49 protein-coding genes (1 of these 49 cut by a window edge) are annotated in these 56,913 nt (G+C 73.1%); 26 read left to right on the top strand and 23 right to left on the bottom strand.

The genetic code is table 11. The annotated features are described in order from the left end of the window. Nucleotides 1-157: 157 nt before the first annotated feature. Nucleotides 158-274 carry a SapB/AmfS family lanthipeptide gene (locus OHS82_RS05705; protein ID WP_054233519.1) on the bottom strand — a complete coding sequence of 39 codons (117 nt, stop codon included), beginning with the start codon at nucleotides 272-274 and terminating at the stop codon, nucleotides 158-160. Between the two features lie 82 nt (nucleotides 275-356). Next, the gene (gene lanKC, locus OHS82_RS05700) at nucleotides 357-3,017 is read right to left on the bottom strand and encodes a class III lanthionine synthetase LanKC (protein ID WP_328433407.1); all 2,661 of its coding nucleotides are present in this window, start codon (nucleotides 3,015-3,017) and stop codon (nucleotides 357-359) included. 218 nt (nucleotides 3,018-3,235) lie between these two features. On the opposite strand from lanKC, the gene OHS82_RS05695 reads away from it, so the two are divergent. From OHS82_RS05695 to OHS82_RS05685, 3 genes are read left to right on the top strand one after another with little or no spacing between them, the layout of a single operon-like run. Beyond that, entirely contained in the window at nucleotides 3,236-5,680 is a 2,445-nt protein-coding gene (locus OHS82_RS05695) for a SpoIIE family protein phosphatase (protein ID WP_328433406.1), read from the top strand. A gap of 54 nt (nucleotides 5,681-5,734) precedes the next feature. Further along, nucleotides 5,735-6,103: a DUF6479 family protein gene (locus OHS82_RS05690; RefSeq protein WP_199863743.1), complete on the top strand. Its 369-nt coding sequence runs from the start codon at nucleotides 5,735-5,737 to the stop codon at nucleotides 6,101-6,103. Between the two features lie 37 nt (nucleotides 6,104-6,140). Beyond that, nucleotides 6,141-6,320: a hypothetical protein gene (locus OHS82_RS05685; RefSeq protein WP_057577447.1), complete on the top strand. Its 180-nt coding sequence runs from the start codon at nucleotides 6,141-6,143 to the stop codon at nucleotides 6,318-6,320. A 267-nt stretch (nucleotides 6,321-6,587) separates the two neighbouring features. Here OHS82_RS05685 and OHS82_RS05680 read toward each other — a convergent pair whose 3' ends face one another. After that, nucleotides 6,588-8,558, bottom strand: coding sequence for a glycosyltransferase (locus OHS82_RS05680; protein WP_328433405.1), 1,971 nt, complete (start codon nucleotides 8,556-8,558; stop codon nucleotides 6,588-6,590). Nucleotides 8,559-8,686: 128 nt separating this feature from the next. On the opposite strand from OHS82_RS05680, the gene OHS82_RS05675 reads away from it, so the two are divergent. After that, entirely contained in the window at nucleotides 8,687-9,187 is a 501-nt protein-coding gene (locus OHS82_RS05675) for a metallophosphoesterase family protein (RefSeq protein WP_057577445.1), read from the top strand. 270 nt (nucleotides 9,188-9,457) lie between these two features. Here OHS82_RS05675 and OHS82_RS05670 read toward each other — a convergent pair whose 3' ends face one another. Beyond that, the gene (locus tag OHS82_RS05670; protein ID WP_079041147.1) at nucleotides 9,458-10,582 is read right to left on the bottom strand and encodes an XdhC family protein; all 1,125 of its coding nucleotides are present in this window, start codon (nucleotides 10,580-10,582) and stop codon (nucleotides 9,458-9,460) included. Between the two features lie 246 nt (nucleotides 10,583-10,828). Here OHS82_RS05670 and OHS82_RS05665 point away from each other — a divergent pair, with 246 nt between their 5' ends. Continuing rightward, the gene (locus OHS82_RS05665; RefSeq protein WP_057577664.1) at nucleotides 10,829-12,700 is read left to right on the top strand and encodes a cellulase family glycosylhydrolase; all 1,872 of its coding nucleotides are present in this window, start codon (nucleotides 10,829-10,831) and stop codon (nucleotides 12,698-12,700) included. Nucleotides 12,701-12,771: 71 nt separating this feature from the next. On the opposite strand, the gene OHS82_RS05660 is transcribed toward OHS82_RS05665, so the two are convergent. After that, nucleotides 12,772-14,043, bottom strand: coding sequence for a YncE family protein (locus tag OHS82_RS05660; RefSeq protein WP_057577443.1), 1,272 nt, complete (start codon nucleotides 14,041-14,043; stop codon nucleotides 12,772-12,774). A gap of 191 nt (nucleotides 14,044-14,234) precedes the next feature. Here OHS82_RS05660 and OHS82_RS05655 point away from each other — a divergent pair, with 191 nt between their 5' ends. Further along, nucleotides 14,235-14,909, top strand: coding sequence for a TetR/AcrR family transcriptional regulator (locus tag OHS82_RS05655; protein WP_057577441.1), 675 nt, complete (start codon nucleotides 14,235-14,237; stop codon nucleotides 14,907-14,909). Between the two features lie 29 nt (nucleotides 14,910-14,938). Here the strand turns inward: OHS82_RS05655 and OHS82_RS05650 are convergent, their stop codons facing one another. Next, the gene (locus tag OHS82_RS05650) at nucleotides 14,939-16,165 is read right to left on the bottom strand and encodes a glycosyltransferase (RefSeq protein ID WP_328436031.1); all 1,227 of its coding nucleotides are present in this window, start codon (nucleotides 16,163-16,165) and stop codon (nucleotides 14,939-14,941) included. A gap of 213 nt (nucleotides 16,166-16,378) precedes the next feature. Between OHS82_RS05650 and OHS82_RS05645 the strand changes: the two genes are divergently transcribed. Further along, entirely contained in the window at nucleotides 16,379-18,337 is a 1,959-nt protein-coding gene (locus tag OHS82_RS05645; RefSeq protein WP_079041146.1) for an RICIN domain-containing protein, read from the top strand. Between the two features lie 140 nt (nucleotides 18,338-18,477). Here the strand turns inward: OHS82_RS05645 and OHS82_RS05640 are convergent, their stop codons facing one another. Beyond that, entirely contained in the window at nucleotides 18,478-18,723 is a 246-nt protein-coding gene (locus OHS82_RS05640) for a hypothetical protein (RefSeq protein WP_157876322.1), read from the bottom strand. Continuing rightward, entirely contained in the window at nucleotides 18,711-19,076 is a 366-nt protein-coding gene (locus tag OHS82_RS05635) for a nuclear transport factor 2 family protein (protein WP_057577438.1), read from the bottom strand. Before OHS82_RS05635 ends, OHS82_RS05640 begins: the two co-directional genes overlap by 13 nt. Nucleotides 19,077-19,245: 169 nt before the next feature. Here OHS82_RS05635 and OHS82_RS05630 point away from each other — a divergent pair, with 169 nt between their 5' ends. Beyond that, on the top strand, nucleotides 19,246-19,545 hold the full coding sequence (locus OHS82_RS05630) for a hypothetical protein (protein WP_057577436.1): 300 nt from the start codon (nucleotides 19,246-19,248) through the stop codon (nucleotides 19,543-19,545). Nucleotides 19,546-19,664: 119 nt separating this feature from the next. Here the strand turns inward: OHS82_RS05630 and OHS82_RS05625 are convergent, their stop codons facing one another. Then, on the bottom strand, nucleotides 19,665-21,419 hold the full coding sequence (locus tag OHS82_RS05625; protein ID WP_370444092.1) for an ABC transporter ATP-binding protein: 1,755 nt from the start codon (nucleotides 21,417-21,419) through the stop codon (nucleotides 19,665-19,667). Nucleotides 21,420-21,606: 187 nt separating this feature from the next. On the opposite strand from OHS82_RS05625, the gene OHS82_RS05620 reads away from it, so the two are divergent. The 4 genes from OHS82_RS05620 (at nucleotide 21,607) to OHS82_RS05605 (ending at nucleotide 24,791) form a co-directional block, all read left to right on the top strand. Further along, entirely contained in the window at nucleotides 21,607-22,692 is a 1,086-nt protein-coding gene (locus OHS82_RS05620) for an S-(hydroxymethyl)mycothiol dehydrogenase (protein WP_057577432.1), read from the top strand. Beyond that, nucleotides 22,692-23,321 (top strand): MBL fold metallo-hydrolase, encoded by a 630-nt coding sequence (locus OHS82_RS05615; RefSeq protein WP_266716483.1) that lies wholly within the window; start codon nucleotides 22,692-22,694, stop codon nucleotides 23,319-23,321. Before OHS82_RS05620 ends, OHS82_RS05615 begins: the two co-directional genes overlap by 1 nt. A 49-nt stretch (nucleotides 23,322-23,370) precedes the next feature. Next, nucleotides 23,371-23,745 carry a DUF4180 domain-containing protein gene (locus OHS82_RS05610; RefSeq protein WP_328433404.1) on the top strand — a complete coding sequence of 125 codons (375 nt, stop codon included), beginning with the start codon at nucleotides 23,371-23,373 and terminating at the stop codon, nucleotides 23,743-23,745. Between the two features lie 131 nt (nucleotides 23,746-23,876). After that, a complete protein-coding gene (locus OHS82_RS05605; protein ID WP_328433403.1) occupies nucleotides 23,877-24,791 on the top strand; it encodes an SDR family oxidoreductase in 915 nt (304 codons plus the stop codon). Between the two features lie 4 nt (nucleotides 24,792-24,795). Here the strand turns inward: OHS82_RS05605 and OHS82_RS05600 are convergent, their stop codons facing one another. Beyond that, nucleotides 24,796-25,335 (bottom strand): hypothetical protein, encoded by a 540-nt coding sequence (locus tag OHS82_RS05600; RefSeq protein WP_057577425.1) that lies wholly within the window; start codon nucleotides 25,333-25,335, stop codon nucleotides 24,796-24,798. Between the two features lie 183 nt (nucleotides 25,336-25,518). On the opposite strand from OHS82_RS05600, the gene OHS82_RS05595 reads away from it, so the two are divergent. Then, on the top strand, nucleotides 25,519-26,214 hold the full coding sequence (locus OHS82_RS05595; RefSeq protein WP_057577423.1) for a L,D-transpeptidase family protein: 696 nt from the start codon (nucleotides 25,519-25,521) through the stop codon (nucleotides 26,212-26,214). Nucleotides 26,215-26,412: 198 nt separating this feature from the next. Continuing rightward, nucleotides 26,413-26,583 carry a hypothetical protein gene (locus OHS82_RS05590; RefSeq protein WP_107105174.1) on the top strand — a complete coding sequence of 57 codons (171 nt, stop codon included), beginning with the start codon at nucleotides 26,413-26,415 and terminating at the stop codon, nucleotides 26,581-26,583. 183 nt (nucleotides 26,584-26,766) lie between these two features. On the opposite strand, the gene OHS82_RS05585 is transcribed toward OHS82_RS05590, so the two are convergent. Both OHS82_RS05585 and OHS82_RS05580 read right to left on the bottom strand, forming a co-directional pair. Next, nucleotides 26,767-28,164, bottom strand: coding sequence for a S1 family peptidase (locus tag OHS82_RS05585; RefSeq protein ID WP_057577421.1), 1,398 nt, complete (start codon nucleotides 28,162-28,164; stop codon nucleotides 26,767-26,769). Between the two features lie 204 nt (nucleotides 28,165-28,368). Beyond that, nucleotides 28,369-29,400, bottom strand: a complete 1,032-nt coding sequence (locus tag OHS82_RS05580; protein ID WP_242433081.1) for a hypothetical protein — start codon at nucleotides 29,398-29,400, stop codon at nucleotides 28,369-28,371. A 39-nt stretch (nucleotides 29,401-29,439) separates the two neighbouring features. Between OHS82_RS05580 and OHS82_RS05575 the strand changes: the two genes are divergently transcribed. Then, complete coding sequence (locus OHS82_RS05575) at nucleotides 29,440-30,618, top strand: MalY/PatB family protein (RefSeq protein WP_057577419.1); 1,179 nt, start codon at nucleotides 29,440-29,442, stop codon at nucleotides 30,616-30,618. Between the two features lie 82 nt (nucleotides 30,619-30,700). Further along, the gene (locus OHS82_RS05570) at nucleotides 30,701-31,081 is read left to right on the top strand and encodes a PPOX class F420-dependent oxidoreductase (RefSeq protein ID WP_057577417.1); all 381 of its coding nucleotides are present in this window, start codon (nucleotides 30,701-30,703) and stop codon (nucleotides 31,079-31,081) included. Between the two features lie 59 nt (nucleotides 31,082-31,140). Here OHS82_RS05570 and OHS82_RS05565 read toward each other — a convergent pair whose 3' ends face one another. From OHS82_RS05565 to OHS82_RS05550, 4 genes are all read right to left on the bottom strand, one after another. Beyond that, nucleotides 31,141-33,924, bottom strand: coding sequence for a hypothetical protein (locus tag OHS82_RS05565; RefSeq protein ID WP_057577415.1), 2,784 nt, complete (start codon nucleotides 33,922-33,924; stop codon nucleotides 31,141-31,143). A 160-nt stretch (nucleotides 33,925-34,084) separates the two neighbouring features. Beyond that, on the bottom strand, nucleotides 34,085-34,498 hold the full coding sequence (locus OHS82_RS05560) for a Zn-ribbon domain-containing OB-fold protein (RefSeq protein WP_057577413.1): 414 nt from the start codon (nucleotides 34,496-34,498) through the stop codon (nucleotides 34,085-34,087). A 135-nt stretch (nucleotides 34,499-34,633) separates the two neighbouring features. Further along, entirely contained in the window at nucleotides 34,634-35,362 is a 729-nt protein-coding gene (locus tag OHS82_RS05555; protein ID WP_199863745.1) for a TetR family transcriptional regulator, read from the bottom strand. 116 nt (nucleotides 35,363-35,478) lie between these two features. Next, nucleotides 35,479-36,372, bottom strand: a complete 894-nt coding sequence (locus tag OHS82_RS05550; protein ID WP_057577410.1) for a bifunctional methylenetetrahydrofolate dehydrogenase/methenyltetrahydrofolate cyclohydrolase — start codon at nucleotides 36,370-36,372, stop codon at nucleotides 35,479-35,481. A 124-nt stretch (nucleotides 36,373-36,496) separates the two neighbouring features. On the opposite strand from OHS82_RS05550, the gene OHS82_RS05545 reads away from it, so the two are divergent. Together OHS82_RS05545 and OHS82_RS05540 are read left to right on the top strand one after the other, a co-directional pair. Further along, complete coding sequence (locus OHS82_RS05545; protein WP_057577407.1) at nucleotides 36,497-37,324, top strand: hypothetical protein; 828 nt, start codon at nucleotides 36,497-36,499, stop codon at nucleotides 37,322-37,324. A 115-nt stretch (nucleotides 37,325-37,439) separates the two neighbouring features. Beyond that, a complete protein-coding gene (locus OHS82_RS05540) occupies nucleotides 37,440-38,183 on the top strand; it encodes a peptidoglycan-binding domain-containing protein (protein WP_328433402.1) in 744 nt (247 codons plus the stop codon). A gap of 58 nt (nucleotides 38,184-38,241) precedes the next feature. Here OHS82_RS05540 and OHS82_RS05535 read toward each other — a convergent pair whose 3' ends face one another. The 5 genes from OHS82_RS05535 to OHS82_RS05515 form a co-directional block, all read right to left on the bottom strand. Continuing rightward, nucleotides 38,242-40,575, bottom strand: a complete 2,334-nt coding sequence (locus OHS82_RS05535) for a SpoIIE family protein phosphatase (RefSeq protein WP_328436030.1) — start codon at nucleotides 40,573-40,575, stop codon at nucleotides 38,242-38,244. 148 nt (nucleotides 40,576-40,723) lie between these two features. Further along, a complete protein-coding gene (locus OHS82_RS05530; protein WP_199863903.1) occupies nucleotides 40,724-41,104 on the bottom strand; it encodes a hypothetical protein in 381 nt (126 codons plus the stop codon). 304 nt (nucleotides 41,105-41,408) lie between these two features. Further along, a complete protein-coding gene (locus tag OHS82_RS05525) occupies nucleotides 41,409-42,365 on the bottom strand; it encodes a MurR/RpiR family transcriptional regulator (protein ID WP_057581824.1) in 957 nt (318 codons plus the stop codon). 237 nt (nucleotides 42,366-42,602) lie between these two features. Beyond that, the gene (locus OHS82_RS05520) at nucleotides 42,603-44,522 is read right to left on the bottom strand and encodes a phosphatase PAP2 family protein (protein ID WP_328433401.1); all 1,920 of its coding nucleotides are present in this window, start codon (nucleotides 44,520-44,522) and stop codon (nucleotides 42,603-42,605) included. A gap of 192 nt (nucleotides 44,523-44,714) precedes the next feature. Next, complete coding sequence (locus OHS82_RS05515) at nucleotides 44,715-45,623, bottom strand: BadF/BadG/BcrA/BcrD ATPase family protein (protein ID WP_328433400.1); 909 nt, start codon at nucleotides 45,621-45,623, stop codon at nucleotides 44,715-44,717. A gap of 324 nt (nucleotides 45,624-45,947) precedes the next feature. Between OHS82_RS05515 and OHS82_RS05510 the strand changes: the two genes are divergently transcribed. From OHS82_RS05510 to OHS82_RS05490, 5 genes are all read left to right on the top strand, one after another. After that, complete coding sequence (locus tag OHS82_RS05510) at nucleotides 45,948-47,081, top strand: ROK family protein (RefSeq protein WP_328433399.1); 1,134 nt, start codon at nucleotides 45,948-45,950, stop codon at nucleotides 47,079-47,081. Nucleotides 47,082-47,355: 274 nt separating this feature from the next. Next, nucleotides 47,356-48,684 carry an extracellular solute-binding protein gene (locus tag OHS82_RS05505; protein ID WP_057581827.1) on the top strand — a complete coding sequence of 443 codons (1,329 nt, stop codon included), beginning with the start codon at nucleotides 47,356-47,358 and terminating at the stop codon, nucleotides 48,682-48,684. Between the two features lie 118 nt (nucleotides 48,685-48,802). Then, on the top strand, nucleotides 48,803-49,717 hold the full coding sequence (locus OHS82_RS05500; RefSeq protein ID WP_057581828.1) for a carbohydrate ABC transporter permease: 915 nt from the start codon (nucleotides 48,803-48,805) through the stop codon (nucleotides 49,715-49,717). Next, nucleotides 49,714-50,616: a carbohydrate ABC transporter permease gene (locus tag OHS82_RS05495; RefSeq protein WP_057581829.1), complete on the top strand. Its 903-nt coding sequence runs from the start codon at nucleotides 49,714-49,716 to the stop codon at nucleotides 50,614-50,616. Before OHS82_RS05500 ends, OHS82_RS05495 begins: the two co-directional genes overlap by 4 nt. Nucleotides 50,617-50,618: 2 nt before the next feature. Next, complete coding sequence (locus OHS82_RS05490; RefSeq protein WP_328433398.1) at nucleotides 50,619-52,337, top strand: hypothetical protein; 1,719 nt, start codon at nucleotides 50,619-50,621, stop codon at nucleotides 52,335-52,337. Between the two features lie 120 nt (nucleotides 52,338-52,457). On the opposite strand, the gene OHS82_RS05485 is transcribed toward OHS82_RS05490, so the two are convergent. Both OHS82_RS05485 and OHS82_RS05480 read right to left on the bottom strand, forming a co-directional pair. Next, nucleotides 52,458-53,051 carry a hypothetical protein gene (locus tag OHS82_RS05485; RefSeq protein WP_057581831.1) on the bottom strand — a complete coding sequence of 198 codons (594 nt, stop codon included), beginning with the start codon at nucleotides 53,049-53,051 and terminating at the stop codon, nucleotides 52,458-52,460. Continuing rightward, complete coding sequence (locus OHS82_RS05480; RefSeq protein WP_057581832.1) at nucleotides 53,041-53,694, bottom strand: nucleoside/nucleotide kinase family protein; 654 nt, start codon at nucleotides 53,692-53,694, stop codon at nucleotides 53,041-53,043. Before OHS82_RS05480 ends, OHS82_RS05485 begins: the two co-directional genes overlap by 11 nt. Before the next feature lie 55 nt (nucleotides 53,695-53,749). Here OHS82_RS05480 and OHS82_RS05475 point away from each other — a divergent pair, with 55 nt between their 5' ends. The 3 genes from OHS82_RS05475 to OHS82_RS05465 all read left to right on the top strand — a co-directional run. Continuing rightward, a complete protein-coding gene (locus OHS82_RS05475; RefSeq protein WP_057581833.1) occupies nucleotides 53,750-54,145 on the top strand; it encodes a YybH family protein in 396 nt (131 codons plus the stop codon). 131 nt (nucleotides 54,146-54,276) lie between these two features. Continuing rightward, a complete protein-coding gene (locus OHS82_RS05470; RefSeq protein WP_328433397.1) occupies nucleotides 54,277-55,029 on the top strand; it encodes an HAD family hydrolase in 753 nt (250 codons plus the stop codon). Continuing rightward, nucleotides 55,026-56,913, top strand: the 5' portion of a protein-coding gene (locus OHS82_RS05465) for a glycoside hydrolase family 65 protein (protein ID WP_057581835.1). The gene runs 455 nt beyond the window's last position; 1,888 of the gene's 2,343 nt are visible here — the first part of the coding sequence; the start codon lies at nucleotides 55,026-55,028; its stop codon lies off the right edge, out of view. The genes OHS82_RS05470 and OHS82_RS05465 overlap by 4 nt, the downstream gene beginning before the upstream one ends.

The following is a 56,913-nucleotide window of genomic DNA, read 5'->3' as shown; positions in this document are numbered from 1 at the left end:
CCCGTGCGTTCTCGGGGACTCGCGGACTCGGGGTCTCGGGGTCTCGGGGAAGACCGGACCCCGGACGGCCCGTCCCTCGTGGGGGAGCGGGCCGCCCGGGGCGGTCAGCACGACGACGTCTGCGAACGCGTCGTGCGTGCCGTGCGGGTCACGCCCGTCAGAGACAGAGCAGGACGCTCGCCGCGCTGATGCACGACAGCAGACTGACGGTGCTGTTGCCGCCGCCGCCGGTGTGCTCGTCGGATTCCATCGTCTGCAGGTCGAGAAGGGCCATGGGGTGTCCTTTCGTCGGTTGGATGGCTGCGTCCCGTGGGGACGGGTTGCGTCACGACTCCGTCATGCGTCGAGGAGCCGCGTCATGAGGGCCGCCGGTGCGGCGGCGGAAGGAACGGCAGGTGGGCGCCGGGGCCCGAGCCGTCCGCGTCGAGGGCGGCGGACAGGGCGAGCAGACAGCCCGCGGTGCCCGTGCCGAGGTCCATGGAGAGCCGCATCATCTGGTGCCCGGGGAAGGCGAGCTGGCCCTGGTAGGGCATCGCGAACCAGCCCAGCGCGGCGATCTGTTCGTCGAGCCGTGCCCGGGTCGCGCCGGGTCCGATGGTGCGGGCGAGGTGCAGGATCATGCCGGCGCGGCCCTGGAAGAGACCGGGCTGCGCGTAGAAGCGGGAGGTGGCCGCGGTGCGGATGCCGGCCCGGGCCCGCGCGAACTCCGCTCCGGCGTCCGGGTCATGGGTCACGAGGTCGTCGAGCACCATGCCCACGCCCACGCTGCCGTCTCCCAGATAGGGCAGGGTCCGCCAGCCCTCGTCGACCTCCACCGCGCCTCCCTCCCGCTCCGCGCAGCACGCCAGGTCCCGGCGCAGCGCGACGCCCGCCGCCGCCAGCTGCTCCCGGTCGCCGGTCTCCTCGTACCGGCGGAGCAGGAACAGGGCGGGCCCGCTCGCGCCCCGCAGCAGCCCGGCCCGCCGTCGCCCCGTCGTGTCGGGCACCGGTTCGGCGAGCCGCCGTACGACGATGTCGGCGGCCTCGGCCGCCCGCTCGCGCAGCTCCGCCTCACCGGTGCGGCGGGCCAGGCCGTCGAGGACGAGCCCCAGCCCCGCCAGGCCCCCGTGCAGGTCCGAGGACAGGTTCTGCCACCGCTCGCGCAGGATGCCGTCGATCAGGTCCAGCGCCCGCCCGCGGTGTCCCAGCAGGTCCAGCACATGGGCGACGCCCGCGAGCCCGTCGTACAGCCCGAGCGGGGTTCCGGTCGGCGGCGGGGCCGTGCGGTCGAGGAGCCAGCGTTCGCCCTCCTCGTGACGCTCCGCGCCGGTCGCCGCCAGCGCGTACAGGACGCCGGCCGCGCCGTGCGCCAGGCCGAGCCCGCCGCCGTCGGAGAACTGGGCGACGTCCCCGGGATAGAGCCGGTCGGCGCGGTCCGGGGTGGCGGAGGCGAGGATCGCCTTGACCATCGAGTCACGGCTGTGCGGCCAGTCGCCGGGCTCCACCCGGAAGGCCGGCGCGGACGGCACGCGCGTGACCCGCCCGGCGGTCCGGGTCCCGTTCTCCGTGTCGTCCGGGGCGGCGTGCGTGTCGTCCCGGACGGACCGGGTGATCTCCGCCACCGCCTCGTCCAGGAACTCCGGCGGGACGTCCGGGAACTGCTCCGCGATCACCTCCGCCAGATGGGCCGCCTTGCCCCGGTCCACCACGAACAGCGTGGTGACGGGCAGGAACAGGGCGAGCCGCAGACAGGCCAGCGCATAGCGGTCCACGTCGGCGCCCCGGCGGTCGGGCGGTGCGAAGAACCCGGGGTGCGCCACGACCTGGCGGCCGTTGTGGCCGACCGGGGCCGCCGCCTCGAAGTCGATCAGGCACACCGACTCCTCGTCGGGCGCGACCATGATGTTGAAGACGTGCAGGTCGTTGAAGACGATCCCGCGCTCGTGGACCGTCTCCACGGCACGCTCCACCGCCCGGTGCACACGCACCGCCCACGCCGTGTACGCGGCGACGGCCGCCGGATCCGGGTCGGGGGCGAGCAGCGGATGCCGTTCGGCGAAGAAGGAGTTGAGGGGCCGGCCCGGCACCAGGTCCATGACCAGGAAGCGGTGGTCGCCCAGGGTGAACCAGTCCCGCACCTCGGGCGCCGCACCCGTGCCGGCCAGCGCCTCCAGGGCCTCCTTCTCCCGCTCCAGCCGCGATATCGCGTCCGCGCCGTCCGAGGCCAGCCCGGCGTGCGGCCGGCCCTCCTTCAGCACCACGGCGCGCCCGTCGCGGGTGTCGACGCCCCGGTACACCCCGCCGCCGTTGGAGAAGTGCAGCGCCTTGTCGATGCGGTACGGCAGATCGCCCACCGTCGTCGTGTTGCGGGCCGCGAGATGCGGTTCCAGGAACGCGGGCAGCGTCACCCACCCGGGGGTCTGGAAGGAGGGCGCCCGCCGGTCCGGGACCAGGGTCCCCGACCCGTCGCGCACCGCCGGCACGAGCGAGCCGCGGTCGTCGACGACGTACATGCGCGCGAACGCGCCGTAGCGGACGTACAGCGGGCCGTCGTGCCAGCGCAGATCGGTGAGGATGTACGGCCCCTCGAAGCCCTCCAGCAGCGTGCCCAGCTCCCGCAGGATCTCGTGCAGCTGCTCCTCGTCGCGTGGGTACACCGTGACGAACTTGCCGCTGGTGTCGCGGCCGGCGTACTTGGTGTTGCGCAGGTGCAGCAGGTGCGGCCCCGGCACGAACTTGAAGGGGACGCGGTGCGCGACGCAGTAGTCCCACACGATCGCCGCGATCCGCTCCGCGTTCCGCCGGGTGGCCGAGGCGTGGATCTTCCAGCCCTGGGCCGGGCCCGCCGCCGGGCTCCCGTCGGCGTCGAGCGGCGTCATCGTCAGCCAGTCGCCGACGCGCGCCGAGGACCAGCCGCCCGGGACCGGTCGGCGCGCCGTGTCGAACAGCGGAGCCGCGACCCCGTCGGCGGCCAGCCGGTCGGGCGTCTCGTAGAAGTGAGCGTCCGCCAGCGCGTACACCTCGTACCGCTTGTCCATGCGTCCCCCTTCGTGGCCCGGCCATGAGACTCGCAAGCCGGGCGGGGGCGCGGACAGTCACCGCTGTCACGAGAACACCGTGCGGAACGCATGCGTAAAGACATGTTCGGTCCGTTTCGAGCACAGCCGGGCGCGCGGCCCTCGCGATGCCCCTCACGGGATTCGCGAAACGGTTCCAGGGGCTGCGCGCCGGCTGCATTAGCGCTGTAATTGCGGACGTGGTCAGTGAGGGTGCCGCGGAGCGCAGAAAGGGACCTCTGCGTGTCGAGACGGCCCTCAAGACGGTCACCGCCGATCCCGTCTCGCCCCAACGGGTGCGCCGCACCCTCGAACAGGCGCTCGTCTACGCCGGCGCGGCCCTCGCCGCCGTCTACACGCCCGCGCCGGAGGCCGGTCTGCTCTGTCTGGCCGAGTCGGCGGGCGTGCCGAGGACCCTGTACGGACTGCGCGAGAGCTACCCCCTCGACGGAGGCTCGCCGGCCGCCGACGCCCATCGCACCGGGCGGGCGGTGTGGCTCGGCCCGCAGGAGGTCGCCGAGTGCTCGGACGCCCGGCGGATGCCCGCCGGCGACGTCCATCTGGCCGCCCTGCCCGTCCGTGACGGCGCGGGCGGCTGTCTGCTCGCCGTCAGCGAGCGCCCCGGCGGTTTCGACGCCGAGGACCGCGCCTGCCTGGAACTCGTCGCCGACGCCGTCGCCCTGCCCGCGCCGACCGCCCGCGCCGAGGGCGAGGCACTCCTCGCGGGCGGCTTCAGCCTGGCCATGGACACCGGGCGGGTCGAGGTGGGCGACGCGATCCTGGAGCTGTTCGCGATGGACCGGGCCGAGTTCGACGGCCGGGTGGAGACGCTCCTCGGGCGCACCGTCCCCGAGGACCTGCCCGCGCTGATGTCCGTGGTCGAGGCCGACCACATGTCGATCGGCGACCGCGAGCTGGAGTTCCGGGTGCTCCAGCCCGCCGGGCCGCCGAAGTGGCTCAGACTGCACGGCCGGCTGCTGCCCGGCGGCGACGGCCGCCCCGCACGGCTGGAGGGCACCGTCGCCGACGCCTCCACGCTGCGCGCGGAGATCACCGACGTCGCCCGCGTCCAGCGTCTGGCCGCCGCGCTCGCCACCGCCGGCACGGTCCGCGACGTCAGCCAGGCCGTCGTCGCCGCCCTGCGCAAGCCGCTGCGGGCCGACCGGATCGCCCTCGCCGAGCTGGAGAACGAGCGGCTCGTGGTCACCGTCCTCGACCCGCCCGAACCCGACTCGTGGCCCGAGCTGTGGCAGCTGGAGTGGCGCAGCGAATGGCCCGACGCGCCCGTGCGCGCCATGCCCACGCTCGCCGCCGCGCTGCGCGAGGGCCGGGCCCGGATCTGGCCCGCCGGCACCGCCCTGGAACCGGCGCTCGCCGAGGTCGGCCCCGGCGGCCTCGCCGTGCTGCCGCTGTCCGCCGGCGGCCGGATGGCCGGCGCCTGCCTCATCGGCTGGGACGCGCCGCACGACTTCGGCCCCGACGAGCGCGCCCTGCTCACCGCCTCCGCAGGCCTCGCGGGGCAGGCCCTGATGCGCGCCCACGCCTTCGACGCCGAGCACGAGCTCGTCGGCATGCTCCAGCGCCAGCTGCTCCCGCGCCGGCTGCCCGACCTCCCCGGCGGGTTCGCGGTCGCCCGTTATCTGCCCGCCACCGCGGGCCTGGAGGTCGGCGGCGACTGGTACGACGTGATCCGGATGCCCGACCACCACGTCGCCCTCGTCATCGGCGACGTCCAGGGCCACAGCGCCGCCGCGGCGACCCTCATGGGCCAGATGCGCACGGCCCTGCGCGCCTACGCGGCCGAGGGCCACCCGCCGGACGTGGTGGTCTCGCACGCCAACCGGCTGCTCATGGAGCTGGAGACCGACCTCTTCGTCACCTGCTGCTATGTCGACGTCGACATGGAGGACGGCACCGCCTGGTGCGTACGGGCCGGGCACCCGCCGCCCGTCCTGCGTCACCCGGACGGGTCGGCCGAGGTCGCCGACGCGGACGGCGGCCCGCCCCTCGGGATCCTGACGCAGGCCGAGTTCCCGATGACCCCGCTGCGGCTCACGCCGGGCGCCGTCCTCGCCCTCACCACGGACGGGCTCGTGGAGTCCGCCGACCTCGACATCGGGACCGGCCTGGACCGTCTCGCCCACGGGCTGTCCGTCGCCGACCCCGCCCAGCTCGGTCCCGTCGCCGACGCACTGCTCGGCGGCGCCCACCGCGGTGACGACGTCGCGCTGCTCCTGCTGCGCTACGACGGCATGGCGGTCAAACCCCGGCGCGAGGGCTGGACGGTGTGGCGGGTGCCCGAGGCGGCCCGGCACGCCCGCCGCTTCACCCGGCGCAGCCTGCGGGGCTGGGGCGTCGCCGACACCGCCATGGACGCGGCGCTGCTCGTCGTCTCCGAGCTCGTCACCAACGCGCTGGTGCACACCGACGGACCGGTCCGCCTGGACTTCACCCTCATCGACCGCCGGCTCCGGGTGGCCGTCACCGACGCCTCGCCCCGCACGCCGTTCCAGCCGACCGACCCGGGCTGGGAGGCCACCGGAGGGCGCGGCATCCTCCTGGTGGAGGCCGTGTCCGACAGCTGGGGGACGGTGCCCGTCAGCGGCGGGAAACAGGTCTGGAGCGAGCTGCTGCTGCAGCGCTGAACAGTCGGCCGGACGGCCACGTGTCCCGGACGGCGGACAGGGTACCCGCCGCCCATGGACACCTTCGCCTCCGCATACCTCGCGGCATCCGGAAGGTCCGCACTGGCCTCCGTAGCGTTCATCGTCGTCGGGATCGTCCTGGTCGGCGGGCTGATCTTCGCCTTCCGTCTCGGGTTCAAGATCCGGCGCCGGGAGTCCGCGCCGCCGCAGCCGCACGAGCAGCCCCGGATGCCCGCGTCGGGCCCGACCCACGAGAGCCGTTCGCGTGAACCCAACGAGATGCCGCGTGCGGCCGACGGCGAGCGCCTCACCCCGCACGAGCTGCGGCCCACCGGCAGCCGGGACAGCGCCGACGGCGGCAGGCCCCGCTGGGACCAGGGCACGGGCGGCTCGTTCGGCAGCGGAGGCCCGGGCGCTCGCTGAAGCCGCCCCGACGGGGCGTCGTGACACAAGAAGGGTGATGAACGTCGTGACCTCGCACCTCAAGGGGGAACCCGCCGTCCGCCGGCCCGAGACGGGCTGGGCCAGGGCGCGCCGCACACGCCGCGGCTCCGCCGCACCGCGCACCTGCCTGCCGGCGGTGGCCGCACCCGGGACGCAGCCCGACCCGGCGGGCAACATCGTCAGGGGAGAAGACTGACCGGCCCTTGCGCGCGCCCGACCCGGTCTCGCGCATGACCGAGCGGCCCTTGCGCGCGTCTGACCGGCTCGCGCGCACGTCTGACCGGCTCGCGCGCACGCCCACCGGCTCCCGCGGCACGTCTGGCCGGCTCGCGCCCATGACTGAGCCGCCTCCGCGGAGGGGACCCGGCTCGCCGCCCATGGCGTCCCCCTGACCAGCGCCGACACCGACCGGTGCCCCGCGCGGCCGCCGACCGTCGGCCCGCGTCTGCGTCACCGGCGGTCTTTACCGGCGTCGTCGACGCGACGGCCTCGTCGTCACGCCCCCGCCGGCGGTGAGGCGGCCGAGCGCCCGGTACATCACCCGTCGCACCCGGCGGGCGGTGCGGCGTACGCCGCCGGGCTGCGGCGCCGGCACCACGAGGATGCCGTCCGGGGCGACGTGCAGGGCGAAGGGCAGCGGATGGAAACGCGCCCCTGCCGTGTCCGGCGTCAGGCACACCGTCGCGAGCCAGGTCCGGCCCGCCAGATCGCCCAACGGCAATGCCGCGTCCAGCCGGCCGCCCTGAGCGAGCGTCCCGAGGATCTCGTGGGAGCTTCCTTTCGCCCCCGTCAGCCGCAGCAGGGCCGCGGTGTCCTCGGGCACGTGCAGCGGCAGGACCACTTGGAACCGCTCCCCGTGGTCCCCGCCGAGGGTGACATCGCCCGCCGCGACCCGGCCCAGACCCAGCCGCTCGCTCGCGTGACCGACGTCCAGCGCGAGCCCGGCGTGCCGGTCGGTCCAGTAGGGCAGCACCACTCGGTCCGCGACCACCGCGGCGGGCGGGGCCGGACGGCCGTGCCGGGGCGCCGGGCCCAGCCGCAGCTCCTTCGTCCAGCCGCCGAGGCCCACCCTCACCCACACGTCCCACAGGCCCTCGCGGAGCGGGCTGCCGCTGACCGCGGTGGCGGGATCGACGACGGCCGTGCCGCGCAGCAGCAGGCGCACCCGTTTCCCGTCGCCGGCCGGCCCGCGCTCCCGGTCCGTCCGTACCGACTGGAAGTACTGCGCCGCGCCGCCCCGCTCCCGCAGCAGCAGGTCGGGCGAGGCGCGGTCGAAGCGTTCCGCGGTGTCCAGGCCGAGCCAGCGCACCGCATCGGCGACGTCCCGCGGCGGCCACTGCGGACGCTCCCCGGCGGCGGGGAAGGTCATCGGCTCGCCGTCGTGCGTCAGCTCCGCAGCGAAGACGATCCGCAGCAGCCCGCCCCGCCACTCGACGGCCTGCGGCTCGACGGCGAGCCCGACGCCCGCCTCCCACTGCGCGAACGCGACGACGTCGTCGTAGCGCCCGTCGGCGGCCAGCGCCGCGACGACCCGCTGGGCGGGCTGCAGCGCAGCCGCCACGCCCGGCCCGAACCGCTCCACGACGACCCCGTGGATCTCCTCGAACAGCTCCCTGCGGTAGTCCTCGGGCAGGTTCAGGAAGCGCCGGCCGCGCAGCCGTTCGACCATCTCCACCCGCAGCCAGCGCCGGAACAGCCGGTCGCGCAGGGCGCCCGGCTCGGTGTACCGCTCGACGACGTCGAGGGCCTCGCGCAGGTTCTTGTAGTAGCTCACCGGGTCGAACCGCTGGAGGCTCACGTTCTCCGCGTCGTCGCGCCGGACGTGGTAGTAGCAGACGTAGTCGCCGAGCACGGCGACGTTGTCCGCGCGCAGGTACGCCTCGGTGACGAAGACGTGGTCCTCGAGGCGGCGGCGCCCCTCCGGGAAGCGCAGACCGGTCCGGTCGAGGAACGCCCGGCGGAACATCTTGTGCGGGGTGAGACTGTCGATGAGCGGCGCGTTCTCGACGCCGGCGCGCGGGCGGTTCGTGCGGAACAGCTCCACCGGCACCGCGCGCCCTCGGCCGGCCATCTTGCCGACGACGACGTCCGCGTCGTTCGCGACGCCGTAGTCGTACATCCGCTCCAGGGCCGCCGCGCCCAGGTGGTCGTCGGCGTCCACGAACATCACGTACTCGCCCCGGGCGGCGTCGATGCCGACGTTGCGGGGCTTGCCGGGCCAGCCGGAGTTCTCCTGGTGTATGACGCGGACGCGGGGGTCCTCGGCGGCGAGTGCGTCGAGGAGCGCCGGGGTGGCGTCGGTGCAGCCGTCGTCGACGAAGACGATCTCGTAGGCGTCGGGCGGGAGCGACTGCCCGAGCAGCGAGGCGATGCAGTCCTCGATGTAGCGGCCGGGGTTGTAGACCGGGACGATGACGCTGACCTTGACCGGCATCGGGCTCCTGGCCCCTCGTCGGATCGCCTGCCGTGCGGACGGCGGGTGCGTGCAGCCCGATGCTAACCCCGCGGCCGACGCCCCACCTGTCCTGGTTCGTCCTGATCCGCATTTTGTAGTCTGACGCGGTGCGTCTCCTGCTGATGTCTGACACCCACCTGCCCAAGCGTGCCAGGGCGCTCCCCACCCCGCTGCTCGAGGAGATCCCGGACGCGGACCTCGTCGTCCACGCGGGGGACTGGGTCGACGCGGCCACGCTCGACCTGCTGGAGAGCCGCAGCCGTCGGCTGCTCGCCGTGTACGGCAACAACGACGGGCCCGAGCTGCGCGCCCGGCTGCCCGAGGTCGCCCGCGCCGAACTGGGCGGACTGCGGTTCGGGGTGATCCACGAGACGGGACCGGCCCAGGGCCGGGAGACCCGCTGCGCGGCCCGCTTCCCCGACCTGGACGTCCTGGTCTTCGGGCACAGCCACATCCCCTGGGACACCGTGGCCCCCGGCGGCCTGCGCCTGCTCAATCCGGGCTCCCCGACCGACCGCCGCCGGCAGCCGCACTGCACCTACCTGACGGCCACCGCGGCCGGCGGCCGGCTCACGGACGTCGTCCTGCACCGGTTGCCGCCGCGCTGAGCGCGCTGGCGCGCCCGGGGGAGGCGCGGGGGCCTCACGGACGAACCGGGCCGCTTCCGGCCGATGCGGTCGGAGGCGGCCCGGAACTTGCGAGTGTGCGTTGCGTCAACGGGCCTCCTTCCACAGGGGGACGACCAAAGGACATGCATGCGTGTCCGTTGTGGGCGGGTACCCACTCGCGGGCCTCCCTACACACCGCCGGCCCGGTGAATCCCGGGACGCTGGGTCGCTCACGGGCGGACCGGGCGGCTTTCGGCCGGTGCGGCCGGACTACCGGGCGGGCGGCGACTGGCCGCCCGCCGGAGGGTGGACGGGCCCGGCCGTCGCCGTCAGCGGGGCGCCGCTGCCGCCCCATCGCAGCGCGACGATCTCGGCCGCCACCGACACGGCGACCTCCTCGGGCGTTCGGGCTCCCAGGTCCAGCCCGACCGGCGAGCGCAGCCGCGACAGCTCGGCGTCGGTGACCCCGGCCTCCAACAGCAGCGCACGGCGTTCGTCGTGGGTGCGGCGGCTGCCCATCGCCCCGACGTAGGCGGCCGGCCGGCGCAGGGCCGCCGCCAGCAGCGGCACGTCGAACTTCGGGTCGTGGGTCAGCACGCAGATCACCGTGCGCCCGTCGGTCCGCGTGCCGCCGAGGTACCGGTGCGGCCAGTCCACGACCACCTCGACGCCCGCCGGGAAGCGTGCCGGCGTGGCGAAGGCGGGGCGGGCGTCGCAGACGGTGACCCGGTAGCCGAGGAAGTCGCCGATGCGGGCCACGGCGGCCGCGTAGTCGATCGCGCCGAACACCAGCATGCGCGGCGGCGGGGCGAAGGACTGCAGGAACACCGAGACGGCGTCCTCCCGCCGCCGGCCGTGCGGTCCGTAGTGCCGCAGTCCGGTGGCGCCGAGCGCCAGCCCTCCGCGCGCGTCGGCGGTGACGGCCGCGTCCAGTCCGGCGGAGCCCAGCGTGCCGGCGGTTCGGTCCGGCCAGACGGCGAGCACGGCTCCGGGGGGCGCGGGGCCGTCGGTGACCGTGGCCACGATCACCGGTTCGCCCGCGGCGACCGACCGGGCGACCGCCCCGAAGGACGGGTCGAGGTCCGGGGTCACCGGACGCACCAGCAGGGTGAGCTCGCCGCCACAGGTCAGCCCGACGGCGAAGGCGTCGTCGTCGCTGTATCCGAAGGTCGCCGGCCGGGCGGTCCCGTCCGCCAGGACCTCCTGGGCCAGCTCGAACACCGCGCCCTCCACGCAGCCCCCGGACACACTGCCGACGACCTCGCCGCCGGGGCCCACCGCCATGGCGGCGCCCGGCGCGCGCGGCGCGCTGCCGCGGACGGCGACCACGGTGGCCAGCCCGAAGGGCGCACCGGCCGCGTACCACCCGTTCAGCACCGGGAGAATCTCACGCACGATTGCACGGTATGCCGTCGCCGCGCTGTCCGCCGTTCCGCCGGCCGACCGCAGGGGCGTGGCGGACCGCGGCGGTCCTCCCCGGCGCGCCCCCGAGTGCCTCCGCGCGGACGGCAAACCGCCGAACCCCCAGGAATACCTGGTGCACATGACCTGCATGGTGGCCAACTGGGCTTGCTGTGCAGGAACTTACTCAGGGGTCAGAATGTATTGACGGTGTACGGAAATCGCCGGACTGTAGTGGACATGCCGAATATCCGGGCACGTCTGCTCGCTGTTCTGGTGGTCCTCTGCGGACTCTGCGGCTTCCTGACGGCGGCGGGCGCCTCGCCCGCCGCCGCGGACGCCACGCTCCCCGGCTCGCTCCCCTTCGACGGCACGGCGCTCACCGTGTCCAACGGCCGTTTCGTCGACGGCAACGGCCGCGAGGTCGTGCTGCGCGGATACAACGTCTCCGGCGAGACCAAGCTCGACGAGAACAAGGGCCTGCCCTTCGCCTCGGTCGCCGACGCCAGGAAGTCGGCGGCCGCGCTGCGCGCCCTCGGCGGTGGCAACTCCGTGCGCTTCCTGCTCTCCTGGGCCTACGCCGAGCCCGTGCGCGGCAAGGTCGACACCGTCTACCTCGCCGCCGCCACCGAGCAGATGCGCGCCTTCCTCGACGCCGGCATCCGCGTCTACCCCGACTTCCACCAGGACCTCTACTCCCGCCACCTGTTCAACCAGGGCAGCTGGTACACCGGCGACGGCGCCCCCAAGTGGGCCGTGGACCTCGGCGGTTACCCCGCGGAATCCTGCGGCATCTGCTTCTTCTGGGGCCAGAACATCACCCAGAACGGGGCGGTGAAGGCCGCCCAGTACGACTTCTGGCACAACGCCCGCGGCGTCCAGGACAACTTCCTCGCCACCGCCGAGCAGACCATGGCGTACGTCAGACAGCACCTGAGCGCCGAGGAGTTCGCCGGCGTCGTCGGATTCGACCCCTACAACGAGCCCTACGCCGGGACCTACGACTCCGGTCAGACCAGCCGCGCCTGGGAACGCGACCTTCTGTGGCCCTTCTACGTGAAGTTCCGGGCCCGGATGGACGCGGCCGGCTGGCAGGACAAACCCGCCTTCGTCGAGCCGAACATGTTCTGGAACGGCAACATCGACTCCCAGCGGCAGGAGGGCGGACTCCTCGACGTGGGCACGCTCGGCTCCCGCTATGTCTTCAACACCCACTTCTACGACCAGAAGGCCATCTCCGGGATCCTGATGTGGGGCAAGGCGGCGGACGGCCAGTACGTCACCGACTTCGGCGCCGTCCGCGACCGGGCCGCGGCGACCGGGACCACGGCCGTCGTCAGCGAGTTCGGCCATCCGCTGGCCGGCAACGTCTCCGACAAGGCGCCGACCGTCCTCAAGGCCATGTACCAGGCGCTCGACTCCCGGGTGAAGGGCTCCGGTTGGTGGACGACCCCGGCCGTCTCCGGCCCGGTCCTCTCCGGCAGCCAGTGGCAGTGGGACATCTACTGGGGCCGCCATCACGAGCTGATGAACGGCAACCCCGACAAGGTGCTCACCGGCGGCGACGCCTGGAACGACGAGGACCTGTCGGCCGTGCGCCTCGACGACTCCGGCAACGCCACGCTCCGCCAGGACGCGCGACTCCTCGACCGGGTCTACCCGAGCGCCACCTCCGGCACGACCGTCGCCTTCACCTATGAGGACCGCTCCCGCGACGGCTCCACCACCCTCACCTGGAACCCGGTCCCCAGCTCCCTGCCCACCACGAAACAGCTCGTCGGCTCCGGCCAGTACGCGCTGCTCGTGTGGCGCTCGGCCGGCGGCGCGGCGCCCACCGAACTGCATCTGCCCGCCTCCTTCCCGACCGCCACGACCACCGTCGTCTCCGACCTCGGCGCCGTGTACGCGCCCCCCGCCTACACGGCCACCACGAAGATCGCGGCGGCCGTCGAACCAGGCGGCACGGGCAGCAGGCGCCTGCTGCTCAGCGCGTCCGACTCGGGCGCGGTGCACTACGCACTGGTCACCAACGGCGCGAGCGCGCCGACCGCGACCCAGCTGGCCGCGGCCCGCACCGAACTGTCGGCGTGGGTGGCCCAGAAGGTCGGGTAGCCGCACCGGCGCGACGAAGGGGTGGGCGGCGGTCACCGCCACCCACCCCTTCGTCGCCGAGATCGCCGCCGTCAGCTGCCGGATCCGGTGCCGGTCCAGTCCGCCGCCACATGGCCGAGCCGGACCCGCTGCGGATGGTCGCCCACGGGAACCGACACGACCTTCTGCCCGGTGGCGAAGGAGATCGCGGTCACCTGGTCGGCGCCGCTCTCGGAGATGACGCAGTCCTTGCCGTCGCCGCTGACCGTGGCCCAGTAGGGCTTGGAGGCGGTGACCAGCGGGCCCTCCTCGAGGGTGGCGCGGTTGACGACCGTCGCGTAGTCGTCCATCGTGCCCGCCACGCACAGCTTGCTGCCGTCCGGGCTCATCGACAGGCCGTGGTGGCGCGAGTCGTTGACGTACGTGGTGCGGTCGTCGCTGGTCGCGGGGTTCTTCGGCAGGGTCTTCGTACGGGTGATCTTGTCCGTGGCGAGGTCGTACTCGAAGAAGCCGTTGAAGAACGACACCTGGAAGTACAGCTTGGACTCGTCCGGCGAGAAGACCGCGGGGCGCACGGCGTCCGAGTAGTCCTTGAGACCGATCGCGTCCAGCCGCTGCCGCATGTCGATGATCTTGACCTGCTGGTACGTGTTCGCGTCGACGACGGTGATGCGCCGGTCGCCCTTCGTGAAGTCCTGCCACGGGGCGTCCTGGGACGTGTTCACGTCACCGATCGCCATGTTGTAGATGTACTTGCCGTCCTTGGTGAAGATGTTCTCGTGCGGCTTGTCGCCGGTCTTGAACGAACCCACCTGCTTGCCGGTGACGATGTCCAGGACGTGCACGGTGTTCGAGATCGACGCGGAGACCGCGACCCGCTTGCCGTCGGGGGAGACGGCCATGTGGTCCGAGCGGTAACCCGACACCGGGAACCGCCAGTTGATCTTCCCGGTGGCCAGGTCGATGGAGACGACGTCGGCGAAGCTCGGCCGGGAGACGACCACCGACGCGCCGTCCGGCGTGGTGTACATGTCGTCGACGAACTGGTCGTGCCCTTCACCGACGCCGTTGCGGATGGCCATGAAGTAGATCCACTTGATCAGGTCGCCGTTGATCTCCGCCATCCGGGCGTCCTTGTCGGGGATCACGTTGATCCGGCCGACCTTCGCGAAGTCGCCGCTGGACTTGATGACGTCCGCGGTGCCCTCCCAGTTGTTGCCGACGAAGAGCACCTCGCGCAGTGCGGCGGCGGTGGAGGAGTCCGTGGCGGCCGGCGCGGCGGACGCCACGGCGGCGGGAGCGGTGACGGTCAGGGCGACGGCGGCGGCGATGAGGCAAAGGTGCCTGGATCTGAAGGCAGCCATGACTGCTCTCTCCTCTGGGGGGCGGAAGGTCAGGGGCAGGGGTGTGAAGGCGGGGGGAAACCCCGCCGGAATCTGAACACGGGCCCGTTCAGAATGTTCTTACTGGAAAGTAAGGAAGGGGTGCCCTTCGCCACAAGACTCGTACACGACAAAATTGGCGGTGGAGGAACACCGAGCGACGAGGGAGGGTCATGCCGGGCAGACTCAGGGCGCCGACCGGCCGCTACGGCGGCAAGTCCGCCGAGCAGCGGCAGGCCGAGCGACGCGGCAGGTTCCTGGACGCGGCGCTGCGGTCGTTCGGCGGCGCGCCCGGCTACCGGGGCACCACCGTCGCCTCGCTCAGCGAGGCGGCCGGCCTGTCGACCCGCCAGTTCTACGAGGAGTTCCGCACCCTCGAGGACGTCCTGGCGGAGCTGCACCTCCAGGTGAACGCCTGGGCCGAGGAGGCGGTCGTGGCCGCAGCCCTCGCCGCCGAGGGCGAGCCGCTCGCCGAACGCGCCACCGCGATCTTCCGCGCCTACGCCGCCAACGTCACCTCCGACCCCTGCCGCATCCGGATCACCTTCGTCGAGATCGTCGGCGTCAGCCCCCGGCTGGACGAGCAGCGCCTGGCCCGCCGGGCCCGCTGGATCGACCTGATCTGCGCCGAGGCGACGGCGGCCGCCGTCCGCGGCGAGGGCGCCCCGCGCGACTACCGCCTCGCGGCCACCGCCTTCATCGGCAGCGTCAACGGCCTCCTGCACGACTGGAGCGCCGGCTGGGTGGACGCGACCCTGGACGAGGTCGTCGACGAACTGGTGCGCCAACTGCTGGCCATACTGCGACCGGCGGAATGGGAACCCGGCGGGCCGCAGGGCGAGCGGTAGGCGGGTGTCCGCGATCCGGCCGGACGGGTTCAGCCCAGCCGGGTCACCGCCTCCACGACCCGCCCCACGCCGTCCTCGCCGCGCACCCGTGCCCCCAGCTGCGCCGCCCGGCGGGCGAATCCGGGTTCGCGGGTGACCCGGACGAGAGCCGCCGTCAGCGTGTCGGCGGTCAGCCGGCGAAGGGGGACCGTGCCCGGGGCCACCCCGAGCGCCACGAGCCGTTCGCCCCAGAAGCCCTCGTCGAACTGGATCGGCACGGGCACGGCCGGGACGCCCGCCCGTACGCCGGCCGCCGTCGTGCCCGCGCCGCAGTGATGGACGACCGCGGCCATCCGGGGGAAGAGCAGTGAGTGCGGCGTCTCGTCGACCGTCACCATGTCGTCGCCGTCGGCCGTGAGACCCGCCCAGCCGCGCTGGATCACCCCGCGCAGCCCCGCCCGCCGCAACGCCGTGACGATCTCGGCGCCGAGCCGCCGGGGGTCGGGCACCGTCGCGCTGCCCAGCCCGACGAAGACCGGTGGCGGCCCCGCGTCCAGGAACTCCCGCAGACCGGGCGGCAGTCGACTGTCGCGGTCGTGGGGCCACCAGTAACCGGCGACGTCCAGCTCCGCGCGCCAGTCCCGGGGACGCGGCACCACCAGCGGACTGAATCCGTGCAGGACCGGCCAGCCGTGCCGCCGCCTTCGCCGAGGGGTGAGGCCGCGGCGGACGGCGGGCAGCCCCAGCCGGGTCCGCAGCGCCGGCAGCACCGGGGTGAAGATCTGCTCGACGGCCGCCTCGACGCCGTGCCCGGCGAGTCGGTTGCCGGCCGCTCCCCAGGAGCCGCCGCCCAGCATCGGCGGGGCGAACTCGCGGGTGGGGGCGACGGGTTGGAGGTAGAGCCCGAGGCTCGGCAGGGACAGCCCCTCGGCGATCGTGTGGCCGAGGGGCGAGACCGAGGCCGAGAGCAGCAGCGCGTCGGCCTCCCGGGCGGCGGCCAGCAGATCGTCCGCGATCTGCCCGACCAGCGTCCGTGCCATCCGGGTCACCCGCAGCAGCTTGCCGGGGCCGGTGGCGCTGCGATGCAGTCCGCGGCCCCGCTCGGACTCCAGCTCGGCCCGCGGGTCGAGGGGCAGCGCGTGGAAGCCGACACCCGAGCCCGCCACCAGCGGCGCGAACCGCGCGTGGGTGACCAGGGTGACCTGGTGTCCGGCCCGCACGAGCGCGTGCCCCACCCCGGTGAAGGGGGCCACGTCACCCCGGGAACCCGCCGTCATGATCGCCACTCGCACGACCGACAGTATGGCGGCGGGCAGGACTGTGGGTGAAGGATCGCGCACACATGGCCGGTTGCAGATTGAGAGCGGTCACAACAGTTCTGTCGCAGCCGTTGACTTCACCCGTCGGCGGTTCTACTTTCGGCGCGCAGTGCGTTCGGTTTGCCGACCCCTGTTCGATATATCGAAGTATCCCGAAGCTGGAGCCGCCGTATGTTTCCCCCACCCCCCGCGCATCTCGCCCGGCACTGGAGATCCGCCGCCGCACGGGTGCTCGCCCTGCTGCTGACGGTCGCCGCCGCCCTGGTGTTCGCCCAGCCCGGCACGGCCCGGGCCGCGACCTCGCGCCAGATCGCCGTGCCGGCCGCCCCGATGGGCTGGGCCTCCTGGAACAGCTTCGCGGCCAAGATCGACTACAACGTCATCAAGCAGCAGGTCGACGCGTTCGTCGCCGCGGGCCTGCCGGCGGCCGGATACCAGTACATCAACATCGACGAGGGCTGGTGGCAGGGCACCCGTGACAGCGCGGGCAACATCACCGTGGACGAGTCGGAGTGGCCCGGCGGCATGAAGGCCATCGCCGACTACATCCACGGCAAGGGCCTCAAGGCCGGCATCTACACCGACGCCGGCAAGGACGGCTGCGGCTACTACTTCCCGACCGGCCGCCCCGCCGCCCCGGGCAGCGGCAGCGAGGGCCACTACGACCAGGACATGCTCCAGTTCTCCCGGTGGGGCTTCGACTTCGTGAAGGTCGACTGGTGCGGCGGTGACAAGGAGGGCCTCGACGCGAAGACGACGTTCCAGGCCATCAGCGACGCGATCACGACGGCCACGGCGACGACCGGCCGCCCGATGACCCTGTCGCTGTGCAACTGGGGACGGCAGAACCCGTGGAACTGGGCGCCCGGACAGGGGGCGATGTGGCGGACCAACGACGACATCATCCTGTTCGGCAACAAGCCGTCCATGACGAACCTGCTGACCAACTACGACCGTAACGTGCACCCCACGGCCCAGCACACCGGCTACTACAACGACGCCGACATGCTGATGGTCGGCATGGACGGCTTCACCGCCGCCCAGAACCGCACCCACATGAACCTGTGGGCCGTCTCCGGCGCGCCGCTCCTCGCCGGCAACAACCTGGCCACCATGACGACGGAGACGGCGAACATCCTCAAGAACCCCGAGGTCGTCGCCGTCGACCAGGACGCGCGGGGCCTTCAGGGCGTCAAGGTCGCCGAGGACGGCAGCGGGCTGCAGGTGTACGGCAAGGTCCTCGCCGGCAGCGGCAAGCGCGCCGTCGTCCTGCTCAACCGGACCTCCGCCGCCGCGAACATCACCGCCCGCTGGGCCGACCTGGGCCTGACCGGCGCGTCCGCGACCGTGCGCGACCCGTGGGCCCGCGCCGACCTCGGCGCCTTCGCCACCGGCTACACGGCGAACGTCCCCGCGGGCGGCTCGGTCATGCTCACCGTCAGCGGGGGCACCGAGGCGGCGGGCAGCACGTACACCGGCACGGCGAGCTTCTCCGGCGTGAGCGCCGGCAGCACCGGCCTGAAGGTCGTCGACGTCGCCTACACCAACACCGCCTCGACCGCCCGCACCGCGACCCTCAAGGTCAACGGCCAGACCCCGACGACCGTTTCCTTCCCGCCGACGGGCGCCACACAGGGCACGATCACCCTTCAGGTCGCCCTGTCGAAGGGCTCCGCCAACACGCTCGCCTTCACGGGCGCCCCGGCCCTCGCGGACATCACGGTCAGGCCCCTGCCCGGCACGGACGGCAGCCTCGTCGTCGGCAAGCAGTCCGGCCGCTGCCTGGACATGTTCGACTCCACCATCGCCAACGGCACGCAGGCGGAGCTCTGGGACTGCAACGGTGGCTCCAACCAGGCCTGGACGTACACCTCCCGCAAGGAGCTCGTGGTGTACGGCAACAAGTGCCTGGACGCCTACAACCACGGCACCGCCAACGGCACCAAGGTCGTGATCTGGGACTGCACCGGCCAGAGCAACCAGAAGTGGAACGTCAACAGCGACGGCACGATCACCAACGTCAACGCGGGCCTGTGCCTCGACGCGTACGGGGCGGCCACGGCCAACCGCACCCCGATCGTGCTGTGGTCGTGCGGGAGCGCCGACAACCAGAAGTGGACCCTGAACTGAACTGAACTGAACTGAACCGAACTGAACTGACCGACCGGCAAAGGGAAGGGGTCTGACGTCCCGTCAGGCCCTCTCGCCCGTCGGACCGGCCCATGACCTGGGGCTGCCCGGCGGGACCACCACACCTGCTCCACCGTCGTTCACCGGCGTCGGCCGTGGCGTCGGCGGGTCGTGGTGGCGGTCGGCGGCGGGAGCGGACGCCGCCGGGCCGCTCCCAGGGCCGTCCGCAGCAGGGCGAGGGTCGCACGCCGGCCGACCGCGAAGACCGGATCCGACAGCGCGGGCCGGGACGCCCGCGACCGGCCCAGCCCCGCCCTGACCGAAAAGGTCCAGGTCAACCGGGAGGTGACCTGGACCCCGGCGGTCTTCCTCCCTACTCGTCCCATGCCTGGATCATCGTCTGCTCGACGATCTTGCCGTCGCGCAGGGTGATCATCGACTCGGCGAGCACACGCACGCCGTCCGGGTACCGGCACGACTCGCTGTAGGCGGCACGGTCGCCCTGGACGATGCACTCCTCCAGCTTGTGGGTCATGTCCCGGCTGTAGACGTCGTCGAGCAGCTGGGCGATCTCGTCCCGGCCGTGCAGCACCCGGGGCTTGCTCGGCTGGGTGTTGTGGTCGACGAGCCGTAGTTCGGCGTCGTCGGCGTAGAGCGACAGAAGTGTCGCCGCGGTCTGTCCTTCAATGCCCTGGCGCAGCGCCTCGGTGTCGAAGGCGGAGCCTGCCGCGGTGCCCATGGTGACCTCCTCGGAGGGCAGCGGCCGAGGGGAGAGGCGCCGCCGGGCCCTCACCTTCGAGGCTCCTCCGCCGAGCCCGGCTCGGCAAGCGCAGCGGCCCGCTCCACCTGTCGGGTGAGCGCAGCCGCCCGCCCGTGTCCGCCGGACCGGTCGCGGCGTTGCTGAAAGCATGATCTCCACTCGACGCATCGCCGCTCTCGCCGTCCTCGCCGCCGGGGTCACGGGCCTCGCGGCGCCCATGGCGAACGCGGCCGACGCCCCGGACGCCGGCCGGATCAACCCGATGACCGCGCTGGACTCGCTCGCGACCTCCCAGATCCCCGCGGAGCACCGCTCCGAACTCCCGCCCGTCTCCCAGCAGCTGCGCGAAGTCAGCAAGGTCACCCAGCTCCAGCAGTTGAGCGAGCTGCACCAGATCACCGACCTCGCCGCCCCCGTCACCGGGCTGCTGCCCGCGATCGAGGCCTGAGCGTCCGCCTCTCCTCGCGGGGGCCGTCCGGACGACCGGACGGTCCCCGCGCACGTCCGGCGGCCTCCGGCCCCTGTCGCGGTCCGGCGCCTGCAGGACGGACGGGCCCCGCGGCCGGCTCACTCGACCGTCGCGAGGAACTGGGTCGCCGCGAGCTCGGCGTACAGCGGATCGCCCGCCACCAGTTCGCGGTGCGTGCCCACCGCCCGGACCCGGCCCGCGTCCATGACGACGATCCGGTCGGCCATCGTGACCGTCGACAGCCGGTGCGCCACGACGAGCACGGTCGTCGTCCGGGCGACCTCGGCCACGGTGTCGCGCAGCGCGGCCTCGTTCACCGCGTCCAGCTGGGAGGTGGCCTCGTCGAGCAGGAGCAGCCGAGGCCGGCGCAGCAGGGCGCGGGCGATGGCCACCCGCTGGCGCTCGCCGCCGGACAGTTTGGTCCCGCGGTGTCCGACCAGCGTCTCGAGCCCCTGCGGCAGCCGGGCGACCAGCTCCTCGAGCCGGGTCGTCTTCAGCACCCCGCGCACGGCGTCCTCGTCCGCCTCCGCGTTGCCCAGCAGCAGGTTGTCGCGGAGCGAACCCGACAGCACGGGCGCGTCCTGCTCCACATAGCCGATGGCGGAACGCAGCCGCGACAGCTCCCAGTCGGCCACGTCGAGGCCGTCGAGGGCGATCACGCCGGACTCGGGGTCGTAGAACCGCTCGATGAGCGAGAACACGGTGGTCTTGCCGGCGCCCGACGGCCCGACGAAGGCGGTCATGCCCTGGGCCGGCACCGCGAACGACACCCCGTGATGGACGTACGGCAGGTCGTCGGCGTAGCGGAACCGGACGTCGGTGAAGGCGACGGCGGCCGGTTCGGCGGAGGGCGCCGGCAGCGGCACGGCCCCGGCCGACGCCGGCTCGGCGGGCAGCCGCAGGGCCTCCTGGATCCGGCTCAGCGCCGCGGAACCCGTCTGGTACTGCGTGATCGCGCCGACCACCTGCTGGATCGGCGACATCAGGTAGAAGACGTACAGCAGGAACGCCACCAGCGTGCCGATCTGGATCGCGCCGGTCGCGACCCGCGCGCCGCCCACCGCCAGGACCGTGATGAAGGCGGTCTGCATGGCGAGGCCGGCCGTGTTGCCGGCCGCCGCCGACCACTTCGCGGCGCGCACGCTCTGCCGCCAGGACTCCTCGGCGGCCGCGTGCAGCGTCGCCTCCTCGCGGGCCTCGGCGCCCGAGGCCTTCACCGTGCGCAGCGCGCCGAGGACCCGCTCCAGCGAGGCCCCCATCACGCCCACCGCGTCCTGGGCCCGGCGGCTGGCCCGGTTGATGCGCGGCACGATCACCCCGAGAACCGTGCCCGCGCACAGGATCACGGCCAGTGTGACGCCCAGCAGCACCGGGTCCACCAGGCCCATCATCACGACCGTGGCGACCAGCGTGAGCCCGCCGGTGCCGAGGCCCACCAGCGAGTCCGTGGTGACCTCCCGCAGCAGGGTCGTGTCGGAGGTGATGCGGGCCATCAGGTCGCCGGGCTCGGTGCGGTCCACGGCCGTGACGCGCAGCCGCAGCAGATACGAGGACAGCGCCCGCCGCGCCCCGAGCACCACCGACTCGGCCGTGCGCTGCAGGACGTACGAACCCAGCGCGCCCACCACGGAGTTGGCGACGACCAGTGCCGTCAGGGCGAGCAACGCGCCCGATATCGCGCGGTCGTGGCCGAGGTCGTCGATCAGTTTCCGCGCCACCAGCGGCAGCAGCAGCCCGGTGGCTCCGGTGACGAGCGAGAGCGCCGCCCCCGCGAGCAGGGTCCGGCGGTGCGGGCGCACGTAGTCGAGCAGCAGGCGCCACGTGGGTCGGTCGTCGTCGGCCGCCTGGGCGATGGTCACGGGGCTCCTCGGGGCTCGGTCGGAGCCCTCAGGCTATGTCGGCCACCGGGCGGACGGCCGGGAAAGGGCGTGTTCAGGACGTCGGACGCGGCCCGCCGGCGCCGGCGTCCGTGTCTCGCGGCGATCAGTCGAGCGTAGGGTCGGCACAGGGACGGATGACCGCCGACGAAAGGGCAGCGCCATGCCGCAGGAAGTACGCGCAGTGATCGCACCGGGCCGGGACGAGCCGGTGCGGGTGGAGACGATCGTGATCCCGGATCCGGGTCCGGGCGAGGCGGTGGTGCAGATCCAGGCCTGCGGGGTGTGCCACACCGATCTGCACTACAAGCAGGGCGGAATCAACGACGAGTTCCCCTTCCTGCTCGGGCACGAGGCGGCGGGCGTGGTGGAGTCCGTCGGCGAGGGCGTCACGGACGTCGCGCCGGGCGACTTCGTGATCCTGAACTGGCGGGCGGTGTGCGGCCAGTGCCGGGCCTGCCTGCGGGGCAGGCCGTGGTACTGCTTCGACACCCACAACGCGACGCAGCGGATGACCCTGCTGGACGGCACGGAGCTGTCGCCGGCCCTCGGGATCGGCGCCTTCGCGGAGAAGACGCTGGTGGCGGCCGGCCAGTGCACCAAGGTGGACGCCTCGGTGTCGGCGTCCGTGGCGGGTCTGCTCGGGTGCGGGGTGATGGCGGGCATCGGCGCCGCGATCAACACCGGCAACGTCGGGCGCGGCGACAGCGTGGCCGTCATCGGCTGCGGCGGGGTCGGCGACGCGGCGGTCGCCGGGTCGCGGCTGGCCGGCGCGGCGAAGATCATCGCTGTGGACATCGACGACCGCAAGCTGGCCAAGGCCCGCGAGATGGGCGCCACGCACACCGTGAACTCCAAGGAGACCGACCCGGTCGAGGCGATCCGGGAGCTGACCGGCGGCTTCGGCGCCGACGTCGTCATCGAGGCGGTCGGCCGCCCGGAGACGTACCGTCAGGCCTTCTACGCCCGCGATCTCGCCGGCACGGTCGTCCTCGTCGGCGTCCCCACACCCGAGATGAAACTCGAACTCCCGCTGCTGGACGTGTTCGGCCGCGGCGGGGCGCTGAAGTCGTCCTGGTACGGCGACTGTCTGCCCTCGCGTGACTTCCCGATGCTGATCGACCTGCATCTGCAGGGCCGCCTCGACCTGGGCGCGTTCGTCACCGAGACCATCCGGCTGGACGAGGTCGAGAAGGCGTTCGAGCGGATGCACCACGGGGACGTCCTGCGCTCGGTGGTGGTGCTGTGATGGCCGCGCGCATCGAGCGCCTCGTCACCTCCGGCCAGTTCAGCCTCGACGGCGGCACCTGGGACGTCGACAACAACGTGTGGATCGTCGGCGACGACCACGAGGCGATCGTCATCGACGCCGCGCACGACGCCGACGCGATCCTCGCCGCCCTCGGCGGGCGACGGCTGACGGGCATCGTGTGCACCCACGCCCACAACGACCACGTCTCCGCCGCGCCCGCCCTCGCCGACGCGACCGGCGCCACGATCTGGCTGCACCCCGACGACCTGCCGCTGTGGAAGCTCACCCACCCGGACCGTGATCCGGACGCCCACCTGGTCGACGGCCAGGTCATCGAGGCCGCCGGCGCCGACCTCACCGTGCTGCACACCCCCGGGCACGCACCCGGCGCGGTCTGCCTCCACGAGCCCGGTCTGGGCGTGCTGTTCACCGGCGACACCCTGTTCCAGGGCGGTCCCGGCGCCACCGGCCGTTCCTACAGCCACTTCCCGACGATCATCGCCTCCATCAGGGACCGGCTGCTCGCCCTCCCGCCCGAGACGAAGGTGCTGACCGGGCACGGCGACGAGACCACCATCGGCGCCGAGGCGCCCCACCTCCAGGAGTGGATCGCCCGGGGACACTGACGCGAAAAGGACCGATGCCGCCACGCCGGACGGCCGTAGTCTCACGGGCATGACCGGCACCCTCCTGACCCTGCACGGCACCCGCGTCCTGCGGTGCGCCCCCGACGGCCCTCCGCTCGACGGGGAGCGCGCCGCACTCGACCTGATCGGCGACGCGTTCGGCCAGGACGCCCAGCTCGTGGCCGTGCCCGCGGAACGGATCGGGGACGACTTCTTCCGGCTGCGGTCCGGGGTCGCCGGAGCGGTCGTGCAGAAGTTCGTGAACTACCGGATACGGCTGGCCGTCGTCGGAGACGTCTCCCGGCAGCTCGCCGAGAGCTCCGCGCTGCGGGACTTCGTGCGGGAGGCGAACCGCGGCAGCCAGCTGTGGTTCCTGGCGGACGACGGCGCGCTGGACGACCGGCTGAACCCGGCCGGCGGCTGAGCCCAGCCGCGGCTGAAGGCGGCCGGGGCCGAGCCCAGCCGGGTGAGGTCTGCCGAAAGGCGACAGAAGACGTCCGGATTTCCCGGAATCCTCGTAGTGACACCCCACACCGAGGAGCCGGGAGGCAGGACATGTCAGGACCGCTGGAGGGCCGGGTCGCCCTGGTCGCGGGAGCGACCCGGGGCGCCGGACGCGGCATCGCCGTGGAGCTGGGCGCGGCCGGGGCCACCGTCTACGTGAGCGGGCGCACCACCCGCGACCGGCGCTCCGAGTACGACCGCCCCGAGACCGTCGAGGACACCGCCGACCTGGTCACCGAGGCCGGCGGCCGGGGCGTCGCCGTGCCCACCGATCACCTCGACCCGGCGCAGGTGCGGGCCCTCGTCGAGCGGATCGCGGACGAGCAGGGCCGCCTCGACGTGCTGGTCAACGACATCTGGGGCGGCGAGAAGCTCTTCGCATGGGACACCCCCGTCTGGGAGCACGACCTCGACAACGGGCTGCGGCTGCTGCGGCTGGCCGTCGAGACCCACGCCGTCACCAGCCACCACGCCCTGCCGCTCCTGCTGCGCACGCCGGGCGGACTGGTCGTCGAGATGACCGACGGGACCGCCGAGTACAACCGCGACACCTACCGCGTGAACTTCTTCTACGACCTCGCCAAGGCCTCCGTCCTGCGCATGGCCTTCGCCCTGGCCCACGAGATCGGGCCCCGGGGGGCCACCGCCGTGGCGCTCACCCCCGGCTGGCTGCGCTCGGAGCTGATGCTCGACCAGTTCGGCGTCCGCGAGGACAACTGGCGCGACGCCCTCGACCGGGTTCCGCACTTCGCCATCTCGGAGACGCCCCGCTACGTCGGCCGGGCCGTCGCCGCGCTCGCCGCCGACCCGCACGTCGCCCGCCGCAACGGACAGTCGCTGTCCAGCGGCGGCCTCGCCCCGGAGTACGGCTTCACCGACCTCGACGGCAGCCGTCCGGACGCCTGGCGCTATCTCGTCGAGGTGCAGGACGCGGGGAAGCCGGCCGACACGACCGGCTACCGCTGAGCGCTCACGCCGCCGGCGGCATCGGCATCGTCGGCCAGCGCGCCGGGTGGCCCGGCGGCAGGTCGAGGTCCTCGCGCACGGCCGAGTAGTAGCCCTCTCGGCCGGCGCGCTGCCGCTCCAGCAGCGCCTGCCAGGCCTGCGGATCGCGCGTTCCCTCCCGCAGGAAGCGCTCCATGTCCATGACGACGGTCACCCATGTCCGCGCCCGCTCCACCACGTCGCGGCTGCCCAGCATGACCAGCGCCTCCCCGGCCGGATCACGTCCGTCGGTGGCCTGCGCCAGCTGCGGCTCGGCCTCCTGCGGGGACAGCGGGTAGGGGTGCGGGTCGTTGCCCAGGTGCGAGGCGACGCGGTACATCAGGTTCACCGACCTCTTCACCGCCCGCGCGTACTCGGCGTACACCGACAGCCGCCGCTCCTCCCACCGCGCCGACCGCTCGCGAGCGAACCTGGCCCGGTCGCTGCGCACGAGGGCGAGATACGAGCCGAGGGCGCCGACGACGACACCCAGGAGGGCGGGAAGCTGCTGGAGGAACGCGGACATATCCGCACGGAACCCTTTCTGGTGACATGGTGACGCTCAACGCACCGTCAGATCATTTCACTTCATCTGACGGTCCGGAAGTTCACTGTTTCGTCACAGACCGGTGCCTACCACAACCACTGCCCCCGCCGTCGGGTCTACGTTGACGAAATCGCGAGAACAGTGTCAGGGAGAGGGCGGGTCATGGGGGACATACGCAGACGAGGGGTGGTCGCGCTCGGGATCACCGGGCTGGTCGCGCCGTTGACGCTCGCGTTGGGCGCGGCGCCGGCCCAGGCCGCGAGCTGCACGACATCGGCTGGGCCGTACCAGAAGCAGGTGGAGAAGTTCCTCGGCCGGCCCGTCGACGGCAAGCAGTCGAGCGCCGACTGCTCGGCGATCCGGGCGTTCCAGAACAAGCACGGCATCACGCCGAACATCGGCTACGCGGGGCCCGTCACCTGGGGCGTGATGGACCTGATGAACAAGCAGAAGGCGGTGGGCAACAAGCCCAACAAGGCGGGCAAGTGCCCCACCAACAAGGGCCGCATCGCCTGCGTCAACCTCACCCTCCAGATCAGCTGGATCCAGGACGGCAGCAGGCTGGTCTACGGTCCGGTGCCGGTCCGTACCGGCCGCGACGGCTACGAGACCCGCACGGGTCTGAAGAAGATCTACTGGCGGCACATCGACCACGTGTCGACGATCTACAACGTGCCCATGCCCTACAGCCAGTTCTTCGACGGCGGACAGGCGTTCCACTCGGTCGGCGTCAGCATGTGGAACCCGCCGGGCTCGCACGGCTGCGTCAACATGACGAACACGACCGCCAAGAAGTACTGGTCGCTGCTCAAGAACGGCGACGACGTCTTCGTGTACGGACGCAAGCCGGGCACGTGAGCCGCAGAGCCGTGCCGCGTGACGTGGCACGGCCCCGTGCCGGTGATCCGGGTGCGGGTCCCGGCGCCGGGCTCAGCGGAGGGCTGAACTGTGTCGTGGGGGTTGACAGATGGACGTGATCAGTAACACGTCCGATATGTCCGGTTCATTCGTGATGACTCACGCGGCCTTCACCTCGGACGCCGTAAGATTCACACCATGTCCACCACTGTTGGAACCCTCACCGAGCGATCGGCCGCGGAGGTCAACGAGGAGATCAGGGCCCTGTGGCTCCGGTCCGGCGGGACACTGAGCGTCGAGCAGCGTGAGGAGTACCAGCGGCTCGTCCTCGAGTGGGCCGCCGCACCGCAGCCCGTCGAAGCGGCCTGACCGCCTCCCGACCACGGGGCCGCTCCGCCTCGGCTCCCGGCGCCTGCGCCCCCCGACGCGGCGTCGGTCTCCGCCCACCGGCCTCGCCTTCGTCTCGCGGTCTCATCGCCCCCCGGCTCCGGACTCGGTCCGAGCCGGGGGGCGCCGCCGTGTCCGGCGCAAGCCCCCCGGCGCTCGGCCGGCTCAGCCCCAGGTCGCCGAGTAGTACCGCTGGTAGGCCTTGCGGTCCTGTTCGGCGCGGATGTACCGGGTCGCGACCAGCGCGACCATGCTGCCCGCCAGGACCAGCAGACCGGGGCCGATGTTCTTCGGATCGGTGAGCCGGGAGGCGAGGGTCGCACTGTCGCCGCCACCGGTCACCGGGGCGGTCGAGCCCGGCGAGGCCGACCCCGGGGAGATCGCCGCCTGGGTGTTGGTGGCGGCCGGCGCGGGCTCGGCTGCCGAGGTGGGCGCACCGCCCTGGGCGTTGTCGGACGGCGCCGCCACGATCAGCTGGACGCCCAGCTGGCTCAACGCGCTGTTCACCGGCTGGAAGAACGTGGTGCCGCCGGTCTTGCAGTCGCCACTGCCGCCCGAGGTGATGCCGAGGGCGATGCCCTCGGAGAACATGGGGCCGCCGCTGTCGCCGGGCTCGGCGCACACGGTCGTCTCGATGAGTCCGCCGACCGTGCCCTCCGGGTAGTTCACCGTCGCGTCCAGGCCGGTCACCTCGCCGTCGCGCAGTCCGCTGGTGCTGCCGCTGCGGAACACCCGCTGGCCCACGGCCGCGTCCGCGGTGCCCGTGATCCGCACCCCGTTGCCGTTGCCGATGGCGACGACGTCGGCGCTCGGGCCCGCCTTGCCGCTCGCGTACTGCACCAGGGAGAAGTCGTTGCCGGGGAAGGTGGAGTTGACCGTCTGGCCCACCTGCTGCTTGGCCTGGTTGTCGGCGAACCAGGTCGACCCGGTGGGGCCGCAGTGCCCGGCGGTGAGGATGAAGTCGCTGGTCCCGTTGGTCACGTTGAAGCCGGCCGAACAGCGCCCGCCGGTCGAAAGGATGGGCTGCGCCCCGTTGACCCGGGTGGTGAACGTGCCCGTGGTGCGCTCCATGCGGACGAAGCTGCCGATACCGCCGGCCGTGCGCGTCAGCTTCGACCAGTCCGACGACGACACGGTGCTGTCGCCCTGCACGACGATCTGGTTGGACCGGTAGTCCATCACCCACGCGGTGCCGGCCACCCGCGGAGCGGAACGCAGCGCCGCCGTGGCCGACTTGAGCTCGTTCATGCTGTGCGACACGACCTTGGCCACGGCGCCCGCCGCCCGCACGGCCTCGGCCGTCTTCTCGTCGGTGACGCCGACGACCGGTCGCCCCTGGGCGTCGAGCCAGGTGCCCGCGGTGCGCGCGGTGCCGAACTTCTCGACGAGCGCCGCCCCCGGGTTCGTGACGACCGACTCCGCCGCGCTGCGCGGAACCGCCGCCGTGCCGGGCGGCTCGCTCGCCATGGCGGCCTGCGTGACCATGGCTCCGCCCAGGAGAAGTCCGCCGACCGCCGCCAGCCGTGTCACTCGCCGGACGGTCCGTCGTCGTACGTGCCTCATGCCTGGCTCCCGAAACCCTGAACGCGCGGACTCAACACCGCGGGGCCCTCCGGTCGTTGAGCACCCTCACCTCCATACGCGTGGGAGCCCCGGAGCGTTCAGCCGCCGACGGCCCGAAGTCAGCGCGTCCGACATCCGCGCTCCGGGCCGGGCCGCCCCGGCCGCGGAGGCTCCGGGACCGACGTGACATGAGGGAACGTCCGCCTAAGGAAGGCGCTGGACGCGGGAGTCGACCGGAGCGGGCGGTTCCCCCGTCTCCCGCGCCGGCCCCAGCCGTGCCCAGCTCCGCTCGTCCCCCCACACGGCCGCCGCGCCGGTGTACGGGCGCAGCAGCGCGGAGAGCGCCGGGTCGCCGCGGCCGTTGAGCTCGTCCGAGGCGATGCGGCGGGCGATGCCCGCCAGGAAGTCGGCGAGCTGGACCCGGGCGTCGGACCGCGAGACGACCAGCCGGAGCCCCGCGAGCCGGATGCCGCGTCGCCGCGCCTCGCCCTCGATCCAGGCGATCCGCTCCGGGGTGAGCATGTTCTGCCGGTCGTGCGCGAGCCGCACCGGACGCCCGCCGTCACTCCAGTGGGCCGCGGTGTGCAGGATCGAGGGGAGCAGCGGATTGAGGACCGGGGCGAGCACGAACGGCCCGTCCTGGATTCCGGCGCGATAGGAGAGGGCGCGCGGGCGTTCCTCCGCGATCCGCGCGAGCACGTCCGTCGCCGGAGTCCCCGGATACCGCCGCAGCAGGACGTCGACCACGTCGAAGAAGCGCGGCACGGGCGCGTCCGGCACGTCGTCGTGGCGCACCCACAACAGCTGGTTCGCCGCCTCCAGGAAGGTCGTCCATTCCTCCTCGGTGAACGTCCGCCGCCCTTCCCCGAAAAGGGAGACGGCCGCCCCGGGATCGTCCAGCAGCAGGTCGACGGCCCGGTCCACGATGTAGAAGGGCTTCTCCACCAGATGCACATGGGCCCGCCCGTGCAGCGGGCCCGACGGCGAGAGCAGCCATTCCAGGACGGCCCGGTGTTTCTCCCGCAGCAGATGGTTCGCCTTGTACTCCTCGGCGGGCGAACGGATCCGGTTGCGGATCTCCTGTACGTGCCCGGCGGCGGATTCGGCCGACAGCAGCACACTGGCGTGGGCGAACACGTCCGTGTTGCCGCCGGTGAGGTTCTCGCCGTCCGAGCCCGATTCGTCGCAGGCGATCTCCCGGATGCCCGCGGCGTCCGCCGCGACTGTCCCGTTCACGTGATCCCAGGTCACACCACGGCCCCCTATCTTGTGCCCATGACCAGCATCCCGCACGAGACGCCAGGTGAACCGAATCCGCTGAACGCCCTCACCCTCGATCTGTTGCGCCGCCGCACGAGCATGAAGTGGCGGACCCATCCTCGTGACGTCCTGCCGCTGTGGGTCGCCGAGATGGACGTGCCGCTCGCCGAGCCGATCGTCCGCGCGGTGACGCGGGCTCTCGCGCTGGGCGACACCGGCTATCCGTCGGGCACGGCCTACGCGCAGGCGCTGGCCGAGTTCGTCGCCAAGCGCTGGGGCTGGGACGGGCTCGCGGTCGAGCGGACGGCGATCGTGCCCGACGTGATGCTGGGCGTCGTCGAGATGCTGAAGCTGGTCACCGCCCCCGGCGACGCGGTGGTGGTCAACCCGCCGGTGTATCCGCCGTTCTTCGCGTTCGTCGCGCACATGGACCGGCGCATCGCCGAGGCGCCCCTCGGCGCGGACGGCCGGCTCGACCTCGACGTGCTGGAGCAGGCCTACCGTCGGGCCGTCGGGGGCGGCGGGCGCGCCGCCCATCTGCTGTGCAGCCCGCACAATCCGACCGGCACCGTGCACACGGCCCGGGAACTGGCCGCCGTCGCAGCCCTCGCCGACCGGTACGGCGTGCGGGTGGTCGCCGACGAGATCCACGCGCCCCTCGCCGCCCCGGACGGCGACTTCGTGCCCTATCTGGCCGTCCCGGGCGCACAGAGCGGTCTGTCGCTGATGTCGGCCTCCAAGGGCTGGAACCTGGCCGGGCTCAAGGCGGCCCTGGCGATCGCGGGCCCCGACGCGGCGGCCGACCTCGCCCGAATGCCCGAGGAGGTCGGCCACGGGCCGAGTCATGTCGGCGTCCTCGCGCACACCGCCGCCCTGTCCGAGGGCACGGCCTGGCTGGACGCCCTGCTCGCCGGCCTCGACGACAACCGCCGGCTGCTCGCCGCTCTCCTCGCCGAGCACCTGCCCGGCGTCGGGTACCGGCCCGGTGGGGCGACCTACCTGGCCTGGCTCGACTGCCGGGCCCTGGGCCTCGGGGACGATCCCGCCGCGGTCTTCCTGGAGCGCGGCCGGGTGGCCCTCAGCCCGGGACCGGACTTCGGCACGGGCGGAGCGGGGCACGTCCGGCTGAATCTGGCCACCTCGCCGGAGATCCTCACCGAAGCGGTGCGGCGGATGGCCTCCGCCGTTCGCTGAGGCCGTCGGGCGCGGCCCGCGGCGGACCGTCCCGCGCACACCGCCGAGGTGGTGAGTGGCTCCGGGTGCCTAGACTGCGGCCATGAAGGACGAGTCGCTCGACCGGCTGGCGGCGGGGAAGTACCTGCTGATCACCAGCTACCGCAAGAACGGGACGCCGGTCGCCACCCCCGTGTGGGTGGTGCGCGACGGCGACGCGCTCGGGGCCTGGTCGGCCGCCGACGCCTGGAAGGTGAAGCGCATCAGAGCACGCGGGGACGTCCTCGTCGGCCCGTGCGACGTGCGGGGCAACCCGACCGGCGACCAGATCCCGGCCACCGCCGAGATCTGCGACGCGCAGACCACCGCCCGCTACCGCACGCTGCTCGCCCGCAAGTACGGCGTCCTCGGCCGGCTCACCCTGCTGGGCAGCCGGCTGCGCCGGGGGCTGGACGGGACCGTGGGCATCCGCATCACCCTGTGAGCGCCTGAGGGGGCACGGACCGCCGGACGGTCCGTGCCCCCTCCTGCAGTCGGGTCGCGCTACGGCGCGTCCACGACCGTTCCGGTCGAGTGCGGTGCGTCCGGCATCGGACCGCTCCAGTCGTCGCTCAGTGTGACGCGCACCGACTCCTCGGGTTCGGCCAGCTGGTCCTTCACCGTCGGGATGCCGAACTCGGCGCTCGTGGCCCCGGCCGGGAACTCCGGCCCGGCGTACAGGTCCAGCCGCGACAGCGGGAGTTCGGGGTCGGGCTGCTGACCCGAGACGTCCGACAGCCACTGCGGGTCGACGTCCTTGGTGGACAGCTCGGCCCCGTCGGTGACCGGCGTCAGCCGCAGCAGGTACCCCAGCGGCACCTCGGCGGCCCGGGAGAGCGAGACCTGCCAGGTCAGCGTCTCGCCCTCGGTCGCCCGCACGACGGGGGCCAGGGTCACCCGCGGCGCCGGGTCGTCGTTGTGCGCCGTGACCCCGCCCCGGTAGGAGCCGACGACCGCGCCCCGCACGGCCTTCACGAGCAGGTCCTGCCCCTCGTCGGTGCCGAAGAGCGCGTCCCCCTTCACCTCGACCGAGAGGTCGACGGGGTCGGCGCCGGGCCGCACAGCGAGCACCTTCTCCGTGGCCTCACCGCTCTTCGTGTCGACGACGTAGAAACGGGCCGTGCCGGCGCCGTGTCCGGACACCTGGACCGGCACGTGGTAGGTGCGGGTCCCGGAGTCGCCCTCCTCGACCGTGAGCCGGCCGATGTCGACGCGCGGCAGCGCCGCGGCCCGCACCGCGGGCGTGCCGGGCGCCCAGCCCCAGGCGTCCATGAACCAGGCCGCGCCGGCTCCCGAACGCGGCGTCAGCTCGAGGGACGTGACGTGCCGCAGGTCGAGCCGGGCGCGGGTGGCGGCGGTCAGCGGGAGACGCAGCTCGCGGGCCCAGTAGGAGGAGGTGCGGTCGGAACCGGGCAGCCCGTCGACGCGGACCCGGCCGAGCTTCGCGCGCCGGCCGGCGGAGTCGGTGACGCTCACGTCGAGTTCCGTGCCGGTCGTGTTGGGCGGCACGAACACGCGCAGGGCCAGACTCCGGGCGCCCGACAGGGAGACCGGGGCGGTGGAGGTGATCTTCGTGGGCGAGCCGGGCGCGGACCACTTCAGCGCGACTGCGCTCTTGCCGGAGTCCTTCGGCAGATCCCACCACCCGAAGTGCGGGGACATCCCCACCGCGTCCTCGCCCAGACAGGCCTGCGCCGGATCGGGGTCGGCCCGGCAGACTCGTCCGCCGGTCACCGCGACCCCGCCGTCGGGCACGAAACCGCCTGTGCGACGTGCGCCGACGGCGTGCGTGAGAACGCGGGCGGGGTCCGCGGAGGGAGCGCGTCTGCCCGAGCCGTCGAGCAGGGGGCGCACCCGGTCGTCGCCCGCGACGAACAGCCGGGCGGCGGCGGCGATGTACGAGGCGCCGGCCCGGTGCTGCTGGTCGGCGGTCAGCCGGGTGGGCGCCGCGGTGGAGCACACCGGGTCGCGCCGCTCCTCCTCGGGGTCGTCCGCGAAGTCGTCGGAGGACGGCGCCGCCGAGGTGCCCGGCGTCCACTCGCTGTTGAAGAAGTTGTGGTTGGCGCCGACGACGTAGACGGCGCTGTGCAGAGCGGCGCCCGTGCTGATGCCGCGCGTCCCGTCGAGGTACGTCTCGCCCTCGAGGTCGGCGACGTCTCCGTCGCAGCCGGGCAGGATCGTCGCCGAGGGGACGTCGGCCACCGGATTCTGGCCGAAGATCGTCGGTCCGATGAGGACGGTCCCGCGGATCTTCCAGCGGACCTTGCCGCGGTAGCCCTCCTGGGCGGCCGGTGGCGGGTAGAGGCTGTCCATGGCGGCCCGGTTGACGCCCTCGCCGCCGCGCGAGTGACCGACGAGCAGGACCTTGGACAGGTCGGCCTTCGCCGCGCCGGGCACTCCGGCCGGGGCGTCGCCCGGGTGGGCGGCCCAGTCCGCCCACCGGGCGAGGTGCTGTCGCACCAGCGAGGAGCGCGCCTGCGCGCCGCCGTCCTCGGCCTGCCAGTCCTGTCCGTTGACGCCGTTTGCCGAGACGGAGACGGTGACGTAGCCCTGGGAGGCCAGCAGTTGCTGGTCCTTCAGATAACCCCGGTAGCTGGGGACCTCCTCGGTGCCGGCCGGGCAGGGCCACTCGCCGCTCACGTCGTCCTCGACGCCCGGCGTGTAGCAGGTGCCGTGGCGGCCGTGCAGGAACAGCGCGAGCGGCCGCTTGCCGGCGGCCCCGGCCGGCGCGACGACGACGGCCCGCATTTCGACCGGCTGGGCGTATCCCGGGAATTTCACCGGGTCCAGCCGGTACTCGCCGGTGACCGTGCGGTACGAGCCCTGCCTGCCCGGGTCGACGGAGTTCGCCGGCAGGGGCGCCACGGGCGTGGGCTGCCGCGTCGCGGACGAACTGTGCCTGCGGGCGGGGGAGCCGGCGGCGGGCGCGTCCAGGCGGCGTCCGCTGGCCAGCGCCCGCAGATCCTTCAGCGGGGCGTCGCCGGCTTCGTCGAGCGCAAGCCGGAAGGTGCGGCCGTCCTCGGCCTGCTTCGGTACGCCGAGCAGCCGGTCCCCGGCGTGGAACTCCACGCGGGCGTCACCGATGGGCACGGGTCGGGGCGAGCGCCACAGCAACTCGCGTGCGGCGCCCTTGCCGCCGATCCGCCACCCCGGGGGCAGTTCGCGGTCGGCGGACGCGGTGGGGGATCTCGTCTCTGAAGGCTGTCGGGCCAGTGCCAGTCCCGGTGTTCCCGCCAGGGCCGCGAGCGCGGCCACGACGGTGACACCTATTCGCCGGACACGGATCAAGGTCCACTCCTCAACTCCGGAGCGCGGGAGTCCCGTCCGTACCGGGAGCTCCTCGCGTCACGAAGGAAGCGAAACCGGATCTGTGGGTTGCCTGTGCGGGCTGACACCGCCCGGGGAGCGACCGAAACCGGTCACGAGGGACCGGGGTGGCTCGCGGTGCTCAGTGCCAGGCGCGGTACGGCTCGTCGAGCAGCTGGAAGACCGGCTCCCCGCGCACCGGGTCCTCGGCCGTGGCCAGCCGGACGCGGGCGCCGCTGTGGATGCCGATGAGCGGGCCCATGACCCGGCCGCGCACGACGAACCCCTCGGCCATCTCGACCAGCGACACATTGCGCGCGGCCGGGGTGTTGCGGTGCACGACCGTCGCGTGGCGGACCGTCCCGGCGCCCTCGCTGCGCTCGGTGCGCAGGTCGCTGCCCTGGCACACCGGACACAGCAGACGGTGGTACATCGTGGTGGCGCACCAGGTGCAGCGCTGGAAGAGGATCGTGTCGCCGTCGGCGCGCGGGCGGTCGAGGACGCCCGCCGCGGAGCGGACGGTCTGCTGTACGGCGGTTCCTGAGTGGTGGTACACGCGGGTCAACTCCCTGCACTCGGCCGGAATCCACGTGCGCGGTTCACCCGTGCACGCACGTGCCCGGTCGACCGTGCCGCCGTGCACGGCCACAGCGTATGGCACTGAGTGTCACAGGTAAAGGCACTGCGTACCCTAATCTCCCCGGGTCCGGTCCGGCTCGAGCGTCGTCTCGACCTCCCGCACCACACGCCACAGCGGCGTTCCACGCCGGGCGACCACCACCACGACGTCCTGCGGGCCCTCGGGTGCGGGCGGGACCACGGCGGCAGCGGGGGCGACCGGCGCGGGAGCGGAGGCGGGGGCCGGGGAAGCGCCGAAGGCCGACTGCACGAACCCGAGGGCGTGGTCCACGGTCGCGGTCGCGTCGCCCAGGCCGTCCGAACGCAGCCAGGAGCGCAGGGCGTTGTTGTGCGCGGCCACCACCGCGGCCGCGATGACGTCGGCGTGCAGGGTGCCGTGCGTCCGGCCGGTGAAACGACCGCGCAGGTACTCGGCGAGGGCGCGCTCGTAACGCCAGACCACCGACAGCTCGTACGCGCGCAGCCCGGGGACCTGCTTGGTGAGCCGGTAGCGCTGCACGGAGAACGACGGGTTCTCCGCGTACATGAGCAGGACGAGCCGGGCGGCGTCGCAGACCCGTCGCACCGGCTCGTGCCGCTCGCCGCTCGCCGCGAGGAAGGCCGTCATGTCGGCGAGGCACCGCTCGTGGTCGGGGAAGACCACGTCCTCCTTGGAGGGGAAGTAGCGGAAGAAGGACCGCCGGCCGACCCCGGCGAGCGCCACGATGTCGTCGACGGTGGTCTGTTCGTAGCCGCGCTCCAGGAACAGCCGGAAGGCCGCCGCGACCAGGGCGTCCCGCATGGGCGGCTTGGCCTGCGCCTTGTCAGTCGCGCTCATGGACGGGAACGTAACACCTGAACCACGCCGATGGCACTCGGTTCCCTCTTGCGGGGAACCGAGTGCCGGATCGGTGTCGGTCAGAGCCGCTCCGCCGCCTCGACCACGTTGGTGAGCAGCATCGCGCGCGTCATCGGTCCGACGCCGCCGATGGGCGGCGCGAAGGAGCCGGCGACGTCGCTCACGTCCGGGTGGACGTCGCCGAGGATGCCCTCGACCGTGCGCGTGAGGCCCACGGACAGCACGGTCGCACCCGGCTTGATCCAGTCGGGGCGGACCATGTGGGCCACGCCGGCGGCGGCCACCACCACGTCGGCCTCGCGGGCGTGCGCGGCCGTGTCCTGAGTGGCCTCGTGGCACAGGGTCACGGTGGCGTGCTCGGTGGCGCGGGTCAGCATCAGACCCAGCGGCCGGCCCACGGTGACGCCGCAGCCGATCACGCAGAACTGCTGCCCCGTGATCGCCACGTGGTTGCGGCGCAGCAGGTCGATGATGCCGCGCGGGGTGCAGGGCAGCGGGCCCGGGATGCCCAGCACCAGGCGGCCCAGGTTGGTCGGGTGCAGGCCGTCGGCGTCCTTGACGGGGTCGATCAGCTCCAGCACCGCGTGGGTGTCGATGTGGGCGGGGAGCGGGAGCTGCACGATGAACCCGGTGCACGCCGGATCGGCGTTCAGCCGGAGCACCGCGGCCTCCACGTCGGCCTGGGAGGCGTCGGCGGGCAGCTCCACCCGGATCGAGGCGATGCCGACCTGGGCGCAGTCGCGGTGCTTGCCGCCCACGTAGGAACGGCTGCCCGCGTCGTCGCCGACGAGGATCGTGCCCAGCCCGGGAGTGACCCCGCGTTCCTTCAACGCCTGTACGCGCAGGGCGAGTTCGCTCTTGATGTCGGCCGCGGCGGCCTTGCCGTCGAGAAGTGTTGCGGTGGTCACGGGATCGGCGAGCCCTTCAGGAGATAAGAACGACGGTCCTGTCATCGTACGACCCCTTCGTCCGTCGCCGCCCACGCGTCCCGCCCGCCGCAGCCGTACCGCCAGGTGGGCAGCACTTTCGCTGACGTAACCTTTGCGCACCGCACTGCCGCCCACCGGGAGACCTCGCATGCCCGCCGTCCGCCCCCGTCTCCTCTACGTCACCGACCTGGCCTACCCGGCCCGTGGGCGCCGCTACGGCGACGAGGACGTCTTCCTCTCGTCCCGCCTGCGCGCGGACTTCGATCTCGCCCTGTGCCATCCGCTGGACGCGTCGGCGCTGATGCACGCCTTCGACGGCGTCGTCGTCCGCAACAGCGGACCGGTCCTGGGATACCGGGCGCAGTACGAGGCCTTCCGGGAGCGCGCGCTGCGCGACGGCGTGCGCGTCTACAACCCGCTCACCGGCCGCGCCGACATGGCGGGCAAGCAGTACCTCCTCGATCTGAGCGCCGAGGGCTTCCCGGTGATCCCCACCGTCGACCGCGCCGAGGACCTGCACCGGCTGCCCGAGGCCGAACGGTACGTCGCCAAGCCCAGGCTCGGCGCCGACTCGGCGGGCCTGCGGTTCGTCGCGCCGGACGCCCTGGCCGCCGTCGCCGACGGCTCGCTCCTCCTGCAGCCGTGCGTCGACTTCGTCCACGAGGTCTCCTTCTACTACGTCGACCACGACTTCCAGTACGCCCTGTACGCGCCGCGCCCCGACCGCCGCTGGGAGCTCGAGCCCTACCGGCCCACCGTGCGGGACCTCGAGTTCGCCCACCGCTTCGTCGACTGGAACGGCCTCGCGCACGGCATCCAGCGCGTCGACGCCTGCCGCACCCCGGACGGTGAACTGCTGCTGATGGAGCTGGAGGACCTCAACCCCTACCTCTCCCTCGACGCCCTCGACGAGGACGCACGGGACGCCTTCGTCGCCGTGACGACCCGTTCCCTGCACCACTTCCTCGCGCAGTAGCCCCGTCTTCCTCGGGCCGCGGCCCGGTCTGCGGGCCGCGCCGGGCGGGGCGCCGGTGAACCCGGCGGGCCGCGCGCCCGTATCCCTCCCGGGGGACCCACGGGAGGGAGACCAGGTGCCGACACCGGAGGAACCCGGACAGCCGCACGACCGCCAGGTCCTGGAGCCCATCCGGGTCCTGCGGCCGCGCAACACCGACGCGCTCGCGGAGCTGTTCCGCGAGATGACCGAGGACCCCACCGACGGCTACGAGGCCGTTCCGCTGCCGGGGAGGGCGCCGGGCGGCGAGGCCGAGACCCGGGAACTGCCCACGGGGCGGGCCGTCGGTGCGCGGGCCGTGCGCGGCGCCCGGCCCGCCCCGCGCACGGCCCCCGCCCGCGCCGCCCGGCCCGGCTCGGGACGGGCCCCCGCCCGCGCCGGCCGGCCCTGGCCCCGACGGGCCGACGGCCCGCCCCGCGTCGCGGTCGCCGCCGTCGCCGTGCTCGCGGCCGCGCTCGTCGGCTTCGCCGGCGCGCTGCTGCTGCCCGGCCGCGACGCCGGAGCCGCCGCGGGGGCGCAACCGCCCGCGCCCGCCGCCACGCCGACGGCCGCCGCGAGCGCGTCCGCCGATCCCGACGGCGCGGGCACCCTGCGGGAGGGGGACAGCGGCCCCGGTGTGACCGAGCTCCAGCAGCGTCTGCGGAGGATCCCGAACGTCTACGACGACGGCCCCACCGACGGCCGCTACGGCAGCGTGCTCACCGAGGCCGTGGCCCGTTTCCAGCTCTGGTACGGAATCCGCGGCGACGAGACGGGCGTGTACGGCGACGACACCCGCCGCGACCTGGAGTCCCGGACCGCGTCGGCGGCCACCGGATGACCGGGTGCCGGCGGGGTGCATGCCGGGCGGGGCCGGGCGGGGCGGGAAGCGGCCGGGCCTACCGCTCGCCGTCCTGCGGCAGCCGGATGTCGAGCACGCACACGTCGTCGCGGCCGTCGGGCTCCAGCACCGCGCCGAGCAACTGTTCCAGCGGCGCAGGCCCGTCCGGGCCGCGGCGGGCGGCGGCCCGGGCGAGCCGCTCCAGGCCCTGGTCGATGCTCTCCGCGGGCCGTTCGACCAGACCGTCGGTGTACAGCAGCAGCCGGTCGCCCGGTTCGAGGAGGACCTCGCTCTCCTCGTACCGTGGCGCGTCCGTCGCGCCGAGGAGCATCCCGTAGGGGCGCTCGAGGTAGCGGGCCTCACCGGCGCGCAGCAGCAGCGGCGGTGGGTGGCCGGCCTGCGCCCACACGAGCCGGTGCTCGCCGGGGCTGTAGCGGGCCAGCATCATGGTCGCCGAGCCGTGCGGATCGCGGGAGTGCAGCAGCAGCGCGTTGAGCCGGCTGAGCGCCCCGGTCAGCGACGAACCCGTGATGATCATGCCCTTGGCGGTGAACCGCAGCAGCGCCATCGCGGCGACGGCGCCCAGACCGTGCCCCGCCACGTCGCCCACCACGAACAGCGCGTCCCCGTCGGGCAGTTCGATGGCGCTGAACCAGTCGCCGCCGACGCTGAGATCCGACTGCGCCGGCAGGTACGCGATGTCCACCCGCAGCCCGGCCAGCCGGACGGGCTGCTTCGGCAGGGGGAGCAGTGCCTCCTGCAGGCGGGCGGCGGCCGTGCGTTCGGCCTGCAGCACGCCGTGCTGGGTGAGCATCGCCCGCTCGCTGGCGACGAGGGCGAGTTCGGCGTTGCGCTGCGCGGTGAGGTCCTGCACGAAGCCGTGCACCTCGACGGGCGTGCCCTCCGCGTCGGGCACGGCCTCCGCGACCACCCGCAGATGGCGGACGCCGTCCCGGGTGACGAACCGGAACGGCACGTCGCACGGCTGCCCGTGGCGCACCAGCTCCCCGACGGAGCGGGCCAGCACGGGCACGTCCTCGGGGAGGGCGAGCCGCGGCAGACCCGCAAGGGGGACGACGCCCCGGGCGGGGTCGCGTCCGAGGATGGCGAAGACCTGGGAGGACCAGTTCCCCTCGCCCGTCACCAGGTTCCAGGTGACCCAGCCGAGGTTGCCCAGCCGCTGCACGTCCGCCAGCCGCTGCTCCTGCCGGTCGGAGGGGTCGTGCCGGACCCAGCTGACGACCAGTCCGTCGTCCAGCCGCGCCGCCCTCGCCGAGTAGGTGGACAGCTCGCTGAACCCGGCGATCATCTGCTGCAGGGCGAACGGCTCGCCCTCGAACGGCTCGTCGCCCGCCAGCGTCCGGAGGCAGCCCTGCCACAGCGGTTCGCCGGCCATCTCCGGCCAGCACTCCAGGAAGCGCAGGCCGACCAGTTCGGGCCCGCTGCGGCCCCTGGCGTCGGAGGTCATCCGGGTGGCGGCGTCGATGCGGAAGTCCTCGACGTGCCCCGACGCGGAACGCAGCGGGGAGAGGAGCACCGCGGAGACCGGCAGCCGGTCGAACATCGTCCGCATGGCGTCCGCGGCGGCCCCGGCGGCGGTGGGCCGACGGACGTCCGAGGTGCGCAGCGGGCCCGCGCAGAGCTGGGCGACGGCCAGCAGATGTTCCCGGACGCGCGGCGTGAAGGGACCCTCACGCCGGCGCAGGACGCCCACCGCGACATCGGCCGACTCCCCGGTGACCACCGGCAGCCAGGCCCGGGTCGGCCAGCGCCGGGCCGGCTCGCCGATCAGCAGATAGCGCTGGGCGTCCTTGTCGACGTCCTCCAGCCAGCACGGCCGGCCGGACTCGAGGGCGACGCGTGCGGCGATGCCGCTCACCGGCGGAACCCGTCCCCACTGGTCGGCCAGCGTCTCGTCGATCCCGGCGTGCCCCACGAGGTCGAGCCCGCCGCCGGGCAGCCGCGCGTAGATCATGACGGCGTCGGCGCCCACGTCCGGGGCGAGGTGGTCGAGCAGTGTGCGGGCGAGATCCTGCGGGCCGCCGACCCGGACGAGGGCCCGGCTGAGCCGGCCGAGGGCCGCGGCGTCGATCTCGTCGGCGGCCTGCTGCGGCATGCTCCGCCGCTCCGGGGCGTCGGCGGAGGGGGCCGCGGGCTCGGTGTGCTGTGGTGCGGCGAGGGAGCCGAGGGTGATCCAGCACTCCTCCAGCAGGGTCCGCCGCGCGGTCTGCGCCCGCCGGTGCAGTTCGTCCTGGGCGGCGTCGGGGGTGCAGCCGCGTTGTGCCATCACCGCGCCCTTGGCGCGCTCCAGCACGGCCGCGGTGGCCGCGAGGTCCTGCAGCCGGTCCATCTCGGCGCGCTGACGGGCCACGACGCGGGTCAGCGCGGCCATGTCGGGGACGCCGCCGGACTCCGCGGGCAGGGCGGGTTCGCTCGTCACGCCTCGAGCATGGCACATGGGCACGGCTCGGATCGAGGCCTTGCGACAACCCTCCCGCCAGGTGCGATGGCCTGCGCGGACATCGGTCGCGACGGGTCGTTCAGCGCCCGGCGCTGTGCTCCGTCAGAGCCTGGGCGACGGCTCGGACGCTGCGGGCGATGTGCTGGAGCTGCATGACCTCGGCCGCGTACATCTTGATGGTGTGCTCGATGACGGACTCGGCCAGTCCGAGCCGGGGGAGGTCGGCGCGGGCGGTCTGCAGGGCGGTGCGGGCGACCCGGACCTCGTTCTGGACCTGGATCTGCGCATGACGGGCGAGCAGCACCGGGTGACGCAGCAGGGCGGGGTAGCTCGCGTAGCGCGCGGGCACCAGCTCACGCAGCCACTTGGCGGCCGAGCGCTCCCAGTCGTAGCTGCCGGGCGTCTTGACCTGGCACGGCCAGTCCGAGCTGATGCGCGTCGTCGTCAGAGTCATGATCATCGCTTCCGGTATGTGGCGTCGTGACGGTGGTCCGACGGTTCGGGGCGGCCCCGGTCCAGGGGATGACCGGGGCCGCCTAGGGCGCTCGCGCAAGCGATGCCCCGAGCACCCCGAACGCCGACGTGGGTAGGGGACGGCGGTCTTCGGGTGCCCGTACAGGAGCCCTTCGCGGGCGGGTGCGGCCGTGAGCAGTATTTATATATGCCGACGGGTTTGCAAGACGTATGAAAACATTCATGCGTGAAATGCCCGTACTGATCCCATTGGTCTTTTGTGCGGGAGGGGGTGGTCCTGGGTAAAACGGTCATTCCCGGAGGAAGAACTGGTGCTGCTCGGCGATCTGCTCGTATTCCTCGAGCCGCGCCTGGGTGCGCTCGGGGCCGGCGTCGGTCATGGCCTGGAGCAGCGCCGCGGCCATCACGCCGGGGGCGGCGTAGGAGTCGAAGACCAGGCGGGAGCCGGTGCCGCTGGCGAAGGTGGCGTCGGCCTCGTCGGCCACCGGCCCCAGCGCGAGGTCGGTGATCAGTGCGACCTTGAGGCCGGCGCTGCGTGCCACCCGCACGGCGGTCAGGGTCTCCTGCGCGTGCCGGGGCATCGAGAACGCCAGCACCCAGGTCCCGCCCGCCTCCCGGGACTGCAGCAGCGCGTCGTAGGCCACGCTGCCGCCCCGGGTCACCAGCCGCACGTCCGGGTGGACGCGGCGGGCGGCGTAGGCGAAGTACTCGGCCAGCGAGGCGGAGATGCGCAGCCCGAGGATGGTCAGCGGCGTCGACCGGGAGAGCTGCCGGCCGACGTCGATGACATGGTCGGGGTCGGCGAAGTCGCGCCGCAGGTTCTCCAGGTTCTCGATCTCCGCGTCGACCGCCGCCTGCAGTTCGTTGCTGCGGTTCACCTCCGCCGCAGGGCCGCCGGCCAGCGCGCCGAGCGCGATCGACTGGAGCTTCTCCCGCAGCGCGGGATACCCGCTGAAGCCCACCGCCGCGGCGAACCGGGTCACCGAGGGCTGACTGACGCCGACCCGGTCCGCGAGGTCGGTGATCGACAGGAACGCCGCCTCGGTGATGTGCTCGATCAGATACTGGGCGATACGCCGCTGCCCCGGGGAGAGTCGGGGCCCGTCGAAGAGCGCCCTCAGCCGGGAGGTCGGGGACACCTCCGTCTCCGGCCCGGTCCTGCCCGAGGTGATCGCGGATGCCTGTGCGCGTGCCTGCTGCGGCGATGGCGCCGGTGCGCCTCCCTTGTCTTCCACGAAGCTCAACATAGCTCAGGGACCCGGCGGGCAAGGGAGGACGGAGGGCGGGCCAGGACCCCTCCCGCACCCCCGGTGATCGCGGATTACCGCCGGTACGTCATGACCGGGCCCCACACGCCGTCACCGGCCCCGGGCGCCGTCGGCCCCCTGGGCGACGTCGGCCCCGGCGGGACGCCGGCCGGGGGTGGCGGGAGTCGACCCGGCAGGGGATGTGCCTGCCCGGGGTCGACTCCCGCCACGGGGGTGTCACCGCTTCAGCAGGCGTACCGAGAGGCCGTGCGCCGTGTACACGGGGACGGCCCGCAGGTGAGCGCAGTCCACCAGTGCGATGCGGTCGAACTGGCCGCGCAGCGCCGACGCAGCGATCACCGGCACGGTCGTCCCCGCGGTCGGCGGCCGGTCGGCGTCGAGACGCAGCGAGAGCACCGAGCCCCGGTCGAGCCGAACCCGCCCGGACACCGTCAGCGCCGGACCGTGGTGCCCGCGCAGCGTCAGGTCGAGCACCGCGCCGGCCCCCTGGGACCACGCGCCGCGCACCCGCACCGGCTCGTCCGCGCGCAGCGTGCCGCCGGTCAGCCGCACGTCGCCCTGGCCGAGGGCGCCTGCGTGCCCGGCCACGAGCACGCCCCCCTCGACGACGGTGCCGCCGTGGTAGCGGTTGTGCCCGGTCAGGGTGAGGGCGCCGGAACCGCGCTTGGTCAGACCGCCCTCGCCCGTGATGTCGTTGCGCCAGGCGTCGGCCGCCTGGAAGCCGTGCTGGGCGGCGTCCATGGTGACCGTGACGTCGCAGTCGAAGGCGCCGTAACCGTCCGCGGCCGCGAACAGGTTCAGCCGGCCCCACTGCTCGAAGCCGTCCAGCAGCACGTACCCGGAGGGCAGCGCGGTCGTGCGCAGCACCTCCCGGCGCTGGGCCGCGGTGAGGTACGGCTGCCGGGTCTCCAGCAGCACCTCCGCGCCCTTGGGCACCGTCAGGGGCTCCTTGCGGCCCTCCCTGGTGAGGACGTAGGTCAGCCGGGGCTCGACGGCGCGGGCGTTGGCCTCGCGGTCGGCGTACTCGTCGCAGGCGTCGGAGTGCGCGTAGGCGAACAGGGTGTCGGCGGTCGTGCCGGTCTTCTCGGTGAAGTAGGCCAGGGCCTGGGCGCGGGCGGCCGCCTTCAGCTCGGCGTTGGCAGGGTCGGCGAGCGTGGCGGCGGCGAGCGCGGTGGCCATGATGCGGCCGCCGATGACGTCGACGGTGGAGTGCATGCCGGACATGATCCGGGTGTGGCTCAGCTGCAGGGCGCGCGTCACCAGCTCCTGGAACCGCTCGGGGACGGCGTACGCGTACGCCAGCGACGCCAGGTGGAAGGCGTTGGTGTGGCCGCTCGGGAATCCGCCGTCGTCCGTCGGCGAGCTGCTGCGCTGGCGCAGCAGCTGCGGCACGACGACCACCTTGGAGTCGTAGACGGGGAATCCGAGCGCGTCGGTCTTCCCGGTGTCGACGACCTCGCTGTTCTCGTTCATGCGCCACGGCCGCGGGTACTGGAACGAGTACTTGCTCGGGTTGCCCGAGGCGTAGTTGCCGCGCACCGTGTCGACGAGCTTGGCGACCAGGCCGAGGTCGGAGGCGTACGAACCGGCGCCGAGCGCGGAGCCCGCGGGCGCGTCGGCGGGCACGGCGTCGTCGATCTTGGTGGCCGGGATGCCGTCCGGCGCACGGGTGATCGACGTGACGGCCTTGGCGCCCGTCTTGTACAGATCCGACAGGGGGCCCAGGCCGGCGATCGTCGAGTAACTCTGGTGCTGACGGTCGTAGAGGAAGGCCTCCTTGCCCTGTGCCTCCGTGCGGCTCCGGGTGATCGCTATGCAGTAGCGCATGTTGGCGCGCAGGATGTCGGGCCGCAGCGGCGTGCCCGTGTTCCACGCGGAGCCGGTCTTCCATATGCGGGCGAAGCCGCCGAGAGCGCGGATCACCGCGTTGGTCTCGGGCGTGAGGTTCGTGCTGACGTTCGTCTTGTAGTCGTCGACGAACGCGAGCGGACCGGTGGCGGCCTTGGCGTCCGCGGCGGCCAGCCAGGAGGCCAGCGTCGGGGCGGCCACCAGGGCCGCCGACCCGCCCACGGAGAACTTGAGGAAACGCCTTCTGTTCACTGCCGAGGGGGTGCTGAGCCCGACGGGTGACGGCATGGATGTGCCTTCCTGGAGTGGCCTCGGCCGAGGGCCGGAGGGAGGAGGGTGCGCGACGGCGGTCCGTGGGTCCTGCGACGACCCCGTGAGCCGGGTGACGCGTCTGAGCGAAGATCTACGGCCGGGTCGTGTCGCTTTCGCGAGGGCCCGGCGACGGTTGCGTGTCCTGCGGGTGAACGTGCCGCCGGCGGCTCACAGCAGCGAGCGCGCCAGCGCCACCGCGCCCTCGACGGGCGGCACGGTGAGCGGCTGCGGCCGCGCTCCCGGCACGGCGGCGCCGAGCGCGCCCGCGAACGCCTCGTACAGCGCGGGCTGCCCGAGCACCGTGCCGCCCGCCACGACCACGTCGTCGACCGCGACCCCGCGCGCCGCGAGACGTGCGACGAGCGCCGCGAGGTCCTCGCCGGCTCCGGCGATCACGGAACGGGCCAGGGCGGAGCCGTCGGCGGCGGCCGCGAAGACGACGGGAGCGTGCCGCCCCCACTCGGCGGAGACGTCGGCGACGCTCTCCAGCGCGGCGCCCAGCGCCGGGACCTCCGGCACGCCGAAGGAGGAGATCAGGCCGCGTGCGAGGGCGTCGGGGGCCTCGCCCCGGTCGTGCGCGGCCCATACGGCCCGGGCGGCCTCCCGGACGAGTCCGGCGGCGCCGCCCTCGTCGCCGAGGACCGCTCCCCAGCCGCCCACCTGGACCGGGGCGCCGTCGGGCAGTCGTCCCACCGCGACCGAGCCGGTGCCGGCCACGAGGCCGACGCCCTTGTCCAGACCGGCGGCGGGAACGAGCAACTCGGCGTCGCCCACGACATGCGCGGGCGCGCCGAGAAGTTCCTGGAGCGCGACACGGATCCGTGCGCACTGGAGGGGGGTCTCGCAGGCGTGCGCCCCCAGGGCGAGCGCGGCGGGACGTGCGTTTGCCGGCAGTGCCTCGCGGAGGAGGACGGCCAGCCAGTGCGCGGCGGCGACCGGGTCGTGGGGCCGCCAGCCACTGCTGGCGCGCACGTGGTCGACCACGACGTGGTCGCCCGCGAGCGCGCGCAGATGCGTCTTGGTGCCGCCCACGTCGACGCCGACCACGAGGGGGCTCGAAGGGGGAGAGTCCTGCACGGATCCTCTTTCGTCGATGCGCTTGACGGGCTGCGACGGCGGGCGAACCGTGACCGAGGGAACAGGCATGAAGGAACTAGGGAAGCCCCGGGACGGGCCTCTGGCGAAGCACGGCAGGCGAGTACCGTGAAGTTCGTTAGGAAGTTAACTAACGAAGTACAGTGCGTCAAGAGGAATCGCGCACTCGACCACCGCGCGGCCCGGCCGGGCCGCGCGGGGCGGGAACGCGCGACGTCGGTGCATCCCATCGCCGCAGCCCGCCGGGACGATCTCGTCCGGCGCGCGCGGCCCTGTACCCGTGTGGGGGAATCTGTGGAACTCGACGTGGTGGAAGCCCCCCGCCTGACCGAGAGCGCCAGCGCCGTATTCTCCGTGCTGGCCCAGGCGGGCAGCGCGACCCGACCGCAGCTCGCGAGCCTGGCGGGACTGTCCAAACCGACGGTGTCCTCCGCCGTGGCGGAGCTCGAGGCAGCCCGGCTCGCCGCACACTCCGGGACCGCCTCCAGCGGCACCGGCCGCTCCGCCGCCGTCTACTGCCTCGGCCCGGCCGCGGGCGCGGTGCTGGCCGTCGATCTCGGCCCGGCCGTCACCCGGGTCAGGGGCTGCGCCCTGGACGGCGCCCTGCTCGCCGAGGCCACCGCCTCCCGCAAGGACGCCGCCGACGCCGTGCGCGAGGCGCTCGACGTGCTGCCCGACGGTGTGCCGCTGCGCTCCATCGTCGTCGCCGTCGGCGACGTGGCCGCGCGGGACCGGCTGGGCAGCGGCATGCGCCCCGCGACCGCCAAGGCCGGCCCCGTCTTCGACGCCATGGCGGTCGCCCTGCCCCCCGGCGTGCCCGTGCAGCTGGAGAACAACGTCAACTGCGCGGCCCTCGCGGAACTGCACGAGGGAGCCGCCCGGGGCCGGCACACCTTCGGCTACCTGCGCATCGGCGTGGGCATCGGTCTCGGCATCGTCGTCGGGGGACAGGTGCTGCGCGGCTCGAACGGGGCCGCCGGAGAGCTCGCCCGGCTGCCCTATCCCTGGGACGACGGCCGTGAGCCGCGCCGGGAGGCCCTGGAGGAGTACATCGGCGCCCGCTCCCTGCTGCGCCGGACCAGGGAGGCCTGGGGGGCCGCGGACGGGCCCTGCCCGCGCACCACCGAGCGGCTGTTCGCCCTCGCCGGGGCGGGCGCGGCCACGGCCGGCGAGATCGTCGGCCGGCACGCCGCGGACGTGGGCCGGCTCGCCGCCGCGGTGACCGCCGTACTGGACCCCGGACTGATCGTGCTCGGCGGCAGCACCGGCGCTGATCCGCAGCTCCTGCCCGGTGTGCGGGCCGAGCTGGCACGGCTGAGCTGGCCCACCGAGGTGGTCAGCAGCACGGTCGGCGATTCCGGCACCGTTGCGGGCGCCGCACGGCTCGCGGTCGCCCGGGGAGTCCAAACCGTGACCCAGGCGGCGCGGGCCAAGGATTGACGGCCCGCGACTCGGTCTGCCAATGTCCGGACAAGCGCTTTCTAAGTCGGCCGGGACGCCGGCTTGGGGTGAGCGTCCCGGCCGTACTCGACGTACGGCAGCCGCACGAGGGCGTGCTTGTGCGACGACGGCCCTCATGGCCGGGGACCCCACCCCTCCAGGCGACGCGGCCGGGCGAGGCCGTGCCCCCGGAAAGCGAATCCTCCTGCAAACTGCACCCGTGCCGCCTCGTTCGGCGCCGTGCTCCGTCCCCTACGACGAAAAGGGATCGAAGATGACCAGTGTGGGTGTGCGGCGCTCCCGCCGACTCGGCCGCGGCGGCATACGCCGGATGGTTCCCCTCGCTGCCGTGGCCACGGCAGGCGCCCTGTTGCTCTCCGCCTGCGGGTCGGACGGCAGCTCGGGCGGCACCTCCAAGTCCCTGACGTTCTGGATCTCCACGGTTCCGGGGCAGGACGCGGGCTGGAAGAAGCTGATCGCGCAGTACAAGAAGGACGAGGGCGTCGACGTCAAGCTCGTCAACATCCCCTACGACGGGTACACGACGAAGCTGAAGAACGCCGCGCAGGCGAACTCCCTGCCCGACGTGGCGGCCGTGCCGTCGCTGGACCCGATCTGGTCGGGCAAGCTGATCGACCTCAAGTCCATCGCCGAGAACAAGACCAACAAGATCAACGCGAACTTCATCGCCAAGGACGACTCCGGGAAGGTGCTGGCGATCCCCTCGGACGTCACCGCGTCCGGCATGTACATCAACAAGTCGCTGTTCGAGAAGGCCGGCGTCGCGTTCCCGACCTCCCCCGACAAGACCTGGACCTGGACCGACTTCATCAAGGCGGCGAACACCGTCCGCGAGAAGACCAAGGCCAAGTACTCCCTGACCTTCGACCAGTCACCGTCCCGGCTGCGCGCCATGGTGTACGAGATGGGCGGCAAGTACGTCCACGCGGACGACTCCGGCAAGTTCTCGGCGGACGACGCGACCAAGAAGGCCGTGAACACCTTCGTCGGCTGGAACGACGACAAGACCATGCCGAAGTCGGTGTGGACCAGCGGCGCCGACCCGTCGGCCATGTTCCAGAGCGGTGACGTCGTCGCCTACTGGTCCGGCGTGTGGCAGGTCGCCTCCTTCGCCGAGAGCATCAAGAAGTTCGAGTGGGCGAGCGTCCCGACCCCCGCCGAGCCGGTGCAGGCCTCCGACGTCAACGCCGGCGGCATGATGGTCGGCTTCAACAACAACGGCGACGCGGCCAAGGCCACGACCAAGTTCATGTCCTGGCTGTACGAGCCGGACCACTACCGCACGCTGTGCGAGACGTCCGGCTTCCTGCCGGTCGAGAGCGGACTGAACCCGAAGTACCCCTTCACCTCGCCGGCGGCGCAGGCGGCGTTCAAGCTGTACAACGAGGAGATCCCGCTCTACGCCCCGATCTCCGGCTACTTCAACAACGCGCAGACGGCCTGGGTGCTGAAGGGCAAGAGCATCACCGAGGACCCGACCAAGACGGAGCTCGGCAAGGCGATCAACGGCCAGCAGTCGCCCGACAAGGCCCTGGAGAACATCGTGGCCGGCTACAACCAGCAGGTCGGCACCGGATCGTAGGCCCGAGGGCCGGGCGGCGGGGCCTGAACCCCCGCCGCCCGGCCCTGGGCGCCCACGTGATGCCGGGCTCATGGCGTGAGCCCACGAAGATCCCTTCCACCAGCACGGAGTCAGGAAGATGACCAAACACGCCCCGGACGTGTCCGCGAGCCCGCCCAGGAGACGACGCAGCCGCTACGTCCTCGCGCCGCTCGTCCTCATCGCGGCCAATGTCGTGCTCTTCTCGCTGTTCTTCGTCTGGCCGGCGGTGATCGGGTTCGTCTACTCCTTCACGAACTACACGGGCGTGGGGGCGTTCCAGTTCGTGGGGCTGGACAACTACCACAACCTCGTCGGCGACTCCACGTTCTACGACGCGCTGACCCGGACGCTGCTGTACGCGGTGCTCTTCGTCCCGCTGAACTTCGGGCTCTCGCTGCTCGCCGCCAACCTGGTGGTGAACAAGCACGCCAAGGGCGCGTCGGTGGCCCGCGTCATCTTCTTCATCCCGTGGCTGCTGTCGCCCATCGTCGTGGGCGTCCTGTGGCGGTGGCTGTTCGGCGAGAACTTCGGACTGGTCAACTACGTCATCGAGAAGCTCGGCGGAAGCGCCGTCCCGTGGCAGTCGAACGCGGACCTGTCGTTGATCGTGGTGGTGATGGCGGCGTCCTGGGCCTGGACGGGCTTCTCGATGCTGCTGTTCATCGCGGCGATCAAGAACGTGCCGGTGTCGTACTACGAGGCGGCCGCGCTCGACGGCGCCGGCCCGTGGCGCCAGTTCATCAGCATCACGCTGCCGAGCATCGCGCCCACCTCGTTCATCGTCATCCTGCTCAACACGATCAACGCGATGAAGGAATACCCGGTGTTCGTCGCCCTCAACAACGGCGGCCCCGGCACCTCGAACAACCTGCTCGTCCAGTACATCTACGAGACCGGCTTCAAACGGGGCCAGATCGGCTACGCGAGCGCCGCGTCGTTCGTGCTCATGCTCATCCTGATGGCCGTCGCGATCGTCCAGCTGATCGTCAACCGGCGGGTGGAGAACCGATGACAACCACAGACATCCCACGCCCGGTCGACGCCGGTTCCGGACGGACCGTCTCCAAGAAGCGGTCCCGCGGCGCGGGCAGCGGCGGAATCCGGCGGGCGGTGTCCGCGACGACACTGCTGTGGATCCTGGCGTGCCTGTACGGGCTTCCGGTGCTGTGGTTCATCCTCAGCTCCTTCAAGCCGGCCAGCGACCTGTTCTCCTATCCGCTGACGCTGGTTCCGCACGACCCCACCCTGTCGGGTTTCAAGGCGGCGTGGGACAGCGCCAACTTCTCCCAGTACTTCATCAACACCGCCATCGTGTGCGTGATCACGACGATCCTCACGGTGGGCGTCAGCTGCTGCACGGGGTACGCGCTGGCCAAGTACGACAACAGGTGGCTCAAGGCGTTCTTCATCTGCATCCTGGCCACCACGATGCTGCCGGGCGAGGTCATGCTCGCCCCGGAGTTCCTGGTGGTCCGCAACCTCGGCCTCTACAACTCCTTCGCCGGCATCATCCTCCCCGCCGTGCTCACCGCGACCGGATGCTTCATGTTCCGGCAGTTCTTCCTGACGGTGCCCGACGAACTCGTGGAAGCCGCACGCATCGACGGCGCGCGCGAGCTGTCGATCTTCCTGCGGATCATGGTGCCGATCTCCCGGCCCATCATGCTGACCCTCGCCATCCTGTCCTTCCAGTGGCGGTGGAACGACTACATCTGGCCGCTGCTGATGCTCAACGACCCGAACAAGTTCACCGTGCAGATCGGCATCCAGAGCATCGTCGGCGCGCAGAACATCAACTGGTCGGTACTGCTCGGCGCCTCGGTGATCTCCATGATCCCCCTGATCCTCGTCTTCCTCGTCTTCCAGCGCTACGTCATGGGCGCCGACATCAACGCCGGACTGAAGGACTGACCGTGCCCACCCAGCTCGACCACGAGTTCGTCCGCGCGGCGGCCCGCGCCGCCGACCGGCCGGCCGCCCCGCTGGCGGCCGGCCCCGACGAGGAACCCGTCGGGGTGCCCCACCGCGCTCTGGCACGCCGGGTGAAGACCCTGGTCGCGGCGTACCGTTCCCCGGAGTCGGCACTGCACGGCAGCGGCGGGGCCGTCGCCGCCGCGACGACCCATCTGCGCGCCCTGCGGGCCACGCAGACGTCCACCGGCCTCTTCGCCGGCGGCGACAACGTGCAGTCACCGCCGGACTCCGCCTTCACCGTCAACGACGTGTGCGACGCGCACGTCCTCGCCGCGGGCGCCGGGCCCGAACTGGACGAGGTCACCGCCGCGCTCGCGGAGATCGCCGGCGCCGCCTCCGGTAGTCTCCTGACCGGCGGGGTGCACACCCCGAACCACCGCTGGGAGCTGTCCGCGGCCCTGGCCCGGCTGCACCGGTCGTTCCCCGACGGCCGGCTGCTCGACCGCGTGGAGGAGTGGCTCGCCGAGGGCGTCGACATCGACGCGGAGGGCCTGTACTCGGAACGCAGCGCCAACTACGCGGCCCATGTCTCCAACCCCTCGCTGCTGCTGCTGGCCGGCGTCCTCGGCCGGGCCGACCTGCTGGACGCCGTCGAACGCAATCTCACCGCCACCCTGGACCTCATCAGGCCCGACGGCACGGTGGAGACCGTCCACTCGCGACGGCAGGACCAGCACCACCCGTTCCCGCTGGCCCCCTACCTGCCGCACTACCGGCTGCTCGCCGTCCGCACCGGACGGGGCGACTTCGCCCGGGCGGCTCGGCTGGCGGCCGCCGGCGGCATCGACGACCCCGACCTGCTCGCCGAGACCCTCCTCACCCCGGACCTGTGCCGCGCGCTGCCCGCTCCCGCCCCGGAGACACTGCCCCGCGACCGGTACGTCACCACCGCGCGCCTCGCCGCACGCGCCTCGGCCACCGCGCACACCGTGGTGTACGGCGGCTCCGACGTGCCGGAGCACCGGCGCATCCGCTCCGGCCTCGCCTGCAATCCCACCTTTCTGCGCCTGTTCGCCGGCGACGCCGTCCTCGACGCGGTCCGGCTGTCGCGGGGGTTCTTCGACCTCGGCCCGTTCCGCGCCGCCGACATGCAACGGCTCGCCGACAACCGTTACGTCCTCACCGAAACCCTCACGGCCGCCTACTACCAGCCGCTCGCGAAGGACCGGCGGCGCGACGACGGCGTCTACCGGATGGCGGACGAGGGCCGCTTCTCGGCCGCCATGGCCTTCTCGGACCGGCCCCGGGACGAGGTCTCGCACACGACCCGGGTCGAGGTGGACCTGCGGGAGGACGGCGCCGACCTGCGGATCGACATCAGCGGACCGCGCGTGCCCTGGGCGCTCGAACTCACCTTCCGGCCCGGCGGCACGACGCAGGGCGGCGAACCGGTCGGCGACGGACACCGGTGCCTGACCACCGGGCCGATGACCTACCGGGTCGGTGACGACGAGATCCGGGTCGTGGCCGACGTCGAGGCGGGCGAACCGCTCGCCGGGCCGGAGCGCAGCGACGTACTGCGGTACGACCCCGGCCAGGACCACACCGTGGTGGGCGGCACCGACGCGACGACGGGGAACCGCGTCTACCTCGGTGGACTCGGCCCGCACACACTGACCGTCGCACTGCGCGCCGGCCGGTCCGCACCGGCCGTGTGACGGGCCGCCTCCGGCCGCTCGCGCCGCGGCCCGGACGGCGCCCGACGGCGCGCCCCCGCGGAGGGCGACGCCCACCCGGCGCGCGGCAGGCGGCAGGCCGCGGGCGACCGAGACCGGTCCTCAGACAGGCAGCCCGAGCAGTCCCCAGCCGCGCCGCGCCGCCTCGTCGACCACCACCGCCCACTCGCCCAGCAGCACGGTGAACGCGTCGAAGTCCGCGATCGACCCGCCGGGGCGTGCCGCGTGCCGGTCGTACGCCGTGCGCAATCCCTCCAGCAGGGGCTGCGCACGGGCCCAGTGAGCGGCGAGCCCGGCCACCCGGGCGGGCGGGCCGACGAGGAGCAGCCGCATGCCCCACGCAGTGCGGTCCGAGGGGAGGAGGCCAGCCCCCGGCATGTCGTCCTCGTCCCGGACCAGGGGGAGCAGGAAGCCGTCCAGGGCGTCCCGCAGCGCGGGGTCGGCGAACCCCCGGGCGGTGTCCCAGCCCTCGCCCGCCCAGAAGTGCGGTGCGTAGGACCCGGTCGTGCTGTGGAACTCGTAACGGCCGCACCAGGGCACCTTCGGCGAGGCGGGGAACACCCAGCCCGCCTCGGGCGCCCCCGGGTCCAGGCCGTCGGGGCACGCCGCCTCGTGGAGCAGCACCTGCCGTCCGGCCGCCGGCGTCCGCTCCCAACGGCCCCAGTCCAGCGCCAGCACGGTGAGGTCAAGCCCCATCCGGCGCCCCCACCCGCACCACCAGGTCGGCCCGGTCCCGCGTCGTCGCGACCAGCTCGGCGTTGCGACGGTCGCTCCGGTGCACCCAGGCCACCGCCGCCTCGTGCCCCTTGCCGAACTCCTCGTGCCGGGCGACCAGCCGGCGGACGCGCTCGTCCTCGTCCGTCTCGCAGAACCACACCTCGTCCAGCGCGGCCCGCACCCGTGCCCACGCCCCCGTGCCGAGGAGCAGGTAGTTCCCCTCGGTGACGACCAGCCGCACCTCCGGCGGGACGGGCACGGCCCCCGCGAGCGGCTGCTCCAGCACCCGCTCGAAGCCCGGCGCGTACACGACGTCCCCGCCGTCCGTCTCCTCCCGCAGCCGGTGCAGCAGGGCCGCGTAGCCGGCCGCGTCGAAGGTGTCCGGCGCGCCCTTGCGGTCCCGTCGGCCGAGCCGGTCCAGCTCGACGTCGGCGAGGTGGAAGCCGTCCATCGGGACCTGCGCGGCCCACGGCTCCCCGGCGCCGTTCAGCTCCCGCACCAGGCGCTCGGCGAGGGTGGTCTTGCCCGCGCCGGGGCTGCCGGCGATGCCGAGCAGGGTGCGCCGGCGGCCGTCCCCGGCGAGCGAGCGGGCCCGCAGGACCAGATCGTCGAAAGTGAGCACACAGCAGAGTGTCGCAGTCTCCTGGCAGGAGACCCGCAAGGAGAGGAGGACGCCCGTGTCCGACGACGAGACGCAGATCCGCACCCTGATCACCCGCTGGGCCGACGCCGTCCACCGTGGAGACCTCGACACGGTCGTCGACCACCACGCGGAGGACCTGGTGATGTACGACGTGCCCGCGCCCCACGAGGGAATCCGGGGCCTCGCCGCCTACCGGGCCGCCTGGCCGCCGTTCTTCGTCTGGCAGGCCCAGGGCGCCCGCTTCGACATCGACACCCTCGACGTCACCGCCGGGCACGACGTCGCCTACGCCCACGCCCTGCTGCGCTGCGGCACGCCCGAGGAGCTCGCGGACTGCCCCGGCCTGCGGCTGCGGCTCACCTTCGGCCTGCGCAAGGAGCGCGGCCGCTGGCTGATCGCGCACGAGCACCACTCCTTCCCCCACGACTGACCGATGAGGGCCCCGGACGCACGCCGGGGGCCACGACCGCGGCCGACGACGGCGGCCGGGCGGCGGTCCCGGACGCACATGTGGTGCGCGCCACACCGTTGGGAGAGGCGTTGCGGGGGAACCGGGCTTGTATGACGACGACGCTCGGTCTTCCCGACGACATCCAGGCCTGCCTCTTCGACCTCGACGGGGTCGTCACCCGGACGGCGGTGGTGCACGCGGCCGCCTGGAAGGAGACCTTCGACGCGTTCCTGCACGCGCGCGACGGCGCGGGCTACCGGCCGTTCGACTCCGCCGGCGACTACGACGAGTACGTGGACGGCCGGCCCCGCGCCGACGGCGTCCGCACCTTCCTCGCCTCCCGGGGCATCGAACTGCCCGAGGGAGACCCCGCCGACCCGCCCGACGCGCAGACCGTCCAGGGGCTCGGCAACCGCAAGAACGAGCTGCTCCTCGAGCGGATCCGCACCGACGGCGTCGAGCCGTACGACGGCACCCTGCGCTACGTCGAGGCGGCACGCGCGCGGGGTCTGCGCACGGCGATCGTCTCCTCCAGCGCCAACACCCGCGACGTGCTGCGCTCCATCCACGCCGAGCACCTCTTCGACGTCCGCGTCGACGGCGTCGTGGCGGCCGAACGGGGCCTGCCCGGCAAGCCGCGCCCCGACACCTTCCTGGCCGCCGCCCGCGACCTGGGCGTCGAGCCCGCCCGCGCGGCCGTCTTCGAGGACGCGCTGGCCGGCATGGACGCGGGCCGCGCGGGGAACTTCGGGCACGTCGTCGGCGTTGACCGGGTCGGACAGACGGATGCGCTGTACGCGCACGGCGCCGACGTCGTCGTCAAGGATCTGGACGACCTCATCGGGCAGGGAGGGGACGCGTGATCACCGACCGGTCCTACACCGTCGAGCCGTGGTGCGTGCGCGAGACGCAACTCAACCTGGACGTCCTGGCCCAGAGCGAGTCCGTGTTCGCGCTCTCCAACGGGCACGTCGGCTGGCGCGGCAACCTCGACGAGGGCGAGCCGCACGGCCTGCCCGGCTCCTACCTCAACGGCGTGCACGAGCTGCACCCCCTGCCCTACGCCGAGGCGGGCTACGGCTACCCCGAGTCCGGGCAGACGGTCATCAACGTCACCAACGGCAAGATCCTGCGGCTGCTGGTCGACGACGAGCCCTTCGACCTGCGCTACGGCCGGCTCGTCGCGCACGAGCGGGTGCTCGACCTGCGGCGCGGCGTGCTGGAGCGCACCTGCGAATGGACCTCGCCGGCCGGCTCCACGGTCCGGGTGCGCTCGACCCGGCTGGTGTCGCTCGCCCAGCGGGCCGTCGCCGCCGTCGCCTACGAGGTGGAGGCCGTCGGCAGCCGCTCCCGGGTGGTGATCCAGTCCGAGCTGGTCGCGAACGAGAGCCTGCCCGACCCCGACGGAGACCCGCGCGCGGCCCGCGCCCTGAAGTCGCCGCTGGAACCCGAGGAGGACGTCGCGACGGGCCGCCGGCTGCGCCTGGTCCACCGCACGAAGCGCAGCGGGCTGCGCGTCGCCGTGGCCGCCGACCACGAGGTGAGCGGCCCCGAACGGACCACCCTCAGCAGCGAGAGCAACGTCGACGTGGCCCGGCTCACCGTCACCTCCGTGCTGGAGCCCGGCCAGCGGCTGCGGGTGGAGAAGCTCGTCGCCCACGGCTGGTCCGGCGTCCGCTCCCGGCCCGCGATGAGCGATCAGGTGGAGGCCGCCCTCGCCGCCGCCGGGCACAGCGGCTGGGCGGGCCTCCTCGACGAACAGCGCGCCTACCTGGACGACTTCTGGACCCGCGCCGACGTCGAGGTGGACGGCGACGAGGAGATCCAGCAGGCCGTCCGCTTCGCCCTCTTCCACGTCCTGCAGGCCGGCGCCCGCGCCGAGCAGCGCGCCATCCCGGCCAAGGGGCTGACCGGCTCCGGCTACGACGGCCACGCCTTCTGGGACACCGAGACGTTCGTGCTGCCCCTGCTCACCTACACGGCGCCCGTGGCGGTCGCCGAGGCCCTGCGCTGGCGGCAGAACACGCTCCCCGCGGCCCGGGAGCGCGCGGCCCAGCTCGGGCTGCGCGGCGCCGCGTTCCCCTGGCGGACCATCGAGGGGTCCGAGGGCTCGGCCTACTGGCCGGCCGGGACGGCGGCCTTCCACGTCAACGCCGACATCGCCGACGCCGTGGTGCGGTACGTGGCGGCCACGGGCGACCACGACTTCGAACGGACCACGGGCGTCGAGCTGCTCATCGAGACGGCCCGGCTGTGGCGTGCGCTCGGCCACCACGACGCGCACGGCCACTTCCACATCGACGGGGTCACCGGCCCCGACGAGTACAGCGCGGTGGCCGACGACAACGTGTACACCAACCTCATGGCCAGGGCGAACCTCCTCGCCGCCGCCGACGCCGTCGAACGCCATCCGCAGGAGGCCGCCCGGCTGGGCGTCGACGACGAGGAGAGCGCGGCCTGGCGGGACGCCGCCGAGGCGATGTCCGTGCCCTACAACCACGATCTCGGCGTCCACGAACAGCACGCCGGCTTCACCCGCTACCAGCACTGGGACTTCGACGGCACCCGCCCCGACCAGTACCCCCTGCTCCTGCACTTCCCCTACTTCGACCTCTACCGCAAGCAGGTGGTCAAACAGGCCGACCTGGTCCTGGCGATGTACACCTGCGACAGTCACTTCGACGACGAGCAGCTCGCCCGCAACTTCGCCTACTACGAGCCGCTGACCGTCCGCGACTCCTCGCTCT

This window comes from Streptomyces sp. NBC_00425 (assembly GCF_036030735.1).
Lineage (GTDB): Bacteria > Actinomycetota > Actinomycetes > Streptomycetales > Streptomycetaceae > Streptomyces.
The sequence above is the reverse complement of the archived record's forward strand: the minus strand, read 5'-3'. Positions and strand labels throughout refer to the sequence as shown.

Coding starts and splice junctions, on each gene's coding strand:
- OHS82_RS05525 (WP_057581824.1), bottom strand. CDS start 42,365: ATGTTGAGCTTCGTGGAAGACAAGGGAGGCGCACCGGCGCCATCGCCG.
- OHS82_RS05550 (WP_057577410.1), bottom strand. CDS start 36,372: ATGACAGGACCGTCGTTCTTATCTCCTGAAGGGCTCGCCGATCCCGTG.
- OHS82_RS05660 (WP_057577443.1), bottom strand. CDS start 14,043: ATGGCTGCCTTCAGATCCAGGCACCTTTGCCTCATCGCCGCCGCCGTC.
- OHS82_RS05590 (WP_107105174.1), top strand. CDS start 26,413: ATGTCCACCACTGTTGGAACCCTCACCGAGCGATCGGCCGCGGAGGTC.
- OHS82_RS05520 (WP_328433401.1), bottom strand. CDS start 44,522: ATGCCGTCACCCGTCGGGCTCAGCACCCCCTCGGCAGTGAACAGAAGG.
- OHS82_RS05705 (WP_054233519.1), bottom strand. CDS start 274: ATGGCCCTTCTCGACCTGCAGACGATGGAATCCGACGAGCACACCGGC.
- OHS82_RS05610 (WP_328433404.1), top strand. CDS start 23,371: ATGACCGGCACCCTCCTGACCCTGCACGGCACCCGCGTCCTGCGGTGC.
- OHS82_RS05690 (WP_199863743.1), top strand. CDS start 5,735: ATGGACACCTTCGCCTCCGCATACCTCGCGGCATCCGGAAGGTCCGCA.
- OHS82_RS05600 (WP_057577425.1), bottom strand. CDS start 25,335: ATGTCCGCGTTCCTCCAGCAGCTTCCCGCCCTCCTGGGTGTCGTCGTC.
- OHS82_RS05630 (WP_057577436.1), top strand. CDS start 19,246: ATGATCTCCACTCGACGCATCGCCGCTCTCGCCGTCCTCGCCGCCGGG.
- OHS82_RS05495 (WP_057581829.1), top strand. CDS start 49,714: ATGACAACCACAGACATCCCACGCCCGGTCGACGCCGGTTCCGGACGG.
- OHS82_RS05575 (WP_057577419.1), top strand. CDS start 29,440: ATGACCAGCATCCCGCACGAGACGCCAGGTGAACCGAATCCGCTGAAC.
- OHS82_RS05680 (WP_328433405.1), bottom strand. CDS start 8,558: ATGCCGGTCAAGGTCAGCGTCATCGTCCCGGTCTACAACCCCGGCCGC.
- OHS82_RS05615 (WP_266716483.1), top strand. CDS start 22,692: ATGGCCGCGCGCATCGAGCGCCTCGTCACCTCCGGCCAGTTCAGCCTC.
- lanKC (WP_328433407.1), bottom strand. CDS start 3,017: ATGGACAAGCGGTACGAGGTGTACGCGCTGGCGGACGCTCACTTCTAC.
- OHS82_RS05595 (WP_057577423.1), top strand. CDS start 25,519: ATGGGGGACATACGCAGACGAGGGGTGGTCGCGCTCGGGATCACCGGG.
- OHS82_RS05640 (WP_157876322.1), bottom strand. CDS start 18,723: ATGGGACGAGTAGGGAGGAAGACCGCCGGGGTCCAGGTCACCTCCCGG.
- OHS82_RS05685 (WP_057577447.1), top strand. CDS start 6,141: ATGAACGTCGTGACCTCGCACCTCAAGGGGGAACCCGCCGTCCGCCGG.
- OHS82_RS05585 (WP_057577421.1), bottom strand. CDS start 28,164: ATGAGGCACGTACGACGACGGACCGTCCGGCGAGTGACACGGCTGGCG.
- OHS82_RS05470 (WP_328433397.1), top strand. CDS start 54,277: ATGACGACGACGCTCGGTCTTCCCGACGACATCCAGGCCTGCCTCTTC.
- OHS82_RS05570 (WP_057577417.1), top strand. CDS start 30,701: ATGAAGGACGAGTCGCTCGACCGGCTGGCGGCGGGGAAGTACCTGCTG.
- OHS82_RS05555 (WP_199863745.1), bottom strand. CDS start 35,362: ATGCGGGACGCCCTGGTCGCGGCGGCCTTCCGGCTGTTCCTGGAGCGC.
- OHS82_RS05665 (WP_057577664.1), top strand. CDS start 10,829: ATGCCGAATATCCGGGCACGTCTGCTCGCTGTTCTGGTGGTCCTCTGC.
- OHS82_RS05530 (WP_199863903.1), bottom strand. CDS start 41,104: ATGATCATGACTCTGACGACGACGCGCATCAGCTCGGACTGGCCGTGC.
- OHS82_RS05545 (WP_057577407.1), top strand. CDS start 36,497: ATGCCCGCCGTCCGCCCCCGTCTCCTCTACGTCACCGACCTGGCCTAC.
- OHS82_RS05485 (WP_057581831.1), bottom strand. CDS start 53,051: ATGGGGCTTGACCTCACCGTGCTGGCGCTGGACTGGGGCCGTTGGGAG.
- OHS82_RS05605 (WP_328433403.1), top strand. CDS start 23,877: ATGTCAGGACCGCTGGAGGGCCGGGTCGCCCTGGTCGCGGGAGCGACC.
- OHS82_RS05500 (WP_057581828.1), top strand. CDS start 48,803: ATGACCAAACACGCCCCGGACGTGTCCGCGAGCCCGCCCAGGAGACGA.
- OHS82_RS05655 (WP_057577441.1), top strand. CDS start 14,235: ATGCCGGGCAGACTCAGGGCGCCGACCGGCCGCTACGGCGGCAAGTCC.
- OHS82_RS05620 (WP_057577432.1), top strand. CDS start 21,607: ATGCCGCAGGAAGTACGCGCAGTGATCGCACCGGGCCGGGACGAGCCG.
- OHS82_RS05505 (WP_057581827.1), top strand. CDS start 47,356: ATGACCAGTGTGGGTGTGCGGCGCTCCCGCCGACTCGGCCGCGGCGGC.
- OHS82_RS05635 (WP_057577438.1), bottom strand. CDS start 19,076: ATGGGCACCGCGGCAGGCTCCGCCTTCGACACCGAGGCGCTGCGCCAG.
- OHS82_RS05645 (WP_079041146.1), top strand. CDS start 16,379: ATGTTTCCCCCACCCCCCGCGCATCTCGCCCGGCACTGGAGATCCGCC.
- OHS82_RS05650 (WP_328436031.1), bottom strand. CDS start 16,165: ATGACGGCGGGTTCCCGGGGTGACGTGGCCCCCTTCACCGGGGTGGGG.
- OHS82_RS05535 (WP_328436030.1), bottom strand. CDS start 40,575: ATGGCCGCGCTGACCCGCGTCGTGGCCCGTCAGCGCGCCGAGATGGAC.